54 protein-coding genes and 2 pseudogenes (2 of these 56 cut by a window edge) are annotated in these 57484 nt (G+C 55.4%); 31 read left to right on the top strand and 25 right to left on the bottom strand.

All coding sequences use genetic code 11. The annotated features are described in order from the left end of the window. Positions 1-1364, bottom strand: the 5' portion of a protein-coding gene (gene rep / locus SK62_RS20235) for a DNA helicase Rep (protein ID WP_022646642.1). It extends 661 nt beyond the left edge of the window; only the first 1364 of its 2025 coding nucleotides appear in the window; it begins with the start codon at positions 1362-1364; its stop codon lies beyond the left edge, outside the window. 85 nt (positions 1365-1449) lie between these two features. Here rep and ppiC point away from each other — a divergent pair, with 85 nt between their 5' ends. Continuing rightward, positions 1450-1731, top strand: a complete 282-nt coding sequence (ppiC, locus tag SK62_RS20240; protein ID WP_006812396.1) for a peptidylprolyl isomerase PpiC — start codon at positions 1450-1452, stop codon at positions 1729-1731. A 54-nt stretch (positions 1732-1785) separates the two neighbouring features. On the opposite strand, the gene cysE is transcribed toward ppiC, so the two are convergent. The 5 genes from cysE to SK62_RS20265 form a co-directional block, all read right to left on the bottom strand. Further along, positions 1786-2607 carry a serine O-acetyltransferase gene (gene cysE / locus SK62_RS20245; protein ID WP_022646641.1) on the bottom strand — a complete coding sequence of 274 codons (822 nt, stop codon included), beginning with the start codon at positions 2605-2607 and terminating at the stop codon, positions 1786-1788. A gap of 75 nt (positions 2608-2682) precedes the next feature. Next, positions 2683-3702: an NAD(P)H-dependent glycerol-3-phosphate dehydrogenase gene (gpsA, locus tag SK62_RS20250; RefSeq protein WP_006812398.1), complete on the bottom strand. Its 1020-nt coding sequence runs from the start codon at positions 3700-3702 to the stop codon at positions 2683-2685. Then, positions 3702-4169 (bottom strand): protein-export chaperone SecB, encoded by a 468-nt coding sequence (gene secB, locus SK62_RS20255; protein ID WP_003860835.1) that lies wholly within the window; start codon positions 4167-4169, stop codon positions 3702-3704. Before secB ends, gpsA begins: the two co-directional genes overlap by 1 nt. A 31-nt stretch (positions 4170-4200) precedes the next feature. Further along, positions 4201-4452, bottom strand: a complete 252-nt coding sequence (gene grxC, locus SK62_RS20260) for a glutaredoxin 3 (RefSeq protein ID WP_003860837.1) — start codon at positions 4450-4452, stop codon at positions 4201-4203. 11 nt (positions 4453-4463) lie between these two features. Further along, positions 4464-4895: a rhodanese-like domain-containing protein gene (locus SK62_RS20265; RefSeq protein ID WP_017383604.1), complete on the bottom strand. Its 432-nt coding sequence runs from the start codon at positions 4893-4895 to the stop codon at positions 4464-4466. 248 nt (positions 4896-5143) lie between these two features. Here SK62_RS20265 and gpmM point away from each other — a divergent pair, with 248 nt between their 5' ends. The 3 genes and pseudogenes from gpmM to SK62_RS20280 all read left to right on the top strand — a co-directional run bounded on the left by gpmM (position 5144) and on the right by SK62_RS20280 (position 8916). Continuing rightward, positions 5144-6688, top strand: a complete 1545-nt coding sequence (gene gpmM, locus SK62_RS20270; protein ID WP_039269339.1) for a 2,3-bisphosphoglycerate-independent phosphoglycerate mutase — start codon at positions 5144-5146, stop codon at positions 6686-6688. Between the two features lie 33 nt (positions 6689-6721). Then, positions 6722-7981, top strand: coding sequence for a murein hydrolase activator EnvC (gene envC, locus SK62_RS20275; protein WP_026094345.1), 1260 nt, complete (start codon positions 6722-6724; stop codon positions 7979-7981). A gap of 3 nt (positions 7982-7984) precedes the next feature. Next, positions 7985-8916: pseudogene (locus SK62_RS20280) on the top strand (divergent polysaccharide deacetylase family protein). Positions 8917-8927: 11 nt separating this feature from the next. On the opposite strand, the gene SK62_RS20285 reads toward SK62_RS20280, so the two are convergent. Continuing rightward, positions 8928-9728: a glycosyltransferase family 2 protein gene (locus SK62_RS20285; protein WP_045348426.1), complete on the bottom strand. Its 801-nt coding sequence runs from the start codon at positions 9726-9728 to the stop codon at positions 8928-8930. 206 nt (positions 9729-9934) lie between these two features. On the opposite strand from SK62_RS20285, the gene SK62_RS20290 reads away from it, so the two are divergent. Both SK62_RS20290 and SK62_RS20295 read left to right on the top strand, forming a co-directional pair. Then, positions 9935-11140 carry a glycosyltransferase gene (locus SK62_RS20290; protein WP_017693957.1) on the top strand — a complete coding sequence of 402 codons (1206 nt, stop codon included), beginning with the start codon at positions 9935-9937 and terminating at the stop codon, positions 11138-11140. Between the two features lie 15 nt (positions 11141-11155). Beyond that, a complete protein-coding gene (locus SK62_RS20295; protein ID WP_015570028.1) occupies positions 11156-12070 on the top strand; it encodes a hypothetical protein in 915 nt (304 codons plus the stop codon). 28 nt (positions 12071-12098) lie between these two features. Here the strand turns inward: SK62_RS20295 and tdh are convergent, their stop codons facing one another. Beyond that, a complete protein-coding gene (gene tdh, locus SK62_RS20300) occupies positions 12099-13127 on the bottom strand; it encodes an L-threonine 3-dehydrogenase (protein WP_017383610.1) in 1029 nt (342 codons plus the stop codon). 9 nt (positions 13128-13136) lie between these two features. After that, complete coding sequence (kbl, locus tag SK62_RS20305) at positions 13137-14333, bottom strand: glycine C-acetyltransferase (RefSeq protein WP_015570030.1); 1197 nt, start codon at positions 14331-14333, stop codon at positions 13137-13139. Between the two features lie 213 nt (positions 14334-14546). Between kbl and rfaD the strand changes: the two genes are divergently transcribed. The 6 genes and pseudogenes from rfaD to SK62_RS20335 all read left to right on the top strand — a co-directional run bounded on the left by rfaD (position 14547) and on the right by SK62_RS20335 (position 20732). After that, positions 14547-15479, top strand: coding sequence for an ADP-glyceromanno-heptose 6-epimerase (gene rfaD / locus SK62_RS20310; protein ID WP_003860858.1), 933 nt, complete (start codon positions 14547-14549; stop codon positions 15477-15479). Between the two features lie 2 nt (positions 15480-15481). Next, the gene (gene rfaF / locus SK62_RS20315; RefSeq protein ID WP_047718495.1) at positions 15482-16528 is read left to right on the top strand and encodes an ADP-heptose--LPS heptosyltransferase RfaF; all 1047 of its coding nucleotides are present in this window, start codon (positions 15482-15484) and stop codon (positions 16526-16528) included. Between the two features lie 3 nt (positions 16529-16531). Further along, complete coding sequence (gene rfaC / locus SK62_RS20320; protein ID WP_047718493.1) at positions 16532-17515, top strand: lipopolysaccharide heptosyltransferase RfaC; 984 nt, start codon at positions 16532-16534, stop codon at positions 17513-17515. Positions 17516-17518: 3 nt separating this feature from the next. Beyond that, positions 17519-18628, top strand: a pseudogene (locus SK62_RS20325) (glycosyltransferase family 9 protein). 5 nt (positions 18629-18633) lie between these two features. Beyond that, positions 18634-19533 carry a glycosyltransferase family 2 protein gene (locus SK62_RS20330; protein ID WP_039269343.1) on the top strand — a complete coding sequence of 300 codons (900 nt, stop codon included), beginning with the start codon at positions 18634-18636 and terminating at the stop codon, positions 19531-19533. After that, entirely contained in the window at positions 19521-20732 is a 1212-nt protein-coding gene (locus tag SK62_RS20335; protein ID WP_039269344.1) for an O-antigen ligase family protein, read from the top strand. Before SK62_RS20330 ends, SK62_RS20335 begins: the two co-directional genes overlap by 13 nt. 26 nt (positions 20733-20758) lie before the next feature. On the opposite strand, the gene SK62_RS20340 is transcribed toward SK62_RS20335, so the two are convergent. Then, positions 20759-21712, bottom strand: a complete 954-nt coding sequence (locus tag SK62_RS20340) for a polysaccharide deacetylase family protein (protein ID WP_047718489.1) — start codon at positions 21710-21712, stop codon at positions 20759-20761. A 150-nt stretch (positions 21713-21862) separates the two neighbouring features. Here SK62_RS20340 and rfaQ point away from each other — a divergent pair, with 150 nt between their 5' ends. The 7 genes from rfaQ to coaD all read left to right on the top strand — a co-directional run bounded on the left by rfaQ (position 21863) and on the right by coaD (position 28755). After that, a complete protein-coding gene (gene rfaQ / locus SK62_RS20345; RefSeq protein WP_015570035.1) occupies positions 21863-22933 on the top strand; it encodes a putative lipopolysaccharide heptosyltransferase III in 1071 nt (356 codons plus the stop codon). After that, complete coding sequence (locus SK62_RS20350) at positions 22930-24057, top strand: glycosyltransferase family 4 protein (protein WP_015570036.1); 1128 nt, start codon at positions 22930-22932, stop codon at positions 24055-24057. The genes rfaQ and SK62_RS20350 overlap by 4 nt, the downstream gene beginning before the upstream one ends. 2 nt (positions 24058-24059) lie before the next feature. After that, on the top strand, positions 24060-25160 hold the full coding sequence (locus tag SK62_RS20355) for a glycosyltransferase (RefSeq protein ID WP_017693963.1): 1101 nt from the start codon (positions 24060-24062) through the stop codon (positions 25158-25160). Between the two features lie 11 nt (positions 25161-25171). Beyond that, positions 25172-26161, top strand: a complete 990-nt coding sequence (locus SK62_RS20360) for a glycosyltransferase (protein WP_017693964.1) — start codon at positions 25172-25174, stop codon at positions 26159-26161. Between the two features lie 66 nt (positions 26162-26227). Next, the gene (waaA, locus tag SK62_RS20365) at positions 26228-27502 is read left to right on the top strand and encodes a lipid IV(A) 3-deoxy-D-manno-octulosonic acid transferase (RefSeq protein ID WP_003860874.1); all 1275 of its coding nucleotides are present in this window, start codon (positions 26228-26230) and stop codon (positions 27500-27502) included. Then, complete coding sequence (locus SK62_RS20370; protein ID WP_017693965.1) at positions 27502-28272, top strand: glycosyltransferase family 2 protein; 771 nt, start codon at positions 27502-27504, stop codon at positions 28270-28272. Before waaA ends, SK62_RS20370 begins: the two co-directional genes overlap by 1 nt. Before the next feature lie 3 nt (positions 28273-28275). Continuing rightward, complete coding sequence (gene coaD / locus SK62_RS20375; RefSeq protein ID WP_015570040.1) at positions 28276-28755, top strand: pantetheine-phosphate adenylyltransferase; 480 nt, start codon at positions 28276-28278, stop codon at positions 28753-28755. A 2-nt stretch (positions 28756-28757) separates the two neighbouring features. Here the strand turns inward: coaD and mutM are convergent, their stop codons facing one another. The 4 genes from mutM to radC all read right to left on the bottom strand — a co-directional run bounded on the left by mutM (position 28758) and on the right by radC (position 30949). Further along, positions 28758-29567 carry a bifunctional DNA-formamidopyrimidine glycosylase/DNA-(apurinic or apyrimidinic site) lyase gene (gene mutM, locus SK62_RS20380; protein WP_047718487.1) on the bottom strand — a complete coding sequence of 270 codons (810 nt, stop codon included), beginning with the start codon at positions 29565-29567 and terminating at the stop codon, positions 28758-28760. A 72-nt stretch (positions 29568-29639) separates the two neighbouring features. Beyond that, the gene (gene rpmG, locus SK62_RS20385; RefSeq protein WP_003024094.1) at positions 29640-29807 is read right to left on the bottom strand and encodes a 50S ribosomal protein L33; all 168 of its coding nucleotides are present in this window, start codon (positions 29805-29807) and stop codon (positions 29640-29642) included. A 22-nt stretch (positions 29808-29829) separates the two neighbouring features. Then, complete coding sequence (gene rpmB / locus SK62_RS20390) at positions 29830-30066, bottom strand: 50S ribosomal protein L28 (protein WP_002436699.1); 237 nt, start codon at positions 30064-30066, stop codon at positions 29830-29832. 217 nt (positions 30067-30283) lie between these two features. Beyond that, entirely contained in the window at positions 30284-30949 is a 666-nt protein-coding gene (gene radC / locus SK62_RS20395) for a RadC family protein (protein ID WP_006812419.1), read from the bottom strand. A gap of 173 nt (positions 30950-31122) precedes the next feature. On the opposite strand from radC, the gene coaBC reads away from it, so the two are divergent. The 3 genes from coaBC (at position 31123) to slmA (ending at position 33489) form a co-directional block, all read left to right on the top strand. Continuing rightward, entirely contained in the window at positions 31123-32334 is a 1212-nt protein-coding gene (coaBC, locus tag SK62_RS20400) for a bifunctional phosphopantothenoylcysteine decarboxylase/phosphopantothenate--cysteine ligase CoaBC (protein WP_172609130.1), read from the top strand. Further along, positions 32312-32770 carry a dUTP diphosphatase gene (gene dut, locus SK62_RS20405; protein ID WP_039269347.1) on the top strand — a complete coding sequence of 153 codons (459 nt, stop codon included), beginning with the start codon at positions 32312-32314 and terminating at the stop codon, positions 32768-32770. Before coaBC ends, dut begins: the two co-directional genes overlap by 23 nt. 122 nt (positions 32771-32892) lie before the next feature. Then, a complete protein-coding gene (gene slmA, locus SK62_RS20410; RefSeq protein ID WP_003860901.1) occupies positions 32893-33489 on the top strand; it encodes a nucleoid occlusion factor SlmA in 597 nt (198 codons plus the stop codon). 82 nt (positions 33490-33571) lie between these two features. Here the strand turns inward: slmA and pyrE are convergent, their stop codons facing one another. Next, positions 33572-34213 (bottom strand): orotate phosphoribosyltransferase, encoded by a 642-nt coding sequence (gene pyrE, locus SK62_RS20415; RefSeq protein ID WP_015570043.1) that lies wholly within the window; start codon positions 34211-34213, stop codon positions 33572-33574. 66 nt (positions 34214-34279) lie between these two features. Then, on the bottom strand, positions 34280-34996 hold the full coding sequence (gene rph / locus SK62_RS20420) for a ribonuclease PH (protein ID WP_015570044.1): 717 nt from the start codon (positions 34994-34996) through the stop codon (positions 34280-34282). Positions 34997-35121: 125 nt separating this feature from the next. On the opposite strand from rph, the gene SK62_RS20425 reads away from it, so the two are divergent. Both SK62_RS20425 and SK62_RS20430 read left to right on the top strand, forming a co-directional pair. Then, a complete protein-coding gene (locus tag SK62_RS20425; protein WP_003860907.1) occupies positions 35122-35985 on the top strand; it encodes a YicC/YloC family endoribonuclease in 864 nt (287 codons plus the stop codon). Positions 35986-36193: 208 nt separating this feature from the next. Next, complete coding sequence (locus SK62_RS20430) at positions 36194-36811, top strand: trimeric intracellular cation channel family protein (protein WP_015570045.1); 618 nt, start codon at positions 36194-36196, stop codon at positions 36809-36811. Positions 36812-36828: 17 nt separating this feature from the next. On the opposite strand, the gene etk is transcribed toward SK62_RS20430, so the two are convergent. The 8 genes from etk to ligB form a co-directional block, all read right to left on the bottom strand. Next, positions 36829-39006 (bottom strand): tyrosine-protein kinase, encoded by a 2178-nt coding sequence (gene etk / locus SK62_RS20435; protein ID WP_048249849.1) that lies wholly within the window; start codon positions 39004-39006, stop codon positions 36829-36831. 22 nt (positions 39007-39028) lie between these two features. Beyond that, positions 39029-39472 carry an arsenate reductase/protein-tyrosine-phosphatase family protein gene (locus tag SK62_RS20440; RefSeq protein WP_015570047.1) on the bottom strand — a complete coding sequence of 148 codons (444 nt, stop codon included), beginning with the start codon at positions 39470-39472 and terminating at the stop codon, positions 39029-39031. Beyond that, positions 39460-40593 carry a polysaccharide export protein gene (locus SK62_RS20445; RefSeq protein WP_032646765.1) on the bottom strand — a complete coding sequence of 378 codons (1134 nt, stop codon included), beginning with the start codon at positions 40591-40593 and terminating at the stop codon, positions 39460-39462. Before SK62_RS20445 ends, SK62_RS20440 begins: the two co-directional genes overlap by 13 nt. A 43-nt stretch (positions 40594-40636) precedes the next feature. Further along, positions 40637-42730 carry a YjbH domain-containing protein gene (locus tag SK62_RS20450; RefSeq protein ID WP_072250107.1) on the bottom strand — a complete coding sequence of 698 codons (2094 nt, stop codon included), beginning with the start codon at positions 42728-42730 and terminating at the stop codon, positions 40637-40639. Next, on the bottom strand, positions 42730-43467 hold the full coding sequence (locus SK62_RS20455) for a capsule biosynthesis GfcC family protein (RefSeq protein WP_047718482.1): 738 nt from the start codon (positions 43465-43467) through the stop codon (positions 42730-42732). Before SK62_RS20455 ends, SK62_RS20450 begins: the two co-directional genes overlap by 1 nt. Continuing rightward, positions 43464-44108: a YjbF family lipoprotein gene (locus SK62_RS20460; RefSeq protein WP_047062550.1), complete on the bottom strand. Its 645-nt coding sequence runs from the start codon at positions 44106-44108 to the stop codon at positions 43464-43466. Before SK62_RS20460 ends, SK62_RS20455 begins: the two co-directional genes overlap by 4 nt. Positions 44109-44223: 115 nt before the next feature. Further along, positions 44224-44520, bottom strand: coding sequence for a hypothetical protein (locus tag SK62_RS20465; protein WP_017693971.1), 297 nt, complete (start codon positions 44518-44520; stop codon positions 44224-44226). 703 nt (positions 44521-45223) lie between these two features. After that, positions 45224-46894, bottom strand: coding sequence for an NAD-dependent DNA ligase LigB (gene ligB / locus SK62_RS20470; protein WP_017693972.1), 1671 nt, complete (start codon positions 46892-46894; stop codon positions 45224-45226). Positions 46895-47144: 250 nt separating this feature from the next. Between ligB and gmk the strand changes: the two genes are divergently transcribed. From gmk to recG, 5 genes are read left to right on the top strand one after another with little or no spacing between them, the layout of a single operon-like run. Next, positions 47145-47768 (top strand): guanylate kinase, encoded by a 624-nt coding sequence (gene gmk / locus SK62_RS20475; RefSeq protein ID WP_006177710.1) that lies wholly within the window; start codon positions 47145-47147, stop codon positions 47766-47768. A gap of 54 nt (positions 47769-47822) precedes the next feature. After that, positions 47823-48098 (top strand): DNA-directed RNA polymerase subunit omega, encoded by a 276-nt coding sequence (gene rpoZ, locus SK62_RS20480; RefSeq protein WP_000135058.1) that lies wholly within the window; start codon positions 47823-47825, stop codon positions 48096-48098. A gap of 19 nt (positions 48099-48117) precedes the next feature. Further along, positions 48118-50232, top strand: a complete 2115-nt coding sequence (gene spoT, locus SK62_RS20485; RefSeq protein ID WP_003860921.1) for a bifunctional GTP diphosphokinase/guanosine-3',5'-bis pyrophosphate 3'-pyrophosphohydrolase — start codon at positions 48118-48120, stop codon at positions 50230-50232. Between the two features lie 4 nt (positions 50233-50236). Continuing rightward, complete coding sequence (gene trmH / locus SK62_RS20490; protein WP_047718480.1) at positions 50237-50926, top strand: tRNA (guanosine(18)-2'-O)-methyltransferase TrmH; 690 nt, start codon at positions 50237-50239, stop codon at positions 50924-50926. A gap of 3 nt (positions 50927-50929) precedes the next feature. Continuing rightward, positions 50930-53011, top strand: coding sequence for an ATP-dependent DNA helicase RecG (gene recG / locus SK62_RS20495; protein ID WP_047718479.1), 2082 nt, complete (start codon positions 50930-50932; stop codon positions 53009-53011). Positions 53012-53014: 3 nt separating this feature from the next. Here recG and gltS read toward each other — a convergent pair whose 3' ends face one another. Continuing rightward, positions 53015-54217 carry a sodium/glutamate symporter gene (gene gltS, locus SK62_RS20500; protein ID WP_006812438.1) on the bottom strand — a complete coding sequence of 401 codons (1203 nt, stop codon included), beginning with the start codon at positions 54215-54217 and terminating at the stop codon, positions 53015-53017. A gap of 225 nt (positions 54218-54442) precedes the next feature. Between gltS and xanP the strand changes: the two genes are divergently transcribed. Then, positions 54443-55834: a xanthine/proton symporter XanP gene (gene xanP / locus SK62_RS20505; protein WP_015570053.1), complete on the top strand. Its 1392-nt coding sequence runs from the start codon at positions 54443-54445 to the stop codon at positions 55832-55834. A gap of 118 nt (positions 55835-55952) precedes the next feature. Further along, on the top strand, positions 55953-57484 hold the 5' portion of the coding sequence (locus SK62_RS20510) for an AsmA family protein (protein WP_047718477.1). The gene runs 163 nt beyond the window's last position; 1532 of the gene's 1695 nt are visible here — the first part of the coding sequence; the start codon lies at positions 55953-55955; the stop codon falls past the right edge of the window.

Here is a 57484-nt window from a genome sequence, read left to right on the forward strand (position 1 = left end):
CGGGTTAAGGCGTCATAGCCGCGCCCGGTCAGGGTCTGGCTCAGCCCCATATCGAAGCTGGCGGTGAACAGGCTTTTGTTGCGGGTCATCGCCCATTCACCCAGTTTTTGCAGCGTCGCAGAGCCAATCTCGCGTTTCGGCGTATTCACGATGCGCAGGAAAGCGCTGTCGTCATCCGGGTTGGTCAGCACGCGCAAATAGGCCAGCAGATCCTTGATTTCCGGACGCGAAAAGAACGACGTACCGCCGGAGATTTTGTAGGGAATGCGGTTCTGCATCAGCATCTTTTCAAAGACGCGCGACTGGTGGTTTCCGCGATAGAGGATCGCGTAATCCTTGTATTCAGTTTTGTTGACGAAGTGATGGGCAATCAGCTCGCCCGTTACGCGCTCCGCTTCGTGCTCTTCGTTGTTGGCGCTGAGCACTTTCAGCTCGGTACCGTAACCCAGTTCGGAGAACAGGCGCTTCTCAAAGACGTGCGGGTTATTGGCAATCAGGATGTTCGCCGCCTTCAGGATACGCCCGGAAGAACGGTAGTTCTGCTCCAGTTTAATCACCTGCAACGCCGGGAAGTCTTTGCTCAGTAGCACCAGGTTTTGCGGACGCGCGCCACGCCATGAGTAAATCGACTGATCGTCATCGCCTACGACGGTAAAGCGTGCACGCTGCCCTACCAGCAGCTTCACCAGCTCGTACTGGCTGGTGTTGGTATCCTGGTATTCATCCACCAGCAGGTAACGAATTTTGTTCTGCCAGCGCTCGCGTACCTCTTCATTCCGCTGAAGCAGCAGCGTCGGCAGCAGGATCAGATCGTCGAAATCCAGGACGTTGCAGGCTTTCATATGCGCGTCGTACAGTCCGTAGCAGTGGGCAAAGATGCGGTCGCGCTCGCCTTTGGCGCTTGCCGCTGCCTGGGCCGGCGTCATCAGATCGTTTTTCCAGTTCGAGATCGTCGAGATCAGCTGTTGCAACAGCACTTTGTCATCTTCGATCAGCCCTTCCGTCAGCTCTTTAAGCAGCGCCACCTGGTCGGTGTCATCGAAGAGAGAAAAGTTGGACTTCATGCCCAGCGCCGCGTATTCGCGCTTGATAATATCCAGACCCAGCGTGTGGAAGGTGGAGATCATCAGCCCGCGCGCCTCTTTACGGCCCAGCGTCTGGCCGACGCGCTCTTTCATCTCACGCGCCGCTTTGTTGGTAAAGGTGACCGCCGCGATATGGCGCGCCTGGTATCCACAACCCCGAATTAAGTGGGCGATTTTGTTGGTGATCACGCGTGTTTTACCGGATCCCGCTCCCGCCAGCACCAGGCAGGGTCCGGTGACGAATTCGACAGCTTGTTGTTGTCCGGGGTTTAAACGCATAAATGGTCACTCAATGAAAGTCGGGAGAGGAGGAAAAACGCGTGGTAGTATACCGATCGTAAACTAGTCGACTCAAGGCACGATCATGGCAAAAACAGCAGCAGCACTGCATATCCTTGTTAAAGAAGAGAAACTGGCACAGGATCTGCTCGAACAGATTAAAAACGGCGCCGACTTCGGCAAACTGGCGAAGAAACACTCGATTTGCCCGTCAGGCAAACGCGGTGGTGACTTAGGCGAGTTCCGCCAGGGCCAGATGGTCCCGGCGTTTGATAAAGTGGTCTTCTCCTGCCCGGTGCTGGAGCCAACTGGCCCACTGCACACACAATTCGGCTATCACATTATCAAAGTGTTATACCGCAACTAATCAAAAGCCCGGTGCATTGACTCACCGGGCTTTTTTATTTAGGTGTTCCGGCGTTCAGATACCGTCGCCGTATTCGAAGGTGTGATGAATACCGTTGAAGTGCTGATCCATATCCATTGACGGCTTATCGCTGTCTGGCTTACCGACGATGCGCGCCGGGACGCCAGCGGCGGTGGTGTGCGGCGGTACAGGCTGGAGCACAACCGACCCCGCGCCAATCTTCGCGCCGCGTCCGACTTCAATATTGCCGAGGATTTTAGCGCCCGCGCCAATCATCACCCCTTCACGGATTTTCGGATGGCGATCGCCGCTGGTTTTACCGGTACCGCCCAGCGTAACGGATTGCAGGATCGACACGTCATCTTCGATCACCGCCGTTTCACCAACAACAATGCCGGTGGCGTGATCGAGCATAATCCCGCGGCCAATTTTCGCCGCTGGGTGAATATCGACCTGGAAGGTCACGGACACCTGGTTTTGCAGGAAGATGGCCAGCGCGCGGCGTCCCTCATTCCATAACCAGTGGCCGATGCGGTACGCCTGTAAGGCGTGGAAGCCTTTGAGATACAGCAGCGGCGTGGAGTATTTATCCACCGCCGGGTCTCGCGTGCGCACAGCCTGGATGTCGCAGGCGGCAGAAGCAATCATCTCCGGATCTGCGGCGTAGGCCTCTTCCACCACCTCGCGAATCGCAATAGCAGGCATGATAGGGGAAGCCAGTTTATTGGCGAGCATATAGCTCAGGGCGCTGCCGAGATTTTCGTGCTTAAGTAGCGTCGCGTGATAGAAACTGGCCAGCATGGGCTCACAGTCGGCCAACGCTCGGGCTTCGGCTTTAATATTATTCCAGACGATATCCAGTTCTTCACACGGCATTGCTTGCTCCAGACGATAGTTAATGACCAGCCAGTTCTGCGCTGGCTGGGTCATTCAGGTGACGATACTTCCCGGCTAATTGCTGCTGCGCTCGTCCTTGCGCGCACGACCTAATAAGGTCAATGCTGCCTCGCGCGCATTTTTTCCGCAATACAATACCTGATAAATTTCCTCGGTTATTGGCATTTCAACACCGAAACGGTGCGCCAGTTCGCGAACTTCTTTGGTATTGCGATAGCCTTCAACCACCTGACCAATCTTCTCCTGCGCGCTTTTTACATCGCTGCCCTGTCCGAGCATCATGCCAAAGCGGCGGTTACGGGACTGGTTATCGGTGCAGGTCAGCACCAGGTCGCCCAGCCCTGCCATTCCCATAAAGGTGGCCGGATCGGCACCTAGCGCTTCGCCCAGGCGGGACATTTCGGTCAGGCCACGGGTGATCAGCGCAGTACGCGCATTCGCGCCGAAACCGATGCCGTCAGACATCCCGGCCCCGATGGCAATGACGTTCTTCACCGCGCCGCCCAGCTGCACGCCGATAAAATCGGGGTTGCTGTACACGCGGAAGCTTTTGCCGCAGTGCAGCAGTTGCTGAAGATCGTCGGAAAATGCCTGGTCGGTGGACGCCAGCGAAATCGCCGTCGGCAAGCCCGCAGCCAGCTCTTTGGCAAACGTCGGCCCGGAGATCACCGCCAGCGGGATCGCTGTTCCCAGCGCTTCGCGGGCAACGTCCTGCAACAGACGTCCGGTTTCCGCTTCCAGCCCCTTCGTCGCCCACACAATACGCGCATCCGCACGCATCAGCGGCTTAATCTGACGCAGGACTTCGCCAAACACATGGCTTGGCACCACAATCAAAATATTGCGGCTGGCCGCCAGCGCGGTCGCGAGGTCGCTTTCCAGATACAGGGAGTCAGGGAACGGAACGTCCGGGAGAAACGCCACGTTGCAGCGGTCGTGTTGCAACGTCGCGATATGTTTTGGATCGTGGCCCCACAGGACCACGTCGTGACCATTTCTTGCCAGCGTGATGGCAAGAGCGGTGCCGTAAGAGCCGGCACCGATCACAGTCATTGACGCATTAACAGTGCTCATCAGGCATCCTGATGTTGTTCGGCACCTTCGCCAGCCTGCTGCTGTAGATAGTTCATGAACAGCGCATCAAAGTTTACTGGCGCAAGGTTCAGTTGCGGGAATGTACCGCGAGAAACCAGGCTGGTGATGCATTCACGGGCATACGGGAACAGGATGTTCGGGCAGTATGCACCCAGGCAATGCGCCATCTGGTTGCCTTCGATGCCGCCGATGGAGAAGATACCGCCCTGCTGAACTTCGCACAGGAATGCGGTTTCTTCGCCCAGAGAGGCGGTCACGGTGACACGCAGTACGACTTCATACACATCATCCGCCAGCTGGGTGGATGCGGTATCCAGATCAAGTTTAACCTCTGGCTGCCAGTCTTTCTGGAAAACGTGCGGCGCATTTGGCGCTTCGAAAGAGACATCCTTGGTGTAGATGCGCTGGATCTGGAAAGTCATCTCGGTGTTGTTTTGTTCTGACATGGAAAAACCCTTTTTAATTGTCCTAAAGTCTCTAGCTCAGCAGCGGATCGAGTCCGCCACGAGCGTCGAGCGCATACAAGTCATCACAGCCGCCAATGTGCTGCGCATCAATAAAAATCTGTGGAACCGTTGTGCGACCACTGCGTTGGATCATCTCTTCGCGTTTAATCGCGTCACCATCGATCGGCAGTTCCTTGAACGTTACGCCTTTGCTGGACAGCAGCGCTTTCGCTCGGTGGCAGAACGGGCACGTTGCTTTGGTGTAGATCTCAATATTGGCCATCACTTAACTCCTTATTTACCGCGCACTAAAGGAAGATTCTCCCCGCTCCAGCCGGAGATGCCTTCTTTTAGCACCGTTACGTTTTCAAAGCCTGCTTTATGCAGTGCGCTGGCAGATTCCTGCGCCTGCATGCCAGTGCCGTCAACAACAATAATCGGCTGGGCTTTATGCTTCTCCAGCTCACCAATGTTGTTCGCTTTAATTTCCGCGGGCAGCAGGTTGATAGCACCTGCGATGTGGCCCTTGCGGAAATCGTCGCGCTGACGCAGATCGACAACCACGGCGTCCTCTTTGTTGATCAGACGTGTCGCTTCACCGCGGGTGATCACCTTAATTTTAGACGTCAGTCCCTTAAATGTGGTGAACAGTACAGCGACCAGCAGGCCAATCCACGCGATGCTCAGAACCGGGTGGCGGCTAACGAATTGCATAATTTCTTGCATGGGGGGTAACAACTCCCGACTAAGTGATTAAAAAAACCAGGACAGGAGTATACCTGTGCGCTGTGGCAAATACAGCCAGCGACATAAAGCTAATCTATTTTCTGCGGCATGCCACGTAAAAAAAGCCTCAAAATGGCCTGAGAACAGCATTGCCCCCGCGCTTTCTTTGATCTTCTGCGGCTATTTTATCGATTCAGCTATAGTAAAATTACGCAAATTTTTTGTCTCTTGAGCATGAGGTTGTCGCAATGTCGGTTTCTAAAAAACCTATGGTACTGGTGATTCTGGATGGCTATGGCTACCGCGAAGATCAACAGGATAACGCCATTTTCAACGCCAAAACCCCGGTGATGGATGCGCTATGGGCAAAACGTCCCCACACCCTGATTGATGCGTCTGGCCTGGAAGTGGGTCTGCCGGATCGTCAGATGGGCAACTCAGAAGTGGGTCACGTTAACCTGGGTGCGGGCCGTATCGTTTATCAGGACCTGACGCGCCTGGACGTTGAAATCAAAGAACGTACATTCTTTGCCAACCCAACGCTCACCAGAGCGGTTGATAAAGCCGTTGCCGCAGGCAAGGCTGTTCACATTATGGGTCTGCTCTCTGCGGGCGGCGTTCACAGCCACGAAGATCACATCATGGCGATGGTAGAACTGGCCGCTGAGCGCGGTGCGGAAAAAATCTATCTGCACGCTTTCCTGGATGGTCGCGATACGCCGCCACGCAGCGCAAAAGGTTCTCTTGAAGCGTTTGAAGATAAATTTGCCGCACTGGGCAAAGGCCGCGTGGCGTCCATCATTGGCCGTTACTATGCCATGGACCGCGACAACCGCTGGGACCGCGTTGAGCAAGCCTATGATCTGCTGACCCTGGCAAAAGGCGAGTTCCAGTTCCCGACCGCCGTTGAAGGCCTGGAAGCGGCTTACGCGCGTGATGAAAACGACGAATTTGTGAAGGCAACCGTGATCCGCGCTGAAGGCCAGGCCGATGCCGCCATGGAAGATGGCGATGCGCTGATCTTCATGAACTTCCGTGCTGACCGCGCGCGCGAAATCACCCGCGCCTTCGTCAACAGCGATTTCGACGGTTTCGCCCGTAAGAAAGTGGCGAAGATCGATTTCATCCAGTTGACCGAGTATGCAGCGGATATCAAAGCCCCATGCGCGTATCCACCCGCTTCCCTGGAAAATACCTTCGGCGAGTGGATGGCGAAAAACGACAAAACGCAGCTGCGCATCTCCGAAACGGAGAAGTATGCGCACGTGACCTTCTTCTTTAACGGCGGCGTAGAAGAGCCGTTTAAAGGCGAAGACCGCATCCTGATTAACTCGCCGAAAGTCGCCACTTACGATCTCCAGCCAGAAATGAGCTCTGCGGAGCTGACCGAAAAACTGGTGGCCGCGATCGAAAGCGGTAAATACGACACCATCATCTGTAACTATCCGAATGGCGACATGGTGGGCCACACCGGCGTGATGGAAGCAGCCGTTAAAGCTGTTGAAGCGCTGGACCACTGCGTTGAGCAGGTCGCAAAAGCGGTTGAATCCGTGGGCGGCCAGCTGCTGATCACCGCTGACCACGGTAACGCAGAACAGATGCGTGATCCGGCAACCGGTCAGGCGCATACCGCCCATACCAACCTGCCTGTTCCACTGATTTATGTAGGTGATAAATCAGTGAAAGCTGTGGAAGGCGGCAAGCTTTCCGACATCGCGCCAACCATGTTGTCGCTGATGGGTATGGAAATCCCTGAAGAGATGACTGGCAAGCCGCTGTTCATCGTGGAATAATCGCTCCCCATGAGGGGAAAGGCGATTTTTTCAATCACATGGGTCGTGAAGCCGCTTCGGTTATCAGTCAGACCTCTGCTTTGCGCCAGCGCACTCAGCGCTGGCGTATTGCTGTGCGCCGCATCCGCCCACGCGGATGACCGCGATCAGCTTAAATCCATTCAGGCCGATATCGCCGCCAAAGAGCGTGCGGTACGTCAGCAGCAACAGCAGCGCGCCACCCTGCTCGCCCAGCTTAAAAAGCAGGAAGAGGCCATTTCCGCCGCCGCGCGTAAGCTGCGTGAAACACAAAACACCCTTGCCCAGCTCAATAAGCAAATCGATGAAATGAACGCGTCGATTGCGAAACTGGAGCGTCAGCGCGATGCCCAGGAGCGGAACCTTGCTGCACAGCTTGATGCTGCTTTCCGTCAGGGTGAGCACACAGGCCTTCAGCTGATCCTCAGCGGTGAAGAGAGCCAGCGTGGTCAGCGTTTACAGGCCTATTTCGGCTATCTAAACCAGGCGCGTCAGGAGACCATTGCGCAGCTGAAACAGACGCGCGAAGAAGTCACCACGCAAAAAGCCGAGCTGGAAGAGAAGCAGAGCCAGCAGCAAACGCTGCTCTACGATCAGCAGGCGCAGCAGGAGAAGCTTGAGCAGGCGCGCAATGAGCGTAAGAAGACGCTCGCCGGGCTGGAGTCCTCTATCCAGGCAGGACAAAGCCAGCTGAGCGAAATGCGCGCCAACGAATCCAGACTGCGTAACAGCATTGCCCGGGCAGAAGCCGCGGCCAAAGCGCGCGCCGAAAAAGAAGCGCGTGAAGCTCAGGCGGTGCGTAATAAGCAGCAGGAAGCCTCCCGGAAAGGCACCACCTACAAACCGACTGAAAATGAACGTTCCCTGATGTCGCGTACCGGCGGCCTCGGCTCCCCGCGTGGTCAGGCTTACTGGCCCGTTCGCGGTACGATCCTGCATCGCTATGGCGAACAGTTGCAGGGTGAGCTACGTTGGAAGGGGATCGTTATCGGTGCGTCTGAAGGTAGCGAAGTGAAAGCCATCGCCGATGGCCGCGTGATCCTGGCCGACTGGCTACAGGGTTATGGGCTCGTGGTGGTGGTTGAACACGGTAAAGGCGATATGAGTCTTTACGGCTACAACCAGAGCGCGCTGGTCAGCGTTGGCACTCAGGTGCGCGCGGGTCAACCCATTGCCCTTGTGGGCAGCAGTGGCGGTCAGGGCCGCCCGTCACTCTATTTCGAAATTCGTCGTCAGGGTCAGGCGGTCAATCCACAGCCGTGGTTGGGAAGATAGGTTTTGCTTCAATTTCGTCGAATTGTTGTTTCCGTAGTCAGCGCACTGGCGCTGGCTGCACCGGTTTATGCAGGCAAACTCGCGATTGTGATTGATGACTTCGGTTATCGACCACACTATGAAAATCAGGTGCTGGCGATGCCGCCAGCCATCTCTGTCGCCGTCCTGCCTAATGCGCCTCACGCGCATGAAATGGCGACCAAAGCGCACAATGGCGGCCATCAGGTCCTCATCCATCTGCCGATGGCCCCCTCAGCAAGCAGCCGTTGGAAAAAGATACCCTGCGCCCGGACATGAGCAGCGACGAGATCGATCGCATCATCCGCGATGCGTACAATAAAGTGCCGTATGCCGTGGGTCTGAATAACCATATGGGCAGCGCGATGACCTCCAGCCTGTACGGTATGCTGAAAGTGATGCAGGCGCTGGAGCGTTACAATCTCTATTTCCTCGACAGCATGACCATCGGCAACAGCCAGGCGATGCGTGCCGCTCAGGGGACGGGTGTAAAAGTCATCAAGCGCAAAGTATTCCTGGACGACTCCCAGAACGAAGCGGATATCCGCGTGCAGTTCAACCGCGCGGTACAGCTGGCGCGCCGTAACGGTTCGGCGATTGCCATTGGGCATCCGCATCCGTCTACCGTTCGCGTTTTGCAGCAAATGTTGTCGGGCTTACCCGCCGATATTACGCTGGTGCGTCCGAGCGATCTGCTCAATGAACCTCAGGTGGATACTTCTCGTCCGGGTAGCGCGCAACCACCCGCAACGCAGCCGCGTAATCCATTCCGCGGCGTGAAGAACTGCACGCTGAAACAGCCGCCTGAACCGGTCTATGCAACCCGCTTCTTCTCGGTGATTGGCGAAAGCATCAGCAGCAGTACGCTGGTTAAATACGTCCAGCAACAGTGGCAGGGTTGGGGAAAAAAAGCCTGATCGGCTAACGCCTATTCTGCCAGATAAGAGTCCGACTGCTCTTTTGCAACGGACTCTCTCTTTTCCCGATCCTGATACCAGGCCTTGAAATACTTCAAAAAACTGTACGCCGTGGCATAAAACCCTGTCACCACACCTACTTTGCCCTGACGCCAGGCACCGCTAAACAGATACCATTTGAAAAATGCGCCGATAGCGCTGATCGCGCCGCGACCAAGAGAGGGACGTATCGTCTGATATTGAACCAGGCGAGTGGTATATCCGTTTAATTTATTAAAAAGTTCATGCAGCGAATGAAACGTATCATGTCTGACATAACCTGGAATACGTTCAGAACGGAGAAAACCTTCAACCTGATCGTCTACTGGCCGGTTATTAAATCGCGACTGCGTACGGTTAAAAAGACGCACCGGATAATCCGGTGATGAGACGGGATAAATCGTTCGGACATTTTCTCCCAAAACAAACCAGTGACGACATATCCGCCACGCCATATCCAGTTCGGGTTCATCGCCCATTTTTAATTCTAAAATAGCATCAACGGTTTCTTGATCGAGTATTTCGTCACTGTCCATGCACAGCACCCAGTCGTTATGCGCATGGGATACGGCATGGTTCATCTGCTCGCCGTGCCAGCTATATTTTTTGAATATGGGCGACAATCCATAACTCTGGCAAATATATATCGTCGAGTCTGTACTTCCGGAATCCACTATAACGAATTCATCTGCTATTTTTAAAAGAGGAGGAATAACATCGTGCAACGTTCTTTCGGAGTTAAACGTTAATAAGCAGACCGTTATTTTAAACATATTTTCACTCTCTCAATAACAACATAAAATTTTTGCACTCATACTATCGAATTGAGAAGAGGCGATTAAAGTCTTAAATCGCACTTTTAAAATAAGCGCGTTTAAAACCTTTCCTTATAAAAAGACAAAGAAATACAAAAAATCTATTTTATTTCAGTAAATTCTTTATAATGCGGTCAGATGAAGGGTAGCATACGGATTCAGACATGCCGCAAAAACGTAAAATCCTCCTCCTGGACACAGGCAAAGAATGGGGGGGAGGTACCAACAGTATGCTTGAGCTTCTGAAGCGAATCAACCGCGACAAATTCGACATTACCTGTTGTTTTTACAGTGATTATAGTCGTGCTGAAGGTCAAACGATTGGCCAGGTGCTCAATAGCATTGGGATCCCGCTACTCGTTATCCCTCAACGTAAGCAACCGGCATGGGCAAAACTACTGAAAGAAGCGGGACGTGGTCTGCTGTTTTTCTCGCGTTCAGCGCGCAAAGCATTTACGCGGCATATCGATACCCTGTGGCGCATTCGCCCCAACGTCAGCAAGATCGAGACCATTTTCAGGGAAGGTGGATTCGATACGCTGTATATGAACAACCAGCCAGGCTCTAACGAAGAAGGGTATCTGGCGGGCGCAAACCTGCATGCGCGGATAATCCAGCACTGCCGGATTGAACCGGTGCTGACCCCGCCGCTGGTGAAGCTGGTCAATGCCCATGCCACAAAAATCATCGCCGTCTCGCACGGCGTTGAACGCGTGTTGCTTCAGCATGGCGTCCGGCCAGCGCTGTGTACCACGGTCAACAATGCTATCGACATCCACCAGCCTTTGCCCGACCGACGCGCGATGCGCCAGCGCCTGAACATTGATGACGACACGTTTGTGTTCGGCAGCATTGGCTCGCTAATCCCTCGCAAAGCCAACCACCATACGCTGGAGGCGCTGGCACAGTTCAGCCAGAGGCACCCGCAGGCAAAATGGAAGATGGTGCTGGTCGGTGAAGGGGCGGAGCGCGGCGCACTGGCGGCACAGGCTGACGCGCTGGGTATTGCTGAGCACGTCATTTTTACCGGTTTCCAGAACACGCCTTTTGACTATCTCGCCACCTTTGACGCATTTATTCTGGCTTCGAAGAGCGAAGGCCTGCCGCGCGTCGTGCTGGAGGCAATGCTGCTGAATATTCCCGTGATTGGTTCAAAGGTGACCGGCACGGCAGAATTGATCGATCATGAGTCGACCGGCCTGCTGTTTCCCTGGAGCGACGTGTCGCAACTTGCTCAACATCTGGATAATATCTGGCAGGATCCTGCTCTGCGCGCCCGGCTCGCCGCTGCCGCACACCAGAATGTCTGCAACATGTATGCCATTGAAAGCTATGTTAACGGTGTCGAGGCCGTTCTTGGCGCGCAATAACCAAACGAGAAGAACATGTTTAAATTCCTGAATGCTCGCTACCGCCACATTACCGGGCGTCATAACATTCCTTACGCTTCCCTTCCGGTCACGCGCGATCTCGTTGCGGTGGATTCCATTGTGATCCCGTGTACGGGCGCGGATTTCGTCGAAGAGGCGTTATTGTCAGCGACCTTTGCAGAGCGTTATGCCACCGACGTCAGCGAGATTGTTATCGTCAGCGATCAGCCTGAATCCGCTTTCGGTGAGCTGCCGCCAAAAACCCGCGTTGTTACCCTCACGCTTCCAAAACGTGAAGAAGGTTACCGCTATAAGCAGATCTACCTCAGTCGTCTGGTGAAGCTTAACGCTCCGTTGCAGGCGCGCGGTGAAGGTGTGCTGATGATCGACTCCGATCTCAACCTGCTTAAAATGCCAGAGATCAACATGGCGGATATGCACATCTACTCCAGCTTCCGTCAGGGCAAAATGATTGCCAAGCTGGACGGCGCGCCAGCGGAGAAAGTGCCGGCATATTACAAAGAAACGGTGCGTCCGTATCTGGTCGATCACGTTAACGGCGCGTTTCTTGCCGCCACCAAAAAGACCTGGCGCCGTATCTGCCCGCTGTGGCTGACGCTGTTCCAGGATACCTGGGAGCTGATGGACGACACGCAGCCGCCGACCGATCAGCTGCCGCTCGCTGCGCTGCTGGACATGCTGGATGTAAAAACGGTTAACCTCGGTGACTGGATGAACTGGCCGGTCTCCAAGAAGATCGGCGGTCAGGAAGCCGTTGTGCCGAAAGAGGTGATTGGCGCGCACGGTGGTTTCCCGCTTTCCGAATGGCAGAAGTATCTGGAATCGCCGGATAACAAACTGCTGTTCAAAGGCCAGGATTACACCCGCAAGGTGCGTTACCTGACGGACGAAGAGAAAAAGAATCAGTAAAAAAAAGGGGCCGCTGGCCCCTTTTTAATTACTTATCCCAGCTCAGGATCACTTTCCCTGACTGGCCGGACCGCATTGCGTCAAAGCCCTGCTGGAACTCATCGATGGAGAAACGGTGAGTGATAATCGGGGACAGATCCAGACCGGACTGGATCAGCGCGGCCATCTTGTACCAGGTTTCGAACATCTCACGGCCATAGATGCCCTTAATGAACAGCCCCTTGAAGATGACTTTGTTCCAGTCAATGGACATATCTGACGGCGGAATACCCAGCATCGCGATACGGCCACCGTGGTTCATGGTGTCGAGCATGGTGCGGAACGCCGGTGGCGCGCCGGACATCTCCAGACCCACGTCAAAGCCTTCGGTCATGCCCAGCTCTTCCATCACATCGGTCAGGCTCTCTTTCGAGACATCCACCGCGCGGGTGACGCCCATTTTGCGCGCCAGCGACAGGCGGTATTCGTTCACGTCGGTGATCACCACGTTGCGCGCACCCACATGCTTCGCCACGGCTGCCGCCATAATGCCGATGGGGCCCGCGCCGGAAACCAGCACGTCTTCACCCACCAGGTCGAAGGAGAGCGCCGTGTGTACCGCGTTGCCGAACGGGTCGAAGATGGAGGCCAGATCGTCAGAGATATTGTCCGGGATTTTGAACGCGTTAAACGCCGGGATCACCAGGTATTCCGCGAAGCAGCCCGGACGGTTCACGCCCACGCCGACGGTGTTGCGGCACAGGTGGGTACGCCCACCGCGACAGTTACGGCAGTGACCGCAGGTAATGTGGCCTTCACCGGAGACGCGATCGCCAATGTTGAAGCCTTTTACTTCCTGGCCGATACCCACCACTTCGCCGACATATTCGTGACCGACAACCATCGGTACCGGAATGGTTTTCTGTGACCACTGGTCCCAGTTGTAGATGTGAACGTCAGTACCGCAGATGGCGGTTTTACGAATTTTGATCAGCAGATCGTTATGACCGACTTCCGGCTCCGGCACGTCGGTCATCCAAATCCCTTCTTCCGCTTTCAGTTTGGATAACGCTTTCATCATACGTCCTCAGGCAATGACGCCCAGCTGTTTGCCGATGCGGGTAAAGGCTTCCACCGCACGTTCAATTTGTTCAGGCGAGTGCGCCGCAGACATCTGGGTGCGGATACGCGCCTGACCTTTTGGTACCACCGGGAAGAAGAACCCGGTCACGTAAATCCCTTCTTTCTGAAGCTCACGAGCAAATTTCTGCGCGACAACCGCGTCGCCCAGCATCACCGGAATGATCGCGTGATCGGCACCGGCCAGGGTGAATCCTGCGGCACTCATTTTTTCACGGAACAGGCGGGCGTTAGCCCACAGGCGGTCGCGCAGCTCAGCCCCGGATTCCACCATCTCCAGCACTTTAATGGAGGCAGCCACAATCGCCGGCGCCAGGGAGTTGGAGAACAGATACGGGCGGGAGCGCTGGCGCAGCCACTCGACCACCTCTTTACGCGCGGCGGTGTAGCCGCCAGACGCGCCGCCGAGCGCTTTGCCCAGCGTACCGGTGATGATATCCACGCGGCCCATTACGTCGCAGTATTCGTGGGAGCCACGACCGTTTTCGCCGACAAAACCGACCGCGTGAGAGTCATCCACCATCACCAGCGCGTCGTATTTATCCGCCAGATCGCACACGCCCTTCAGGTTGGCGATCACACCGTCCATGGAGAACACGCCGTCGGTGGCGATCAGGACGTGGCGAGCCCCCGCTTCACGGGCCTCTTTCAGGCGCGCTTCCAGCTCCACCATGTCGTTGTTGGCGTAGCGGAAACGCTTCGCTTTGCACAGGCGTACGCCGTCGATGATGGAGGCGTGGTTCAGGGCGTCGGAGATAATCGCGTCTTCTGCGCCGAGCAGGGTCTCAAACAGACCGCCGTTAGCGTCGAAGCAGGAGGAGTACAGAATCGCGTCTTCCATTCCGAGGAAGTTCGCCAGCTTTTGCTCAAGCTGCTTGTGGCTGTCCTGCGTACCGCAGATAAAGCGAACGGAGGCCATACCGAAACCGTGGGTGTCCATGCCGTTTTTCGCCGCGGCAATTAGCTCAGGGTGATTCGCAAGACCTAAATAGTTGTTCGCGCAAAAGTTGATCACATGGCTGCCGTCGGCAACGGTGATGTCCGCCTGCTGGGCAGACGTGATAATACGCTCTTCTTTGAACAACCCTTCCGCACGTGCGGTGTCGAGGTCGCTGTTTAACTGTTTGTAAAAATCACCACGCATTGCAATTCTCCAGACTCGGCAAATTTTGGCACATATTACCCAAACCAATAGTTCATGACGAGATGACGCAGTATCTCTTCTCGTTTTTGCAGCATAAATCACGCGTACCCCTGCTGCATATCGGTGAATGGCTGAAGCCTGAGCATTGTGATGATATGATAAAGAGATTAGCGTTCGGGATATTCCCCGACTCATACTTCAAAGGTTACAGTTATGATCATCGTTACTGGCGGCGCGGGCTTTATCGGCAGCAATATTGTTAAGGCCCTCAATGACAAAGGCATCACCGACATTCTGGTGGTGGACAACCTGAAAGACGGCACCAAGTTCGTGAACCTGGTGGATCTGAACATCGCTGACTACATGGATAAAGAAGACTTCCTTATCCAGATTATGGCGGGTGAAGAGTTCGGCGAGATCGAAGCCATCTTCCACGAAGGTGCGTGCTCCTCCACCACCGAGTGGGACGGCAAGTACATGATGGATAACAACTATCAGTACTCCAAAGAGCTCCTGCACTACTGCCTGGAGCGTGAAATTCCGTTCCTGTACGCCTCTTCCGCGGCAACTTACGGTGGGCGCACTTCAGATTTCATCGAATCCCGCGAATATGAGCAGCCGCTGAACGTTTACGGTTACTCCAAGTTCCTGTTTGATGAGTACGTACGTCAGATCCTGCCAGAAGCGAACTCGCAGATTGTCGGCTTCCGCTACTTCAACGTCTACGGGCCGCGCGAAGGCCACAAAGGCAGCATGGCGAGCGTGGCGTTCCACCTGAACACCCAGTTAAATAACGGCGAAAGCCCGAAACTGTTCGAAGGCAGCGACGGCTTCAAGCGTGACTTCGTCTACGTGGGCGATGTGGCGGCAGTAAACCTGTGGTTCCTGGAAAATGGCGTGTCCGGCATTTTCAACCTGGGCACCGGCCGCGCGGAATCCTTCCAGGCGGTGGCAGACGCGACGCTGGCGTACCATAAGAAAGGCAGCATCGAGTACATTCCGTTCCCGGATAAGCTGAAAGGCCGCTACCAGGCATTCACCCAGGCGGACCTGACTAACCTGCGCGCCGCAGGCTACGACAAGCCGTTCAAGACCGTTGCCGAAGGCGTAACGGAATATATGGCCTGGCTGAACCGCGACGCATAAGCATGAAAATTCTGGTGATCGGCCCGTCATGGGTGGGCGACATGATGATGTCGCAAAGTCTCTATCGCACGCTCAAGGCGCGTTATCCCCAGGCGATAATCGACGTGATGGCACCCGCATGGTGCCGTCCGCTGTTATCGCGTATGCCGGAAGTGAACGAGGCGATCCCGATGCCGCTCGGACACGGCGCGCTGGAAATCGGTGAACGCCGCAAACTCGGCCACAGCCTGCGCGAGAAACGCTATGACCGCGCGTACGTGCTGCCTAACTCCTTCAAATCCGCCCTTGTGCCCTTCTTTGCGGGCATCCCGCACCGTACCGGCTGGCGCGGTGAAATGCGCTACGGCCTGCTGAACGACGCCCGGGTGCTGGATAAAGAGGCCTGGCCGCTGATGGTGGAGCGCTACGTGGCGCTGGCCTACGACAAAGGCGTGATGCGCAGCGCGAAAGATCTGCCGCAGCCGCTGCTGTGGCCGCAGCTCCAGGTAAGCGATGGGGAGAAATCCCACACCTGCAACGCATTTGGCATTTCGTCCGAACGCCCGATGATTGGGTTCTGCCCTGGCGCAGAATTCGGTCCGGCAAAACGCTGGCCGCACTATCACTATGCAGAGCTGGCGAAACAGCTTATCGATGAAGGCTATCAGATTGTGCTGTTTGGCTCGGCGAAAGATCATGAGGCGGGCAATGAAATTCTCGCCACGCTGAGCACCGAGCAACAGGCATGGTGCCGCAACCTGGCCGGGGAAACGCAGCTCGAGCAGGCGGTTATCCTCATTGCCGCCTGTAAGGCCGTGGTCAGTAACGACTCTGGCCTGATGCACGTCGCCGCCGCGCTGGACCGCCCGCTGGTCGCGCTGTATGGCCCAAGCAGCCCGGACTTCACGCCGCCGCTGTCGCACAAGGCGCGCGTGATCCGTTTGATCACCGGCTACCACAAGGTGCGCAAAGGCGATGCCGCAGAAGGTTACCATCAGAGCCTGATCGACATTACCCCGCTGCGTGTTCTCGAAGAACTCAACGCACTGCTGTTGAGTGAAGAAGGATAACGGATGCGGGTATTGATCGTTAAAACCTCCTCAATGGGTGATGTTCTGCATACGCTGCCGTCGCTGACGGACGCCATGCGGGCCATTCCCGGCATCCGTTTTGACTGGGTGGTGGAAGAAGGCTTCGCGCAGATCCCCACCTGGCATGAAGCGGTTGATCGCGTGATCCCGGTGGCCATTCGCCGCTGGCGCAAAGCGTGGTTCTCCGCACCGATTAAAGCCGAACGCAAAGCCTTCCGCGAAGCGGTGCAGGCCCGGCGTTACGACGCGATCGTCGACGCCCAGGGGCTGGTGAAAAGCGCCGCGCTGGTCACGCGTCTGGCGCACGGCGTAAAGCACGGCATGGACTGGCAAACCGCCCGCGAACCGCTGGCGAGCCTGTTCTATAACCGTCGCCACCATATTGCGAAGCAGCAGCACGCCGTGGAACGTACCCGCGAGCTGTTCGCTAAGAGTCTCGACTATGCAAAACCCGACCTCCAGGGTGACTACGCCATCGCACAGCATTTTCTGCACGAAACGGACAAGGATATCGCGCCCTATCTGGTCTTCCTGCATGCCACAACGCGCGACGATAAGCACTGGCCGGAAACGCACTGGAGAAGGCTGATTGAACTAATGCAACCTTGCGGTATCCATATTAAACTCCCGTGGGGCGCTGAACATGAGCGGCAGCGAGCGGAACGTCTGGCAGCAGGTTTTTCCCACGTCGAGGTGTTACCCAAACTCACGCTGGCGCAGGTTGCCGCACAGCTGGCGGGCGCTAACGCCGTCGTTTCTGTGGATACAGGGTTAAGCCATTTAACCGCCGCACTGGATCGTCCTAATATCACGATTTTCGGCCCGACCGATCCGGGGTTGATCGGGGGTTACGGTAAAAACCAGCATCAGATGGTCAGCCCTACGCAACAAACGAAGGATATTAGCGCAGATGCTATTTTTTCATTTTTACAGGGCAGCCATCGGCTTTCCAACAGGGATATTTAACCCATGAGTTATGTATTTCTGCTGATTTTACTCTTTCCGGTGAAACTCATCCGGAAGCTGTTTCGAAAGGACACGGGCAAGAACCTTGTCATTCAGACAGCCAAAATCGGTGACTTTATTAATGCGACGCCTCTTCTGGCATATCTGCAAAAAAGCGATGTGTTGATCAGTCGCAGCGTTGGCGCGCTGGCGAAGCATGATGAGACTATTGAGCAGATCTATTTTATTGAGCAGCATAAGCGCAACCTGTGGCGTAAACTGTGCTTCGCGTGCAGGATCATGAACCGCTACGACAACGTCTACCTGCTACAGCCCAACAGCGTGAACCTCTTTTTTGCCGCCGTCTGCAATGCCAAAAACAAACAATTTTTAAGCATTTACACGCGCAGGTGGTATCACGGGATTTTCTATCTCGCGGCCGACGGTACCGTTGAGCATGGCAAAAAAACGCTTTCGGTGACGAACTACCTGAAACTGGCCGACCGCTCGCTCACGTGGCAAGACTCTCCCAAGCACGCCACAAAGCCACTCTTCAAGCCGACGGCCTAGCCGGCCATTCTTGATAAACCTGGCGTTATCCGCATCGGCATCAGTATTGCGGCGGGCAATAAAGCCAAAACCGTCCCTCCGGTTATCTGGAAGCGGATTGTTGATCAACTCGCTGATTTACCCTGCGAGTTTTATGTCTTCGGCGCGCCAAACGAACAGTCGTGGATGGACGATATCACCCGTCTTTACGGTGAAATCCCCAATTTTATCAATCTTATTGGCAAAATTTCGCTGGAAGAGCTTCCCTGGGCCATTTCTAAGATGGACTGCTATATCGCGTCTGACTCGGGGAATGTCTACATCGCAGACGCCGTCGGCGTGCCGGTGGTCCTGCTGTTTGGACCGTGTTGTCACTATGAACAGCGTCCGCTTGGCAATGTGATGCTGATCGGGAATGACGATAACATTTGTTCTTATGTGTTTGAAACGCGCTATTACTTCCCGCAAGAACGGGAAGCGCTATTCTCTGTCACTGACTCCGCGTTACACGATCTTCAGCAGTTTATCCGTACATTACCAAAAGCCCGCTCACTGGCTAGCGCTACCGACGCTCAAGGAAACTAATTTTTATGGCTTTTTTAAGCGTCATTATTGCTGCGCATAACGCTGAAGCTACGCTGCACGCCACGCTTTCAAGCCTGCTGGCAGCAACCGATCAGGATACTGAAGTCATTATTTTCAATGACAGTTCTGAGGATGCCACGCAGGCAATAATTGAAGAGTGGTCGCCGAAATTTCCTCAGATCATAACGCGCACCGTGAACTTTCGTAACGTTGGCCGGGTAAGAAACAGCGCTGTCGCACTGGCATCGGGTGAGTATATTACGATGCTCGACAGTGACGATTGCTTAAAGCCTGGCAGCCTCAGGGACGCAATGGCCTACCTGAAAGCGCAACGTCCGGATATGTTACTGACACGTTTGCTTGAGATTCGCGATCCCCGGAGAATGACTTCAGACTGGCAGGGATTTAATCCTGTGCCATTGTCACAACATGAAGCAATTGCTCGTTTCTTACGTCATAAAGACTTTCAGGCACATCTCATTGGCCAGTTTATTCATCGTAGTCTTTACGAGAAAAATCCCATACCTCCGATGTTATGTTATGAGGATTTCGCTGTCTTCCCGGGAATGTTGATGCAATCGAGCAAAATAGCCTATCAACGCCAGGGGCATTATTATTACATCAAGCGTCGCGACAGTTTGTCGAGCAGTCTGGACGCCAGTAAAATTTCAACGCTTGTCGAATGCACGTTACAGATGGAAAGAACATTTCCGTCACGCTACAAACATCTCGTCAATTGCCACTGGTTTGATATTTACAGCAACCATCGGAAATATCTTACAGGTCAGCAGCTCAAAACCGTTAAGTCACGAGTAACAGCACTTTATTCTTTATCATTTTTCTTATCCAGCGATGTTCGCTTCAGCTATAAAAAAAGGGTTATTGAGGCATTATGGAAAAAATAAAGTTAAAAACTTACCAGTTAACACTCGCATTGAGCCTTATCTCTTTAGCTCTTGTCCTTGTTAATTCAGGGAAACAACGAGAGTTTTTCTATATTGCAATATATGCAAGTATCTTGGGTTTGGTGTTTGAGTATAAAAAAATCTCCTGGCATCCTTTTAGTATCGCCTATCCTATTATGCTGGTAGGATTACTTAACCTTATTTGGTATGTCACTTATGAATTGCATAATGAGGGATTAAACGCATACAGTGATTATCTTGGATCGAGTAAAAAATTAATTCTGGCAAGCCTTTTGATTTTTTACCTTGACCGTTTCAAAAATTATGTAACAAAAGATAATTTTGTGAAATACTTCTTAATTAGTACAGCTGTAGGTTATACCCTTGCCACAGCTTATGGCTTTTATCAGGCTGTACAAGGTATTAATCGCGTAGAGATGGCTATAAACCGTCCAACTATCGCAGCGTATGTATATTCTGTTCTATCATTAGCCTTTGTTTACAGCTTATACCTAAAGAAGAATGTGAAATTATACCTTCTGGCAGGCGTCGTAGTCCTGATATCTTTCTTCGTGATTCTTTTGACTGCCACGCGTGCCGCCATGGGCCTTTACCTGTTAATGGCTATTATTCTTACACTTTATCATTTCCGAAAAATTCACCTTAAATCATTAATGATTTTTTTATGCATCGTTACAGGGATCATAGCCGTAAGCTATAAACCATTGATTTCTCCTAAAATTCAACAAACAGTGACTGAGATAACTAAATATCAGAAAGGGTATGATGCAACTTCTCTGGGGGCTCGTTTTTCGATGTGGAACGTGGGTCTTATGACTGGCATTGCGCATCCACTGGGACAGTCTATTGAAAGCAGGGAATCATGGGTTCGAAATTATGTCGCAAATGGACATCAACATGTTGCAGCAGCGCTCGGTTACATTCGAATTCATTTGCACAATGAATTTATTGAAAAATATTCACTGCAAGGCATTCCTGGACTGCTAATTTTATGCTTCTTTTTTATTTCGATAATAGCTTACTCTATTAGAAGTAAAAACGGTTTGCTGCTGACGTCGATGCTTCTTTTGCTTTTGTATGGACTGACGGATGTCATACTGCTCAGTTCAGAGGCCTTAATCTTCTTTATGATTTTGTTTGCGCTAAGTACACCTTTCACACAAACAAAGCAGCAATAACAAATATGCCCGCCTGGCGGGCATAACTATTTTTTGTACTTGTAAAACTCCGCCAGCGTCATCCCCACGGTCTTATCTGATAACCAGGTAAAGAGCTGCTCCAGATCCTGATACAGCCCCTCAATCGCGGCCTCGTCTTTAAAAGTAGGGCTCCCGCCAGGCATAAATTCCGACGAATGCAGCATGAATTCCACGTAGTCATTCCCCTGAGCCAGGCACTGCTGCGCAACCTTAATCATCTCCGCCGCATTTCCTCCGGACGGACGTAACCAGTTAACTGACGGAGAACGGTATTTACCGCGCAGACGATCATAACCCTGCTTCAGGGAATTCAGCCATGCCGGGTGTTTATACTGGATGCTCATCGGCACTTCGAGGAGAGGGCTGTTTCCCGGCCGGGAAATGTCGTCTACGTCCAAAAAGTAGGCACGATCGGGAAAATGCTGGTAATTCGTTCCGCCATTACCCTGCGGGGCACCTTTCGCGTTGCGCCAGTTCACGCGCGGCGTAACGGAACAATCTACCTGATACCCCAGCTCAATCAGCAACTGGGCGTAACGGCTGTCGAATGCCCAGCGCCCGGCGCGATGGCTGAGCATTTTTGTCTGGAAAGTCTCTTCCAGTAAGCGGGTCATGAAGAGCACTTTCTCACGCATGACCTCGTCTGAAAACTCAATCAGATAAGGCTGCCAGCGCCAGTCATCACCGGTCAGATCGTGCTCCGGAGGGCTATTCCAGGCATGGAGATGCATTCCCACCTCAGCCTGGCCGCGGGCTATGACCTCTTTCGCGAACTCAATGAATACCGGTTCGACTGCCATCTCGTAGTTGGTCAGCCAGACGGGCTTAAAGCCGAAGCGTTCACAAAGCGCCTGAAACCGCGCCAGGTAGCGCGCGTTTTCCGTTTTGATCACCCGGTGGTTCTGCCAGAGATTATCCCCTTCGGTATCGATCGTGATGATAAACGCTGGTTTTTTCATAATGAGCCCGCAAGACAAAATAGTTAGCGCTATGTTACGCACGCCCGAAAGCAGGAGTAAACCCTTCCAGGGAAATTCCTGACATTATGGAGAAAGAGTGCAAGTCGTTACCAGGTCTATTAGAATTGCCAATAGTACAACGCCGATAAGATGATGATGAATAACTTACCTGACACGCCTGATTTGCGCATTTTACTGATCAAACTTCGCCATCATGGTGACATGTTACTCACCACCCCCGTCATCAATTCATTACGCCAGAAATGGCCTGAAGCCCAAATCGACGTGCTTCTCTATGAAGAGACGCGAGACATGCTCGCCGCGCATCCGGCAATCAGGACGATCTATGGTATCGATCGTAAATGGAAGCAGCTGGGGACGCTGAAGCACCTGCAAAAAGAGTGGCAGTTGCTTCGTGCTTTACGCGCTCAGCATTATCATCTGGTGATCAATCTTGCCGATCAGTGGCGCAGCGCGATTGTTACCCGCTTCACCGGTGCACCGATTCGGCTCGGGTTCGCTTTTAACAAGCGCAATAATGCCTTCTGGCGTTTTTGTCACAGTGAACTGGTCTCGGTCGCCAGCCATCAGTCGTTGCACACCGTTGAACAAAATCTCTCCATACTGTCAGCGCTGCCGGTAATGGCCAACCCTACCGTGACCATGGCTTACAGCGCGGATGACTGGCGCCATGCTCACCAAAAGCTGTCGCAAAAGGGCGTGGGAGACCGCTACATCGTTATTCAACCCACTTCACGCTGGTTCTTTAAGTGCTGGGATGAAGGCAAAATGGCGCAAACTATCGCCGCGTTGCAGCAGGACGGCCACACTATCGTCCTCACGGCGGGACCGGATAAGAAAGAGCTGGCGATGATTGACCGCATTCTTGCCGCCTCCCCGCAGACGGGTGTTGTATCACTGGCAGGCCAGTTAACCCTGCGCCAACTGGCCTCGCTAATCGATCACGCGATCCTGTTCATTGGCGTTGACTCCGTACCCATGCACATGGCCGCCGCCCTTCAGACGCCCTGCGTGGCGCTGTTTGGCCCGTCAAAATTGACGTTCTGGTCGCCATGGCAGGTTAACGGAGAGGTCATCTGGGCAGGTAACTACGGCCCGCTTCCCAACCCTGACGCCATTGATACAAAAACGACGGAACGTTATCTCGACGCCATCCCCGTTGATGCTGTCGTCTCCGCCGCAAGGAGATACCTGCAATGAAGCTTCATCGTCTGGCCATTGTGCGCCAAAAATATCGTCCGGATGGGGGAGCAGAACGTTTTGTCTCCAGGGCACTTACCGCGCTGAGCAATCAAAATCTTGAGCTCAACGTCATCACCCGCGAGTGGCAGGGCGAAAAGCAGGACGACTGGCATATTCATATTTGCGATCCCCGAAAGTGGGGCCGCATCAGCCGTGAGCGCGGCTTTGCACACGCCGCGCGCGCGCTGTGGCAGCAACAGCAGTTTGATATTGTCCAGAGCCACGAACGTATTCCGGGCTGCGATATTTACCGCGCCGGGGATGGTGTACATCGACGCTGGCTGCTACAGCGTACGCGTATTCTCCCCGCCTGGCGCGCGAAGCTGCTTATGCACGATCGCTATCACCGCTACGTGATGCACGCAGAACGTGAAATGTACCAGGCTCCCGAGTTGAAAGCCGTTATCTGTAATGCGGAGATGATCAAGCGCGAAATCGTCGAAGACTTTGATATTGACGCAAAAAAGATACATGTGATTTATAATTCAATAGATTCCAGCCGCTTCGTTCCGGCAGAAGAGAGGCAACGCGCTGTACTGCGTCAGCAATTTGGCTTACCCGCTGATGCCGTCATTTTCTGCTTCGTGGGTTCAGGGTTTGAACGTAAGGGGCTGGCAAGCGCTATTCGGGCTATAGCAGGAACCTCGGCGTGGCTGGTTGTGGTCGGTCAGGATAAAGCGGAAAGCCGTTATCGCGACCTCGCCCGTTCATTAGGCTGTGAGGGGCAAATCCGTTTCCTGGGGATGCAAAAAGAGACGCTGCCGTTTTATCAGCTTTCTGATGGTTTACTGCTGCCGACGCTGTATGATCCTTTCCCTAACGTCATACTTGAAGCAATGGCCTGTGGATTGCCCGTCATTACGTCAGAGAGTTGCGGTGGTTCAGAATTTATTGAGCAAGGCCAGAACGGGTTTTACTGTGATGCACTTGATATCCACACATTGAAGGAGGCCGTCATGTCCATCCCTTCACTGGAAAAAAATAACAATATGGGGCTTGCGGCGCGTGAACGCGTCAGAGAAGCAACCCCTGAAAAACTATCAAGTCAGCTTATTTCGCTTTATCAAAAATTACTGGATTAATAATGCGCATCCTAATGATTATTGATGGTTTACCCGGTGGAGGAGCCGAAAAAACGGTTCTCACCCTCTCCAGCGGACTGACAGAACTGGGGCATCAGGTCACCCTTTTCTCCTTACGGAAGGTGTGCGACTACGCCATTCCGGAAGGCATCGATTTTCAGGTTGTGCAGGATACCTGTAAAAAACCCTGGCGGAAGCTGACCGAGATCCCGCGTCGCGCCCGTTTGCTGGATCGCGCCATCGAGCAGGCAGAACGCAGCGGTAAATTTGACGTCGTGTTCTCACATCTGCATAAAACCGACCGTATCGTGGCGCACAGCCGCGTGCTGGATCGGGATAAGGTCTGGTTCTGCGTACACGGGATGTTCTCCTTCTCCTATTTGCGCCATCGCAGCGGGCTTTCTCGCTGGTTTAAGCATTATAAAATTCGTCATACCTATGAAAACCGCAACGTGGTGGCGGTTTCTGGCGCCGTGCTGCACGATCTGTCTGAAGTACTCGCGATCCCCCTGCGGCGCAAAGCGGTTATCCATAACCCCTTTGATATCCCTGAAATTCAGCGTCTGGCGGAAGCGCCCTTTGAGATGCAGGGGCAGGATTACATTATCCATGTTGGCCGTTTTCATGAACACAAACGTCACGACAGGCTGCTGCGGGCGTTCGCGCTGAGCAAGATCGACGCATCGCTGGTGTTGATGGGCAAAGGTTCTGACGCGAAAATAAATCAGCTCAAACAGCTTGCCGCTAAGCTGGGAATTGAAAACAAGATCGTCTTCCGCCCGTTCGAAACCAACCCCTACCCGTGGATCAAAGGGGCACGCCTTTTAGTGTTAAGTTCCGACTGCGAAGGTTTTGGTAATGTACTGGTAGAGTCCATTATCTGTCAGACCCCACCGGTGAGTACAAACTGCCCTGGCGGCCCTGCTGAGATCCTTACTGGCCCCCTGGCGCGTGGTCTGACAGCGTTAACCGACGAATCACTGGCGAAAACACTGGCAGAACTGTATGCCTCTCCGCCGGTTGTTGATCGCGAAACGATCGCATCGTTCGGTATCAACGCCATTTGCCAGCAATACATTGCTTTGGTCGACAACCAAAAATAATCAGGTTTCATATGCAAAATTCAGCGCCTTTATTAAGCGTGGTGGTGGCCGTTTATAACGGTGAAGCTTTTCTCGATCAGTTCTTTACCTGCCTTGTAAATCAACACATCGACAGTATGGAAGTCATCATCGTGAATGACGGTTCCACTGACCGCTCGATGCAGATTGTCGAAAAATGGCGCGAAAAGCTGCCACAGATGCAGGTTATTGAACAACCTAATCAGGGCGTGTCCATCGCGCGTAATACTGGCCTGGCCGTTGCGACCGGGCAGTATCTCTCTTTCCCGGATATTGATGATGTCTTCAAACCCGGCATGTACCAGCGTCTGCTGGATATGGCCGTCACGCAGAACCTGGATGTCGCCACCTGCAATGGCAACTACGTCTGGGAAAATAACAAAAAACCGTCTCGCCCTATCTTCCCTGAAGATAAGCTCGCCTCAACGGGCGTCATGAATGGCGCGGCATGGTTAAAAAAGGCGCTGGATTCACGTAAGTTCCTGCATGTGACCTGGCTGAATATCTATCGTCACGATTTTATTCGTCAGCACGGCTTCCGTTTCGAGCCAAGCCTGCGCCATCAGGATATCCCGTGGACGACTGAGGTGCTGCTTGCCGCGGAACGCGTTCAGTACACCAGCGAACGCTTTTACGACTACTACATTCACTCCGCCTCGGTATCGCACACCCCGGATAATGACGACACGCTGATTCGCTCTGCGCGCCATTATATGAAGATCCTGAAGATGCTTGATGCCATTAACCAGCGCTACCCGGATAAAGTGAAAAATATCCCGGCCTGTTACTGGCAAATCGCTAAAGAGGGTCTGGGAATTATTCATACCTTCGACAACATGAAGGATGAGGCGAAGAAATCAATGATAATCAAAGAGTTCTTCGACACCGGGATCTGGAAGCTCATCTGGAAAAGTGCCAAAAGCCCGCGTTTGCGCTGGCGCCTGGGCCGGCGCTACTTCCGTTTAAAACGGTATCTGGCATAAGAGATAGCTTTAGCACGCTTAAATGCTTAGAATTTCCCGGCCGAAACTAAAAAAACGGATAATCGCTTGGAATTGTTGTATACCGCCCTGCTCTACATCATTCAGCCACTGGTGTGGCTGCGACTGTTGCTTCGTAGCCGTAAAGCGCCTGCGTACCGTAAACGCTGGGCCGAACGTTATGGCTACTGCCGCAATAAAGTGGCGCCGGACGGTATTCTGCTGCATTCCGTGTCAGTCGGGGAAACGCTGGCCGCCATTCCACTGGTGCGTGCCCTGCGCCACCGTTATCCGTCACTGCCCATCACCGTCACCACGATGACGCCAACCGGCTCAGAGCGCGTGATGTCTGCCTTCGGTAAAGACGTGCATCACGTCTACCTGCCGTACGATCTCCCCTGCGCCATGAACCGTTTCCTGAATACCGTGCGCCCTAAACTGGTGATCGTCATGGAAACCGAACTGTGGCCGAATATGATTTCCGCCCTGCATGCCCGTAAAATTCCTTTGGTTATCGCCAACGCGCGTCTGTCGGAACGCTCGGCGAAAGGGTACGGCAAGCTGGGTAAATTTATGCGTCGCCTGCTCAGCAAAATCACGCTGATCGCCGCGCAGAACGAAGAAGATGCCGCGCGCTTTATCGCCCTCGGCCTGAAGCGCAACCAGCTTGCGGTCACGGGTAGCCTGAAGTTCGATATTTCCGTCACCCCTGAACTCGCCGCCCGTGCGGTAACACTGCGTCGTCAGTGGGCGCCGCGTCGCCAGGTCTGGATTGCCACCAGCACCCATGATGGCGAAGAAGCCATTATTCTTCAGGCTCACCGCCAGCTGCTGGAAAAATTCCCTGATTTACTTCTGATTCTGGTTCCTCGCCATCCTGAGCGTTTTAAAGATGCCCGCGAGATGGTGCAAAAAGGCGGTTTCAGCTTCACCCTGCGCAGCAGCGGCGAAATCCCCTCTGGCAGCACGCAGGTGGTGATTGGCGATACGATGGGCGAACTGATGCTGCTGTACGGGATCGCCGATCTTGCATTCGTTGGCGGAAGCCTGGTGGAGCGCGGTGGTCATAACCCGCTGGAGCCAGCAGCCCACGCCATCCCCGTACTGATGGGGCCACACACGTTTAACTTCAAAGATATCTGCGCGAAATTGCAGCAAGCCGATGGCTTAATCACCGTGACCGACGCGGATTCGGTGGTCAAAGAGGTCTCTACCCTTCTGACTGACGAAGATTACCGCCTGTGGTACGGTCGTCACGCCGTTGAAGTCCTGCATCAGAACCAGGGCGCACTGACCCGTCTGCTGCAACTTCTGCAACCTTACCTGCCGCAGCGGAGCCACTAATGTCAACGCGTCTGTCGGTCGTGATGATCGCCAAAAACGCCGCCGACCTGCTTCCGGATTGCCTGGCCTCTGTTGCCTGGGCTGACGAAATCGTCATTCTCGACTCCGGAAGTACGGACAACACGGCGGACGTTGCCCGTGCAGCCGGGGCAAAAGTCTTTACCGACACCGACTGGCAGGGCTACGGTATTCAGCGCCAGCGTGCGCAGGGTTACGCCACGGGCGATTACGTGTTGATGATCGATACCGATGAGCGCGTCACCCCGGAACTCCGACAGGCCATTCAAACGGTGCTTGCCGCGCCACAGCCCGGCGCGGTCTACAGTATCGCGCGTCGTAACTATTTCCTGGGCCGCTTTATGCGCCACAGCGGCTGGTACCCCGACCGCGTGATGCGCCTCTATGCGCGCGAGCGTTATCAGTACAACGACAACCTGGTCCATGAATCTCTGGCCTGCGATGGCGCTCAGGTCATCCCCCTGACGGGCGATCTGCTTCATCTGACCTGCCGCGATTTCGCCAGCTTCCAGCGTAAACAGCTGAACTATGCCACCGCCTGGGCGCAGGAGCGGCATACGCGCGGCAAGAAGGCCACGCTGACCGGCATCTTCACCCACACGCTGGGCGCGTTTCTGAAAACGCTGCTGCTGCGTGGCGGCGTGCTGGACGGCAAACAGGGCTGGTTACTGGCCGTAGTGAATGCCCAGTATACTTTCAACAAATACACCGAGCTGTGGGCGCTGAACCGCGGCTACTCAGAGAAAACGTGAGCCATGAGCACAAAAGCGATTTATCCGGGTACCTTCGATCCGATCACTAACGGTCATCTTGATATCATCACCCGTGCGGCGTGTATGTTCGACAAGGTGATTCTGGCCATTGCCGCCAGCCCGAGCAAAAAGCCGATGTTCGACCTGAACGAACGCGTGCAGCTTGCCACCGATGCGATTTCGCATCTGTCGAATGTTGAGGTCGTCGGATTCAGCGACTTGATGGCAAACTTTGCCCGTGACCGGCAGGCCAATATCCTGATCCGCGGTCTTCGCGCGGTAGCAGACTTCGAATATGAGATGCAGCTGGCACACATGAACCGCCATCTGATGCCGGAGCTGGAGAGCGTATTCCTGATGCCCTCCAAAGAGTGGTCCTTCATCTCTTCCTCACTGGTGAAAGAGGTGGCGCGCCATCACGGGGACGTTACCCACTTCCTGCCGGTTAACGTCCACCAGGCGTTGATGGAAAAGCTAAAGTAACCCTACTTCTGGCACTGACGGCAGTAAAACGTGGCGCGCTGAGCGTGCTTCGTGGCAATAATCGGCGTCCCGCAGGCTCTGCACGGCTCACCCTTACGGCCATAAACCTGCAACTCCTGCGCAAAATAGCCCGGCTTCCCGTCGCTTTGCAGGAAATCCTTCAGCGTCGTCCCGCCCTGCTCAATTGAGCGCAGCAGTACCGCTTTAATTACTCTGACCAGCAGCTCGCACTCCTGCGCCGACAGCGAGGAGGCCAGCCGATCGGGATGGATCCCGGCGGCAAACAACGATTCGCTGGCATAGATATTTCCCACGCCCACCACCAGCTTGTTATCCATCAGCCAGGGTTTAATCGGGGATTTCTTTTTCGCGCACTTCTCTTTGAGATAATCCGCGTTAAACGCCTCTGACAGCGGCTCAGGTCCGAGATGCGCCAGCACGTTGTGTCCTTCCAGCTCTTTGGTCCACAGCCATGCGCCAAAGCGACGCGGGTCGGTGTAACGCAGTACTTTGCCGTTACTCATCACCAGATCAACGTGGTCGTGCTTTTCCGCAGGCAACTCTTCGGTGAGGATGCGCAGGCTTCCCGACATGCCCAGATGGATAATGATCCAGCCGTCAGGCAGCTCCAGCAGCAGGTATTTCGCGCGGCGCTGCACGCTCAGGACGGGTTTGTCGCTTAACGCGTGGATCTCATCGGACACCGGCCAGCGCAGACGCCCGTTGCGAACGACAGCATGAAGAATAGTCGCGCCAACCAGATGGGGCTCAATGCCGCGGCGGCTGGTCTCTACCTCAGGTAATTCAGGCATGGTTCCTCCGTTGAGATGCAGAATGCAAAAAACCCCGCAGTTGCGGGGTTTTTCAATACAAGGAGACTAAAATTATTTGATTTTAGCTTCTTTGTACAGTACGTGCTGGCGTACAACTGGATCGAATTTTTTCAGTTCCAGTTTTTCCGGCTTAGTACGTTTGTTCTTCGTGGTGGTGTAGAAGTGACCTGTACCAGCAGAAGAAACCAGCTTGATTTTCTCGCGAATACCTTTAGCCATGATTTATTTCCTCTTTAAGTACTTAGTACTTTTCGCCACGGGCACGCAGTTCGGACAGAACTGTATCGATGCCTTTCTTATCGATTACACGCATACCTTTAGCAGATACGCGCAGGGTGACAAAACGCTTCTCGCTCTCAACCCAGAAACGGTGAGAGTGCAGGTTCGGCAGGAAACGGCGTTTAGTCGCGTTCAGTGCGTGGGAACGGTTGTTACCGGTCACCGGACGCTTGCCAGTAACTTGGCAGACTCGGGACATGTCTATTCTCCAAAAATCAAATTAGCTCGAGCTTCGTATGGGGTATCGGCGCCTCGTCAGGCTTTACAGCCCGGTCATCGCATAGTTCTATTGAACTCTCGATTGCCAGGCCCAAATGCCAAACCCGAGATTCTCAAAGGTGGCGTAGTATACGCTGACTCGGCGGTGTGCTCAAGTCCCGAACAGACAAAGATCCCGATGGATCGCGAGAAAAGGCCTAAATCCAGCCACGTTCGGCAAAAGAAATGTACTCTCCGCGGCCAATTATCAGATGGTCCAGCACACGAATGTCCATGAATTGACAGCATTTGATAATACGTTCGGTAATTGCTTTGTCAGCTCTGCTTGGTTCTGCACAGCCAGAGGGGTGATTATGCGCGAGGATCACGCCGGCTGCATTCACTTTTATCGCTTCCCGCACAATTTCACGCGGATGCACCTCAACGTGGCTCAATGTTCCCGAAAAAAGGCGGGTATGTTTCAGTACCCGGTTTTTGTTATCGAGAAAGATCACCATAAAGATCTCCCGCTCCAGATCGGAGAGCTGGCTTTGCAGAAATTCGCGGGTCATGTCGGGGGTGAGGATCGGGTCTTCTTCCTCCATACGCACGTTGTAAAATCGCCGGGCCAGCTCGGCAATGCCCCGTAACTGGGCATATTTCGCCACGCCAATGCCCTCAACGTGCGTAAACGCCTCCAGCTCAGCGGTCAGCAATCCATACAGTGAACCGAAATGGTCTATCAGTTCTTTCGCCAGCGTAAATACCGTTTTCCCCGGCGTGCCTGTGCGTAAAAAGAGCGCCAGCAGCTCGTCGTCCTTTAACAACGTGACGCCATGACGCAGCATTTTTTCACGCGGTAGCAGCAGTTCAGTCTCTTCCATGCCCGGCCTCCTTCTGTTTGCCATTATGCTGCCACAGGCAAATTCGGGGTTCGACGCTGGCATTTCGTTCTTGCGTAACGCCTCGCAAAGTGAATTAAGGACATCATCACCCCGTTTTAGGGATTGTGATAAAATGCCCGCTCTCTGGTGAAACCCAACAGGAAAGAATCATGATGAGCCTGGCCGGTAAAAAAATCGTTCTTGGCGTCAGCGGCGGTATTGCTGCATATAAAACGCCAGACCTGGTGCGCCGTTTGCGCGAGCGCGGGGCCGACGTACGGGTCGCGATCACCGAAGGCGGCAAAGCCTTTATCACCCCGCTGAGCCTGCAAGCCGTCTCGGGATACCCGGTATCCGACAGCCTGCTCGACCCGGCAGCCGAAGCCGCAATGGGCCACATTGAGCTGGGGAAATGGGCCGATCTGGTTATCCTTGCCCCCGCCACGGCAGATTTAATTGCCCGCGTGGCAGCCGGTATGGCGAACGATCTGGTAACGACCATTTGCCTCGCCACGCCTGCGCCCGTCGCGGTTGTGTCCGCAATGAACCAGCAGATGTACCGCAACGCCGCTACCCAGCATAATCTGGACACGCTGGCCTCGCGCGGCCTGCTGATTTGGGGACCGGACAGTGGCAGCCAGGCCTGCGGCGACGTTGGGCCAGGGCGTATGCTCGACCCATTGACGATTGTTGATATGGCCGCCGCCCATTTCTCGCCTGTCAACGATCTGCAACATCTCAACATCATGATTACCGCGGGCCCCACGCGCGAGCCGCTGGACCCGGTGCGTTACATCACCAACCACAGCTCAGGCAAAATGGGCTTTGCGATTGCTGCCGCGGCAGCCAAACGCGGCGCGAACGTCACGCTGGTGAGCGGCCCGGTGTCGCTTACCACCCCTGCGTTTGTGCAGCGTATTGATGTAACGACCGCGCTGGAAATGGAAGCCGCCGTACAGGCACATGCTCAACAGCAGCATATTTTTATCGGCTGTGCGGCCGTCGCTGATTACCGCGCCGAAACCATTGCCGACGCCAAAATTAAAAAGCAAGGTGATGAATTAACAATAAAAATGGTGAAGAACCCGGATATCGTTGCCGGTGTCGCCGCATTGAAAACTCATCGACCTTACGTTGTTGGGTTTGCCGCAGAAACGAATAATGTGGAAGAATATGCCCGGCAAAAACGTACCCGCAAAAACCTCGATTTGATTTGCGCGAACGACGTATCGCTGTCCACGCAAGGATTTAACAGCGACAGCAACGCATTGCACCTTTTCTGGCAGGATGGAGATAAAGTCTTACCGCTTGAGCGCAAAGAACTCCTGGGCCAACACTTACTGGACGAGATCGTTACCCGTTATGATGAAAAAAATCGACGTTAAGATTCTGGACCCGCGCGTTGGCGAGCAATTTCCGCTGCCAACGTATGCCACCTCCGGCTCTGCCGGTCTTGACCTGCGCGCCTGTCTTGATGACGCCGTAGAACTGGCGCCGGGTGCAACGACCCTGATCCCGACCGGGCTGGCGATTCACATTGCTGACCCGTCACTGGCAGCGGTGATCCTGCCGCGCTCTGGCCTGGGCCACAAGCATGGCGTCGTGCTGGGTAATCTGGTCGGCCTGATCGATTCTGACTATCAGGGTCAGCTGATGGTATCCGTCTGGAACCGTGGCCAGGTCAGCTTCACCATTGAGCCGGGCGAGCGTATCGCGCAGATGGTGTTTGTACCGGTGGTGCAGGCAGAATTTAATCTGGTGGCAGACTTCGACGCTACCGACCGTGGCGAAGGCGGCTTCGGCCATTCCGGGCGCAAATAACCGCCCGACAAACACGCATCTCACAGCGCCATAATGCAATAACAAACCGCAAACGTCAGTTTGCGGGTCGCTGTGTGGTTGCCAGCCTGACAAGTGCTTATTTTCAGGGGTATTTTTGTAACATGGCAGAAAAACAAACCGCGAAAAGGAATCGTCGCGAAGAAATACTTCAATCTCTGGCTCTGATGCTTGAATCCAGCGACGGCAGTCAACGCATCACCACCGCAAAACTGGCGGCCTCTGTGGGCGTGTCAGAGGCGGCGCTGTATCGTCATTTCCCGAGCAAAACCCGGATGTTTGACAGCCTGATCGAGTTTATCGAAGACAGCCTGATCACGCGCATCAACCTGATTCTGAAGGATGAAAAAGACACCAGCACGCGTCTGCGTCTGATTGTGCTGCTGATTCTGGGCTTTGGTGAACGTAACCCGGGTCTGACCCGTATTCTGACCGGCCACGCGCTGATGTTTGAACAGGATCGTCTGCAAGGCCGTATAAACCAGCTTTTTGAGCGTATCGAAGCCCAGCTTCGTCAGGTTCTGCGCGAGAAGAAAATGCGGGAGGGCGAGGGATATAATACGGATGAAACCCTGCTGGCAAGCCAGATCCTGGCATTTTGCGAAGGGATGCTCTCCCGGTTTGTGCGCAGCGAGTTTAAATATCGACCAACGGACGATTTTGACGCCCGCTGGCCGTTAGTGGCTGCTCAGTTACAGTAACGCCATCGCCGGATGGCGGCTTTGCCTTATCCGGCCTACGAACGGGTAGGCCCGGTAAGCGTAGCGCCACCGGGCAATTGAATTATACGCCAAACTCTTCGCGGTATTGACGCACCGCCGCCAGATGATCAGCCATCTCAGGCTTCTCTTCCAGATACGCAATCAGGTCTTTCAGCGTGATAATCGACGTGACCTTGCAGCCATAATCGCGCTCCACTTCCTGAATAGCAGAGATGTCGCCGCGCCCGCGCTCCTGACGATCGAGCGAAATCAGCACACCCGCAAGCGTTGCGCCGTTAGCCTGGATAATCTCCATCGATTCACGGATCGCGGTACCTGCGGTGATCACGTCATCCACCAGCATCACACGCCCCTGCAACGCACTGCCTACCAGATTGCCGCCTTCACCGTGGGTTTTGGCCTCTTTACGGTTAAAGCAGTACGGTACGTCGCGGTCATGGTGCTCCGCCAGCGCTACCGCCGTGGTGGTTGCGATTGGAATGCCTTTGTACGCGGGGCCAAACAGCAGGTCGAAATCAATCCCGGAATCCACCAGCGCTTCGGCATAGAAGCGGCCTAACAGTGCCAGGTCGCGCCCGGTATTAAACAGTCCGGCGTTGAAGAAATACGGGCTTTTACGCCCGGATTTCAGCGTGAACTCGCCAAACTTAAGTACCTGCTTGTTAAGCGCAAACTCAATAAACTGGCGCTGATACGATTTCATGGATTTGCTCCTTTGTCTTTTCAGTCTTACAGGCAAAAAAAAGGCGACTCATTGGTCGCCTTAAAATCAATTTTCTAACGCCGCTTTCTGCGTCGCTACAATAGATTCGATTCCCCCTCGGGCCAACGCCAGCAAGGTGAGCAGTTCTTCGTGGGTGAATGGCTCGCCTTCTGCCGTACCCTGCACTTCAATGATGCGACCATCTTCGGTCATCACCACGTTCATGTCGGTTTCTGCGGCAGAATCTTCAACGTATTCCAGATCGCAAAGCGCCTCGCCGTTAACGATACCAACGGAGACAGCAGCAACCATCCCTTTCATTGGGTTGGTTTTCAGCTTACCGGCGGCAACCAGCTTGTTCAGGGCATCTGCCAGCGCCACACAGGCACCGGTAATTGAGGCCGTACGCGTGCCACCATCGGCCTGGATCACGTCGCAGTCCAGCGTGATGGTGAACTCACCCAGCGTTTTCAGGTCAACCGCGGCGCGGAGCGCACGCGCGATCAGGCGCTGGATCTCCATAGTACGGCCGCCCTGCTTACCTTTTGCCGCTTCACGGGCATTACGGGTATGGGTTGCGCGCGGCAACATACCGTATTCGGCGGTGATCCACCCCTGGCCCTGACCTTTCAGGAAGCGAGGCACGCCCTCTTCAATGGACGCGGTGCAAAGCACCTTGGTGTCACCAAACTCAACCAGCACGGAGCCTTCAGCGTGTTTTGTATAGTTACGGGTCAGGGTGACGGGACGCACCTGGTTGGCGCTACGACCTGCTGGACGCATGATGGATTCTCCGGCTTGAAACGAATGTGGCTGCGCATTATACGGATAAAGGACGCTTATTCCTATCCTGAGAAGCCCCTGAAAGCTATAATCCCCCCATCTCTCCTTTAAAAACGGGAATGTCTATGATCCGCAGTATGACCGCCTACGCCCGGCGTGAAATCAAGGGTAGCTGGGGTAGCGCTACCTGGGAAATGCGCTCGGTAAACCAGCGCTATCTGGAAACGTATTTCCGTATGCCGGAACAGTTCCGCAGCCTGGAGCCTGTGGTGCGTGAGCGTATCCGTACGCGTCTGACCCGCGGGAAAGTGGAATGTAATTTGCGTTTTGAGCCCGATGCCAGTGCACAGGGCGAACTGATCCTGAACGAAAAGCTGGCAAAACAGCTGGTTAATGCGGCGAACTGGGTCAAAATGCAGAGCGATGAAGGCGAGATCAACCCGGTTGATATTCTGCGCTGGCCTGGCGTGATGGCCGCCGGAGAGCAGGATCTGGACGCGATTACTGCTGAAATCCTGGCTGCACTCGACGGCACGCTGGACGACTTTATCGTTGCCCGCGAAACCGAAGGCCAGGCGCTGAAAGCGATGATTGAGCAACGCCTTGAAGGCGTGAGCGCCGAAGTCGCTAAAGTGCGCGCTCATATGCCAGAAGTGCTGCAATGGCAGCGTGAGCGTCTTGTCGCCAAACTGGAAGAGGCGGAAGTTCAGCTGGAAAACAACCGTCTGGAACAAGAGCTGGTGCTGATGGCGCAGCGTGTGGACGTGGCTGAAGAGCTGGATCGTCTGGAAGCGCACGTTAAAGAGACCTACAACATTCTGAAGAAGAAAGAAGCGGTAGGCCGCCGTCTCGACTTTATGATGCAGGAGTTCAACCGCGAGTCGAACACGCTGGCGTCTAAGTCTATCAATGCAGAGGTAACCAATTCAGCGATTGAGCTGAAGGTCCTGATTGAGCAGATGCGCGAGCAGATCCAGAATATCGAGTAATTCCTTTCAGGGTGGTGTTGCCTCGCACACCACCCATTACTTTTTCTAATCCTTATTTAGCCTTACTTTCTTTTCCTCCCGCCTTATCACAAGCCTGCCAGGCATGCGTTGATAAATTTCTGTAGGGCAAACCCCCTCGCCTTAGAAAATCTCAATCGTGATCTTCCGCACAAATCGCTAATCTCCTCCTCTTCATTCCGGAGGGTTTATGCTGCTTCACATTCTCTATCTTATTGGCATTACCGCAGAAGCCATGACCGGCGCGCTCGCTGCCGGACGTCGCCGTATGGACACCTTCGGCGTGATTATTATTGCCACGGCCACCGCGCTCGGCGGCGGGTCCGTGCGCGATATCCTGCTTGGCCATTATCCGCTCGGCTGGGTAAAAAACCCTGAGTACGTCATTATCGTGGCAACGGCAGCCGTGCTAACCACGATTGTGGCCCCGGTGATGCCTCATCTGCGCCGCGTGTTTCTGGTGCTGGATGCGCTTGGGCTGATTGTTTTTTCCATCATTGGCGCACAAATCGCTCTCGATATGGGTGAAGGCCCGGTTATCGCCACCATCGCTGCCGTGATCACGGGCGTGTTTGGCGGGGTGCTGCGGGATATGTTCTGCAAGCGTATCCCGCTGGTTTTCCAGAAGGAACTGTATGCCGGCATCTCCTTTGCCGCGGCAGTGCTTTATGTCGCCTTGCAGCACTATGTCACCAGCCACGATGTGGTGGTTATCTCCACCCTGCTGTTTGGCTTCACCGCGCGTATGCTGGCATTGCGCCTTAAGCTGGGCCTTCCCGTTTTTCATTACAAACACAATGCGCATTAATGTCAGAACGGGCAGGCTCAATTACTCGAATAGTTGTAACCGTAGTGATGATAGCCGTAGCCGTAAGCGTTGCTTGCCCGCTTAACGACGCCGTTAAGAATCACCCCTTTGGTATTGACGCCACTCTGCTCCAGACGCTGTACACAGACCAGCATCTCCTTCACGCTGTTCATCCCGAAGCGGGCGACCAGCAGCGTGGTGCCTGCGCGACGACCGACAACAGCCGCGTCGGTGACCGCCAGGATCGGTGGCGTATCGATAATCACCAGATCGTAGCGTTCATTCGCCCAGTCCAGCAGCTGCTGGAAACGCGTATGCATCAGAAGCTCCGCCGGATTAGGGGGGATCTGCCCGCGCACGATGGTATCGAACCCGCCTTTATCGAAGGTCTGAACGCCCTGGGAATACTCCGCCTTACCGGACAACATCTCCGATAAGCCGCAGGTATTGTCGAGCTTAAACAGATCATGGGCATACCCGCGACGCATATCCGCATCAACATAGAGCACTTTCTGGCCCGCCTGCGCCACGACGGCCGCCAGGGTACTGCTGACAAAGGTTTTACCGCTGTCAGGCGTGGCGCCAGAGATCATCAGTATATTGTTCGCTGACTCCATCATCGCAAAATGCAGACTGGTGCGCAGGCCGCGAATCGCCTCCACGGAGAGATCGACCGGGTTATCCGCCGCCAGGAAGGGGATATGTTTGGTCTTATGGCGCAGCCCTGAGGACATAAAGTCTTTTTTGCGCAAACGCATTTTTTTAGCCAGCCATTCCGACAGCGGTACGGTGGCATAGACGTTAATCCCATGCTCCTCCAGCTGCTCCGGCGTTTCAATGCCCATACGCAGCATACTGCGCGCCAGGATCCAACCCGCAGAGACGAACAGACCCAGGAGAACCCCCAGAACGACAACCAGCGCTTTTTTCGGCTTGACTGGCTGCGGCCGGGTCACGGCCGGATCGATAATGCGGACGTTACCAATTGCGCTCGACCGGGCGATGCTCAACTCCTGTTCGCGGTTAAGCAGCTGCTGGTAGATAACGCGTCCCGACTCCACATCACGGCTCAGGCGCAACACCTCCTGCTGGGTTGACGGCATGGACGATACCCGTTTATTCAGGCGGTTTTTTTCCTGCTCCAGCGTCTGGCGTTTCTCAATCAGCGCCCGGTAGGTGGGGTGATCTTTTTTGTAGAGCTGCGAAATTTCCGCTTCCCGGAAGGTCAGTTCATTGAGCTGATTGTCCGCATTCACAATCTGCTCCAGCACCGCTTTTGCCTCCAGGTTCAGGTCAACGGAGTCGTTTTGCTGGCGATAGCGGTTGAGCTTCTCCTCGGCCTGGTCCAGCTCGCTGCGCACCTGCGGAAGCTGCTGCTTCAAAAATTGCAGGCTTTTCGCATCCTGCGCCGCCTGGCGAGCCACGTTCTGTTGTAAATAGTTATCGGCGATGCAGTTAAGCACGCGCGCCATCTCATCGGGATCTTCCCCCGTGATGGTCAGGCCAAGCATCCCACTGTCCTTGCTGCGCTCGCTCACGGAAAAACGCAGCTGTAGCGCGTCAATGGCCTCCAGCTCGCTCAGCTGTGTAATCGTAAATTGCGTACCCGGCTTCGCCTGGATAGCGGCAATGGTAATGGCGATATTCGCCGCGCTCAGTGGCTGTCCCACGACGCCCTGTAACGTCACGTTATCGCCTTCCAGCTGATAGTGGCCGTTCTCGCCGACGGTCAGCGTCAGCTTTTGCGCCCGACCCGCGACAGGGGGAAGATTGAGCATACGGATATCGACGATGCCAGGCTGTTGGCCGGTGAGCCGCGCCCAGCCGCGTCCGACAAGGGGAAAATGGTTTTCACTTACCTGCGTGCGCAGGTTCAGGTCATCAATCGTTTTACCGAGGATCATGCGCGACTGGAGAAGCTGAAGCTCCGGCGCCGACTCAGGCGAGGAGTCAGGGATGAACTCGCTAAGGTTACTGAGTAGCGCGTTGCCCTGCTTCTGTTCCACCTGTATCAGCGCATCGGCCTGATAAACTGGTGTGGCAAAGAGCGCATAAAGCAGTGCCGCCAGCGTGAACAGCGCGGTAAGGATGAGAATAAATTTTCGGTGGTCGAGCAACTCACCCAACAGGCGCACAAGATCGATCTCGTTATTCGCGGCAGACGCATCATGGGCGTGAAGGTTATTTGTTGACATAAAACGTAACTATCCCGTGTGATTAACTGAGCCGTTTCGCCCATTCCAGACTGGCCTGCTCCAGCAGCCCATAAACATATTCAAATGCGTCCCGGTTTTTACGGTAGGGGTCCGGGATCTCTTTTCTGCCCGTCCAGTGACCAAAGAGCATCATTTTGCCGCGCGCCTCCGGTGCGATAGCCGTGACCTGCTCGATATGTTCCAGCTCCATCGCCAGAATCAGATCGTAGTCGCGCACCATGGCGGGGGTGAGCCTGCGCGCCACGTGGCCCTCTAGCAGGGTGCCGCGTTCGGCGGCGATCTCTGTCGCCTGTGAATCGGCGGTGCGCCCTTCCAGGCCACACGTTCCCGCTGAATCGACCCGGGCGGCGGGAAGCAGCCGGCGTAGCAGCCGTTCCCCAATGGGAGAGCGGCAGATATTGCCGGTACAGATCACCAGGATGGCGTTAAACGTTAGTTTGGCCATGTTCTGATATATCTCCCTGTTTCAGTCAGGTCATGTACGCCGGTAATGGTCGGCACAAGCTGAGAGATCACGCGGTTCCAGCGCACCAGCGGCGCGGTGGTGACATAGACGATGTCGTAAGGCTCAAGCTGAAATTCGGTGCTCAACACCATCGCGGTGGCATCCCGGGCGTTAAGCTGGTAGACGTTGGCGATTTTGCCGTTCTGCTTGCCCTGCAACGGACGAATCACAAAGATCCCTGTGGCGTCGGCCATATCCTGATTCACGCCCTGCGCATTACCCAGCGCTTCCGCCAGCGTCATGCCGCTACGGTCCATCTTCAGGGTGCTCTGTTTACCCACCTCGCCCATGACAAACACTTTCAGGTCGTCATTACGGGGAATGAAGAGAATATCGCCCGGATAGAGGAGTTTGTTCTGGGTGAGATCGCCGCGCTGCATCAGCGCGTAGAGCGAAATGTGCGTATCCTGGCCGTTATGGGTCAGCACCACGTGCCGCCAGTCCGCCTCTGACGTCAGGCCGCCTGCCGCATTGATCGCATCCATTATGGTCAGCGGAATGTTAGTGATGGGCTGCTGGCCCGACTTAGCCACTTCGCCCGTCACGTAGGCTTTTTGCGAGCGGAACGCCGCGACGCTGACATCCACCTGCGGGCTCTCAATCACCGAGTCCAGCCGGGCGGCGATCTCATCGCGCACCTGGGCCAGCGTTTTGCCGACGACGCGGATTTTGCCGATATAGGGGTAGAAGATCGTGCCATCGGCATTCACCCAGTTGCCCGTATCGCTGGCGCTACGGTACTGACCTGCGGGGGTGGTCAGCTCCGGGTGGTCCCAGACGGTAACCATCAGCACGTCGCCGACGCCGATGCGATATTGGTAGTTCTGAAGCTGGCGATCCAGTTCAGGATTCGCGCGGGAGTCGACTTTGCCAGGCAGCAACTGCTCCACCAGCCCCGGCGTGAGCGGATAGACGTTGACCATCTTATTCAGATCGTAATTGCTGTCAGGCAGATCGATAATATCTTTGCCCTGGGTGCTAAGTCCTTGGCCCGGTACGATAGTACAACCGCTTAACGCCATCATAGCCAACGCAAGCACGGAAAATTTAACGTTTTTCATTCAGGAAAATCATCTGGTTAAGTAATGCCTGTTTCATCCGGTACTACTGCCCTACCGGGGTTTCGCGTTCTGACGTCATGTCATAGAGCTGATATTTACGGCCTAACGTCTGGCCGCCATCACGCGTGAGAGGTGTCCAAGAGACCACCGCCCGGTTGCGATTTGGGCCGATCGTCATCAGATCAAGCGGGATCGAGATGTAGAAGCCTTTGCTAAAGCCACCTTCGCCATAATCCTCTTTCGAGACGTTGGTCAGCGCCGCCCAGGCGCCTACCGTCACGCCGCTGTCGAATCGCTTCGCGACGTCGAGGGTGGCGCCTTTATCCTTCGCCAGGTACTGCCCGACGCTCAGCTTCATCAGCACGCTGTTGAGCTTCGCCGGGTTCCAGTAGGCGGTGATAAATCCGGTTGGCGCGCTGTAGTCGGTGAAGCGCATCATGTCGTCCCAGTCGCGCTGCTTGACGTAGTTCGCATCCACGCCCAGCGCCCAGTCGCTATCAAGCGGGCGCCAGAGCGCCTCTGCTCCCACACCGCCGTACATGGTTTCGAGGTAGCCGCCATAAATCTGGGCATAGAAGCCGTGCCCCAGCGCATCGACATAGTTGGCCTGTAAGTTGTTGATGTAGACGTCATTGCTGACATAATCGCGAATATGGGTTCTGACGCGCGGCAGGCTGGAGTCAGCGGGAAGCAGCGAGGATTTGAACTTGTCGTAGTTGTTATAGAGGTTGGCGAACACGCCGCCGTCGAGCAGCAGACGATCGGTCAGCCAGTAGCTGGCGCTGGCCATCACCCCCACCTGGAACATATAGAAATCTTCCGGACCGCCCAGCGACTGCGCCAGCGTCGGTTTGACGCTGTAGCTGAAGCGATCGGCGCGAATACGGTAGCCGCGCCCGAACGCTGTGGTATCCACAGGCTCGACGCGCTGCTGCCTGAGCGCCTCCTCCTGGCCGAGCGGCTGTCCCGCCAGCTGTTTGCGCAGGCTGGTGACATCGGTTTGCGTCGTGACCAGCGGCAGATGGTCACGCCGCTGGGTGATAGCGATCGTGTCGACCCCGTCGGGCAGGTTATTGATCAGAATACGGTTGGCGCGATCCACCGCTTCGCGCGGATCGCGATAGCGATACTGTTCGCCGGTCATGTATAAGGTATTGCCGTGCTGAGGGATCTCCGGCGCATCGAAGCCTGCGTTGTACTTAAGCGCGGTGAGCTGGTTTGCCGCCGAGGTATAGTCCAGCGTCTCGCCTGCCGGTGCCGGTTGCCAGGCCGGTTTCGGGTTATCACGCAGCGCGGGGCGCAGATCGTTAAAGTTGGTCCGCAGGGTGAAGCCAAACATCAGCGTATTGCCGCGCTCGTAGCTGAGGTTGAGATCGGCCCAGTCGGCAACGCGATAGACTGCCCCCACGTTGATATGGCTCGACTGCTTAATGGAGCCGGCAAAATCATCGGCATAATTGTTGCCGTCATACTCGAGCTTCAGGCGCAGGGGCTGCCAGGGCGTCTGATACTGGAGGCCGCCAAACAGCGACGCCGGACCACGAAACATATCGCTAAAGCTGATATCCCCGGCATCATGTGATTCGCCGCGGGTGCAATACTTATTGTTGTCGTGGCACAGCGGGTTACCCACGTTGTCGCTATTACCGGGATATCCCCAGGCTATTCCAAAGGTAAAATCGACCGGTCCGGCCATTTTACTGGCAACCAGATATTCACCGTCGAACAGGCCGGTGCCCGCAATATCGCGCTTGCCGAGCGCCACCTGCGGCAGGCTATAGTCCTCTTCCCACAGACGAACCTTAAAATCGAATGACTTATCCTTGTAGCTTTGATCGCCGCTGAAATCCTCGTCGCTGCTGTATTTGCGGGTGCGGACGTCGGTATAACGAATCGTCCCTTCCAGCCACGGAAAGAGCACGACCGAAGAGGAGTAAAAACGATACTGGTTGTTATCGCGGTAGTTGACGCTGAATTCCCCTTCCCGGCCAAAGCGCGCGTCGGGCATTTGCATCAGGCCGGTGCCGCCAAAGTCGGACTGTGAAGGTCCGGTCGGATCGGGCCAGGTACGCAGCTCCGCGTGGCAGGCAGAAGAGATCGCCAGAGCAAGGCCGCTCAGTAAAAAAAGTTTGTTCATCAGTCAGGTATCCGCCGCGTCAGGAGCGCAACGATTTGCTCATTCAGACCGGTAAAATCGTCCGGCACCGCCCGGGGATCAAACCCCACCCACAGAACAGCGCCCGGCTCTGCTTCAATATGGCGTGCGTTCCAGTACGCCACCGGCGCAACAACCCTACTGCCGTAAGGATCGATAACGGTCACGTTATTCCTGTCGGCGCCAGCCAGCCGCAGCTGCCCCTGTAAGTAATCCCTAATGCTTGCGCCCGGTCGCCAGGCCAGTTTCCCCGGTGTGGCGACCGCCCCCATCAGCGTGACGGTGCGGGGCGCAGGCGAGAGCCACAGATCGTAACGGCCCTCAAGGGAACGATCGCCGCGGGCGTCGGTACGCACGGCGTCTGGATCGAGGCTGACAAACTGCCGCCCGACGATCCGCAGGGAGCGGATCTGTGTAGCGACAGTGCGAATGGTCGCGATCCGCTCGTCATCGGCGCGATTCTGCCAGGCTGAAAGCGACGCCAGCACCTGCTGTTGCGTCTGTTGCGCTCGCCGCGTGGCGGAAGGGGTTGCGATGACAGCGCCCTGCCACCAGACGTTGTTCAGCTGCGGCTGGGTGACCAGCCGGGAGAGCGTATCGGCCTGTCCAGCAGACCACGTTTTGCCCGGCTGATGCACGGTAACGACGCTTGCGCATAAGGCGGGCAGGCTGAAGAGAGATAGCCCTACGCCAGGTAACCATTTTCTGAGTCTGTTCATGGGGCGGGCTTCAACATCGTCATGGTGACAGGGAATACGCCCGCGCCGAGCATCTGTTCGCTCTGGCGTACCTGGCCGGTGGCGGAATCAATCCAGAAGGTGTTATGCCAGCGACGATCGAGGCCGTCGGCCTGCACCGTCTCCTGCCAGACCTGACAACGTAGCGTATTTCCGGCAAGGGTCAGGTTTTCCGTCCCGCTCAGGGAGAAGCGCGAGGTCAGGTGTACGGAGCGATACCGCCCCTCTTCCTGCCAGCGCACATCGCGCGACCACTGGCTGCCGTCGCGGAGCTGCGGCGTGTGGCGCAGCGGATCGTGCTCAAGGTTGGTTACCTCAAGCAGGTTATAAGGGAGCTTGAGCGTGTGGATAAGGCGACCGTTATGCGTGACGATCATCGCATTATCCTGCGATAACCACTTACTGTTTCCCTGTTCGATGTATCCGAGAACCACCAGGATCCTCGGGCCATTATCCAGACGCAGGTACATGGTTGAGTATGGGAGCACCTGAATCTGCCCGTCCGTTACCGTCACATCCTGGCGCCCGTCCAGGCTGGCGTTAAAGGTCTCAATAATGCTCTGCTGGCTCGGCGTACATCCCTGGATCAGCAGAGTCATGATGAGCAGAATAAACAGTCTCACCAGAAATCCTTGATTAAATAACATTGAAATCAATTAAATACCCGGCTTTGATATCGCCACCGGGTCAAGTCGTTGCGCTGTTCAGCGCAAGGCTATATCGCCTTGCGCACCAGCCTTAGCGGGTAACTGTCGTCGTGGAAGTACCATTGCCTGAGTCATCGCCACTGTCGCTTACCGCGACAACGGCTAACGTCGCTACGCCGGCAATCGCAGCGGTGGTGACAACAGCGGTTGTCCCAATCGCGCCTGCCGCCAGTCCCCCCGTAGTGCCAGCGGTAGTTCCCACCGTTGCTCCGGTTGTTGTACCGGTTGTTGCTGCGCTGGTACTACCTGCTTCGGTGGTAGCGCCTATAGCAGGCAGGGCAGTCGCCAGCGTGAGTGCCGTCAGCACTGTACAAAGCGTCCTTTTCATTTTTGGTCCTCATTCAAATGAAGGAAAATATGAGCACCTGGAAACCAGGTCCCGGTTAACGGGCATAAAGCCCGGGGCTGAATTCCGGCCCGACAGGGACGGAAAATCATCCATGTAAAAGCCCTGGGCTCTGAACACCAGCGCATATAAACCGCCAGGATATATTTCGGTACCCTTAATTGCTTCAATTGGAGTTCAGATAGTTAACCCCCTCACGGGGCGCAAAAAGAAAGGAAAACGCAGAGTGATGCGAAATGCACCCCAGCGGTAACTACCTTAAAAATTTTGGATAAGATAATTCTTATAATAATTTGACGCAATGATTTCCGGCAGAATAAATATGACTAATTGTTAACCAGAAAACACTCAACATATTATTAATAAAATAGTTAAACAACTGAAATTAAAAGCAAAAATACGAACAATACTCAGGCTGCATTGCCTATAACTCCTTCATTCCCGGCTATTGCTCTCGATTAATAGTGATTGAGATCAATTAAGCCGTTCTCTCAAAGAAAATAAAAACGCAAGCAGAGCAAATTCTGAAATTGGGTTCAGGGATAATATTTCCTCAAAATATATTTACCATGAATAATTCATTTATATTCATAATTATTGCGTATATAAACCGCGTCTCATAAATACGCTATTCACGGCAGCGGAAGTGTGCCCCCTCGCCAGTCTGTTCAGGAGCGCACGCAGATTAAAATCCACCGATGTGCTCTGCGGCCAGCCATTTTGCCAGGGCATCAATCTGAGGCTGATGCAGCCAGTTTACGATCTGGCGGGCCTTCTCCTGCCCGACACCCGGCAGCATCCGCCACTCCGCTTCGCTTCGCTGAATCAGCTCCTGCCAGGTGCGATCCCCTGCCGCCTTGAGCGTCGACCGGGCCAGCGGTATTCCCATCGCGGTGATCCAGCGGATAAAAGGTCGCTCCCGCGCCAGGTTAAACTGATGCCACAGCGCAGCGCCATGCGATGCCGATATCCCCGCCGTCGCGGTGAGCTGCGCCTGCGTGAGCTGTAGCCAGGAGAAGAGGTGCTCAAACCGATGCGCCTGATAGAGGGTCCGCCATCCTGATTCGCCCATTCCTTCGATATCTAACGCCTGCCTGGAACTTAGCCACGTCAGCCGGGCAAAAAATTGCTCCATGCACTCCGGGGAGGCATAGAAACAGGTTAAGCCGTTATAGCGCGATGAGGGCGGCTGCGGTTTACGGCGATCCACATTGCGCCACACCACGTTATCCAGCCGGGGAATACCTTGTCCCGCCAGGCTTACCAGCACCTGATCGCCGGGGGCAATATCCAGCCTCTGCCAGCGGTTAACCGACCCTAAGCTGACGCGCTGTACGCGTTTATCGTCGAGCATCAGCGGCTCAAGCTGCGCAATCGCGGTGATCCGCCCGGTACGGCCAACGGTAAAGTGAATCGCTTTGACTTCCGTCACCTGGGCCACAGGAAGGTATTTCCATGCGACGATCCAACTCCCTTCCCCCGGCAGCCACTCCTCGCCCGGCGGCTCTGCCGAGGCGCGAACCACAATGCCATCCGTGGCGAAGGGCAACGAAGCCTTAAACCAGGCCGTCCGTTGCGCTTCCACATCAGCCGCGTTTTTAACCGGCAGGGTATAGCGGGCCGTCAGGGTAAAACCTGCCTCCGCCAGCGCGGAAAGGCGTGCTTTCATCGCTTTTGGGCCGTCCGGCCAGGCCCAGATAAAAATGCCTGTCTGCTTCAGCGCTGCGCGATCGGTCGCGCGCATCATTGCCCCCGCTACCTTCGCACGCGCGTTCATCCCCCCCATCCGCTGCTGGATATGCCCGTCGCGCAGCAGAAAAAGTTCACCCTGCAACACGCTGTTGGCAAGCGGCCCGGCCAGCGTTTGCGGAATAGCGGGGATCATTCGCGCCTGTGCCGTCCACTCTTCCCCCTGTAAGCCGTCGCCCCGGCTAATCGCCTGCACCAGCTTGCCGTTTTTGTAGACCAGGGTGACCGCAACACCATCCACCTTTGGCTGTACCCAGAGATCCTGCTGCGTCGCCATCCAGCGGCTAAGCGCCTGCTTGCTTTCTACCTTATGCACGCCGGTATGGGCGAAGGGATGTTTCACCGTCCCACTGGCGGCTGGAAGATCGTCGTGCAGCGGTTCATCGTGAAAACAGCGCTGCCACTGTTTTAAGCGGGCGTTAAGCCTGTCGTAAACGTCGTCGCTCACCTCGCTGCGGCCCTGCTTCCAGTAATCTTCATTCCAGCGGGTCAGCTGCGCCTTCAGGGCCGCGATCTCCTGCCCGGCTTTAGCCGGTGACCAGACCGGGCAAATAGCCATCGCCCCGCTGCTTAAGAAGATCATCAGTATGCTTATCCATTTCACCATTATTACCCCTCCCTGTTTTGCGAAGGGTATACCCTGCCCGTGAGCCGCAGACCAGCTACAAAATTGCATTTTACGAGCGCGCTTCAGCGCATTGTTTTTATTGCAGCAAAAAGAAGGTAAAAGCTGAAAACGGCACGCAAAATTTAATCATCCAGGGGAAAAAGTGTGACAAAGGCTACGTCACACAGCGGCGACGTGTATAATAAGCCCGTATGTAGGACTTCTTCGTTAACACATACAAAAGACTCTCATGGCTCAAGGCACGCTTTATATTGTTTCTGCCCCTAGTGGCGCGGGTAAATCCAGCCTTATTCAGGCACTGTTAAAAACCCAACCGTTGTACGATACGCAGGTTTCTGTTTCTCACACCACGCGAGCACCGCGTCCGGGTGAAGTGCACGGTGAACACTATTTCTTTGTGAATCACGACGAATTCAGAGCGATGATTGGCAGAGACGCGTTTCTTGAACACGCAGAAGTTTTCGGTAACTACTACGGTACTTCGCGTGAAACCATTGAGCAGGTACTGGCGACCGGCGTGAACGTGTTCCTGGATATCGACTGGCAGGGCGCGCAGCAAATTCGTAAGAAAATGCCTGATTCGCGCAGTATCTTTATTTTACCGCCATCGAAAGATGAACTGGATCGCCGCCTGCGTGGTCGCGGCCAGGACAGCGAAGAAGTTATCGCGAAGCGTATGGCGCAGGCAGTTGCAGAAATGAGCCATTACGCGGAATATGATTACCTTATTGTGAATGATGATTTTGATGCCGCGCTGAGCGATCTCAAAACTATCCTTCGCGCAGAACGTCTGCGTATGAGCCGCCAGAAGCAGCGACATGACGCATTAATCACCAAACTGTTGGCAGACTGAACCCACTTTCAGTATCATGCCCAGTCATTTCTTCACCTGTGGAGCATTTTAAGTATGGCACGCGTAACTGTTCAGGACGCTGTAGAGAAAATTGGTAACCGTTTTGACCTGGTGCTGGTCGCCGCGCGTCGCGCTCGTCAGATGCAGGTAGGCGGTAAAGATCCGCTGGTACCGGAAGAAAACGATAAAACCACCGTTATTGCACTTCGCGAAATCGAAGAAGGTCTGATCAACAACCAGATCCTCGACGTGCGTGAGCGCCAGGAGCAGCAAGAGCAGGAAGCCGCTGAATTACAAGCTGTTACCGCTATTGCTGAAGGTCGTCGTTAATTAAACCTGCGGGTCGCCCTTGTATCTGTTTGAAAGCCTGAATCAACTGATTCAAACCTACCTGCCTGAAGACCAGATTAAGCGTCTTCAGCAGGCGTATCTCGTTGCACGTGACGCTCACGAGGGCCAGACACGTTCAAGCGGTGAACCCTATATCACGCACCCGGTAGCGGTGGCCTGTATTCTGGCCGAGATGAAACTCGACTACGAAACGCTGATGGCCGCCCTGCTGCACGACGTGATCGAAGATACCCCTGCCACCTACCAGGACATGGAACAGCTGTTTGGCAAAAGCGTTGCCGAGCTGGTGGAAGGGGTCTCTAAGCTTGATAAGCTGAAATTCCGCGACAAGAAAGAGGCGCAGGCCGAAAACTTCCGCAAGATGATCATGGCGATGGTGCAGGATATCCGCGTCATTCTCATCAAACTGGCTGACCGCACCCACAATATGCGCACACTGGGCTCACTTCGCCCGGATAAACGTCGCCGCATCGCCCGTGAAACCCTCGAAATTTACAGTCCGCTGGCGCACCGTTTAGGTATTCATCACATTAAAACCGAGCTGGAAGAGCTGGGTTTTGAGGCGTTGTACCCGAACCGCTATCGCGTGATTAAAGAGGTGGTGAAAGCCGCTCGCGGTAACCGTAAAGAGATGATTCAAAAGATCCTCTCTGAAATCGAAGGGCGTTTGCAGGAAGCGGGCATTCCGTGCCGCGTGAGCGGTCGCGAAAAGCATTTGTACTCTATCTACTGCAAAATGGTGCTCAAAGAGCAGCGTTTTCACTCGATTATGGATATCTACGCGTTCCGCGTCATCGTCCACGATTCAGACACCTGTTATCGCGTGCTGGGGCAGATGCACAGCCTGTACAAGCCGCGTCCGGGGCGCGTCAAAGATTACATCGCCATTCCAAAAGCGAACGGATACCAGTCTTTGCACACCTCCATGATTGGCCCGCACGGTGTCCCTGTTGAGGTGCAGATTCGTACCGAAGATATGGATCAAATGGCTGAGATGGGTGTCGCGGCGCACTGGGCTTATAAAGAGCACGGCGGCGAAAGCAGCACCACCGCGCAAATCCGCGCCCAGCGCTGGATGCAGAGCCTGCTGGAGCTGCAACAGAGCGCAGGTAGCTCGTTTGAATTTATCGAGAGCGTTAAATCCGATCTCTTCCCGGATGAGATTTACGTTTTCACGCCGGAAGGGCGCATTGTCGAACTGCCTGCGGGCGCGACACCGGTCGACTTCGCTTACGCCGTGCATACCGATATCGGCCATGCCTGCGTAGGTGCCCGCGTCGACAGGCAGCCTTATCCGCTGTCGCAGCCGCTTTTCAGCGGACAGACGGTGGAGATCATTACCGCGCCGGGGGCACGTCCTAACGCCGCCTGGCTGAACTTTGTCGTGAGCTCAAAAGCGCGCGCAAAAATCCGCCAGCTGCTGAAAAACCTCAAGCGCGACGACTCCGTTAGCCTTGGGCGTCGTTTGCTCAATCACGCGCTGGGTGGCAGCCGCAAACTGGCAGAGATCCCGCCAGAAAACATTCAGCATGAGCTGGAGCGTATGAAGCTCGCCTCGCTGGATGACCTGCTGGCAGAGATTGGTCTCGGCAACGCCATGAGCGTGGTCGTGGCGAAGAATCTGCAACAAGGCGAAACGACAGCCGTTCCTGCCACCACGCAAAATCATGGTCACCTGCCGATCAAAGGCGCTGACGGGGTGCTCATCACCTTCGCCAAATGCTGCCGTCCTATCCCGGGCGACCCGATTATTGCGCACGTCAGCCCAGGTAAAGGGCTGGTGATCCACCATGAATCCTGCCGTAACATCCGTGGCTATCAGAAAGAGCCAGAGAAGTTCATGGCGGTCGAGTGGGATAAAGAGACGGCGCAGGAATTTATCACTGAAATCAAGGTGGATATGTTCAACCACCAGGGTGCACTGGCGAACCTGACGGCAGCGATCAACACGGCCTCGTCCAACATTCAAAGCCTGAATACGGAAGAAAAAGATGGCCGCGTTTATAGCGCCTTTATTCGCCTGACCGCCCGTGACCGTGTGCATCTGGCCAATATTATGCGCAAGATCCGCGTGATGCCGGATGTCATTAAAGTCACCCGTAACCGAAACTAGCATTATGAATTCAAAACGTTACGAGCGAATCTGCGAAATGCTCGCCAGGCGTCAGCCTGATCTGACGGTCTGCATGGAGCAGGTCCATAAACCTCATAACGTCTCTGCTATCGTCCGCACCGCAGATGCCGTCGGCGTGCATGAAGTCCACGCCGTCTGGCCAGGCGCACGTATGCGTACCATGGCCTCCACCGCCGCAGGCAGCAACAGCTGGGTATCCGTGAAAACTCACCAGACTATTGGTGAAGCGGTCTCGCACCTGAAAGGGCGTGGCATGCAGGTTCTGGCAACCAACCTCTCTGTTAAAGCCGTGGATTTCCGTGAGATCGACTACACCCGTCCAACCTGCATTTTAATGGGCCAGGAAAAAACGGGGATCACGCAGGAAGCACTGGATTTGGCCGACCGGGACATCATCATTCCGATGATCGGCATGGTCCAGTCACTCAACGTGTCGGTCGCCTCGGCGCTGATCCTGTATGAAGCGCAGCGCCAGCGTCAGAATGCCGGAATGTACGAGCGCAGCAACAGCATGCTGCCGGAAGAGGAGCAGCAGCGCCTGCTGTTTGAAGGTGGCTATCCGGTGCTGGCTCGCGTTGCGAAGCAGAAGAAATTGCCTTACCCCCACGTCAACGCGCAGGGCGAAATTGAAGCCGATGCCGAGTGGTGGTCCACCATGCAGTACGCGGGGTAAATCATGAAAGGCCGCCTGCTGGACGCCATACCGCTTAACAGCCTGACGGGCGTGGGCGCGGCACAAAGCAGTAAACTGGCGAAGATAGGCCTGCACACCGTGCAGGATCTCCTGCTCCACCTCCCCCTGCGCTACGAAGACCGTACTCAGCTTTATAAGATTGGCGATCTGCTGCCCGCTATTTACGCCACCGTTGAAGGGGAAGTGCTGAACTGCAACATCACCTTTGGCGGACGCAGGATGATGACCTGCCAGATCAGCGACGGCACCGGCATTCTCACCATGCGCTTTTTCAACTTCAATGCGGCAATGAAAAACAGCCTTGCCACTGGACGACGCGTACTTGCGTACGGTGAAGCCAAACGGGGCAAATACGGCGCGGAGATGATCCACCCGGAATACCGCGTGCAGGGCGATCTCAGCTCACCTGAGCTACAGGAGACGCTCACGCCGGTCTATCCAACCACTGAAGGCATTAAGCAGGCTACGCTGCGCAAGCTCACCGACCAGGCGCTGGAGCTGCTTGATACCTGCGCCATTAACGAGCTGCTGCCGCCGGAGCTGGCGCAGGGCATGATGAGCCTGCCGGATGCGTTGCGCACCCTGCACCGTCCACCGCCAACGCTTCAGCTTGTTGATTTAGAGAGCGGGAAACACCCCGCCCAACGGCGTCTTATCCTTGAGGAATTACTGGCTCACAACCTGAGCATGCTGGCTCTGCGCGCAGGAGCGCAGCGCTTCCACGCGCAGCCATTAAGCCAGCGTGATGAGCTCAAAGATAAGCTGCTGGCCTCACTGCCGTTTAAACCCACCGGCGCCCAGGCGCGGGTGACTGCCGAGATCGAACGCGATATGGCGCTGGATGTGCCGATGATGCGCCTGGTGCAGGGCGACGTGGGTTCCGGGAAAACGCTGGTCGCCGCGCTGGCCGCTTTGCGCGCCATCGCCCACAGTAAGCAGGTGGCGCTGATGGCGCCGACGGAACTGCTGGCCGAGCAGCACGCCAACAATTTCCGGAACTGGTTCGCCCCGCTGGGAATTGAAGTGGGCTGGCTGGCCGGGAAGCAGAAGGGCAAAGCGCGCCTTGCGCAGCAGGAAGCCATTGCCAGCGGGCAGGTGCAGATGATTGTCGGCACGCACGCCATTTTCCAGGAACAGGTGCAGTTTAACGGCCTGGCGCTGGTCATTATCGACGAACAGCACCGCTTTGGTGTTCATCAGCGTCTGGCGCTGTGGGAGAAAGGTCTGCAACAGGGCTTCCACCCGCATCAGCTGATCATGACCGCCACGCCGATTCCGCGCACCCTGGCGATGACGGCCTACGCCGATCTGGATACCTCCACCATCGACGAACTCCCCCCGGGCCGTACGCCGGTGACAACGGTCGCCATTCCGGACACGCGCCGCAGCGACATCATTGACCGCGTGCGCAACGCCTGCACCCACGAAGGACGTCAGGCTTACTGGGTCTGTACCCTGATTGAAGAGTCTGAGCTGCTGGAAGCGCAGGCTGCCGAAGCCACGTGGGAAGAGTTAAAGCTCGCCCTGCCGGAGCTGAACGTCGGTCTGGTTCACGGGCGCATGAAGCCTGCCGAGAAGCAGGCGGTGATGCAGTCGTTCAAACAGGGCGAGCTGCATTTGCTGGTCGCGACCACGGTCATCGAAGTGGGCGTGGACGTGCCGAACTCCAGCCTGATGATTATTGAGAACCCGGAGCGCCTGGGCCTGGCGCAGCTCCACCAGCTACGAGGCCGCGTGGGCCGTGGCGCGATCGCCTCTCACTGCGTGCTGCTCTACAAAGCCCCGCTGTCGAAAACCGCGCAGATGCGTTTGCAGGTATTACGCGACAGCAATGACGGCTTCGTCATTGCGCAAAAAGATCTGGAGATCCGCGGCCCGGGCGAACTGCTGGGCACGCGTCAGACGGGTAACGCCGAATTTAAAGTGGCGGATTTGTTGCGCGATCAGGCCATGATCCCCGAAGTACAACGCCTTGCGCGTCATATTCATGAACGCTACCCCGAACAGGCGGCAGCGTTAATTGAACGCTGGATGCCGGAAACCGAGCGGTATTCCAACGCCTGACGGTCAGCCAAACATCGGCAGCATCAGGTAGAGCTTAATGACCAGCGCGTTGACGATATCAATGAAGAATGCGCCCACCATCGGCACCACCAGAAACGCCATGTGCGACGGGCCGAACCGTTCGGTGATCGCCTGCATATTCGCGATGGCCGTTGGCGTCGCTCCCAGACCAAACCCACAGTGGCCCGCAGCCAGTACCGCCGCATCATAGTTTTTGCCCATCATGCGCCAGGTAACAAAGATGGCATACAGCGCCATGAACACGGCCTGCACCGCCAGGATCGCCACCATCGGCAGCGCCAGCGAGGCCAGTTCCCACAGCTTGAGGCTCATCAGCGCCATCGCCAGGAACAGCGACAGGCTGACGTTCCCCAGCACGGACACTGCGCGCTCAAAGACGCGGTAGAAGCCCATCTGCGCCAGACCGTTGCTCAGGATCACCCCGATAAACAGCACGCAGACAAAGGTTGGCAGTTCGAAAGCCGTTCCCGCCAGCCATTGCGCAACGATTTTGCCCACGGTAAGGCAGATGGCAATCATGGCGATGGTTTCAATCATCACCAGCGAGGTGATGCTGCGGCCAACGTCCGGTTTTTCAAATGCCGTCGGCACCATTTCATCGTCTGGCCTGCCTTCCGGCGTGGTGGAGTGTTTCACCAGATAGCGCGCCACCGGGCCGCCAATCAGCCCGCCAAGCACCAGGCCAAAGGTCGCGCAGGCCATTGCCACTTCCGTTGCGTTTTCAAAGCCATAGCGTTCGATGAACAGCTTGCTCCACGCCGCGCCCGTTCCGTGGCCACCTGACAGGGTAATCGACCCCGCCAGCAGACCCATCAGCGGATCCAGCCCCAGCAGCGACGCCATACCGATGCCGATGGCGTTTTGCATCAGCAGCAGGCCCACCACAACAATCAGAAACACGCCCAGCACCTTGCCGCCCGAACGCAGGCTTGCGAGGTTAGCGTTCAGGCCGATAGTAGCAAAGAAGGCCAGCATCAACGGATCTTTCAGGGACATATCAAAATCGATTTCCCAGCCCATGCTTTTTTTCAGCACCAGCAGGGCCAGCGCCACCAGCAATCCACCGGCGACAGGTTCAGGAATGGTGTACTTTTTCAGAAAGGAAACACTGTGTACCAGCTTGCGACCAAGCAGAAGAACCAGCGTTGCGGCAACAAGGGTCGACAACGTATCGAGATGAATCATAAAAGGCTCCTGTTATGCGCGTGTTCCATACACACGCGGCGTTATCCTGGGCCGGGTGATGCTCGTCATGAGCCGCCGGCGCGAAAAGTGTAATTTTTTTTTCCTGTTCGTTGTAGAAAACTTGCTCACACCGGCAGATTTTCTCTCTTTTTTTTGCTGGCAATCGTTTGCTTTTACCAGGTGGTCAGCTAAAATGCCCGCTTTTCCACCGTGGGATTGCCGCCGATGTCTGTTAACACTCTGGAGTCTGCTGATGCGCAACCGATTGCGCAGAAGCAAAACAGCGAACTGATTTACCGCCTTGAAGATCGTCCCCCGCTGCCTCAAACCCTGTTTGCCGCCTGCCAGCACCTGCTGGCGATGTTCGTTGCGGTCATCACGCCGGCTCTGCTGATTTGCCAGGCGCTGGGGTTACCGGCGCAGGATACGCAACACATCATCAGTATGTCTCTGTTCGCTTCCGGCGTGGCCTCCATCATTCAAATTAAAGCCTGGGGTCCGGTGGGCTCGGGTTTGCTGTCGATTCAGGGCACCAGCTTTAACTTTGTGGCGCCGCTGATCATGGGCGGTACGGCACTGAAAACCGGCGGCGCAGATGTCCCGACGATGATGGCGGCGCTTTTCGGCACCCTGATGCTGGCAAGCTGCACAGAGATGATCATTTCCCGCGTTCTGCACCTGGCGCGCCGGGTGATCACCCCGCTGGTCTCCGGCGTGGTGGTGATGATTATCGGCCTGTCACTGATCCAGGTGGGTCTGACCTCCATCGGGGGCGGCTACGCGGCAATGAGCGACCATACCTTCGGCGCGCCGAAAAACCTGCTGCTGGCAGGCGTCGTGCTGGCGATCATTATTCTGCTTAACCGCCAGCGTAACCCGTACCTGCGCGTGGCATCGCTGGTGATCGCCATGGCGGCCGGTTACCTGCTGGCGTGGGCGCTGGGCATGCTGCCGGAAAACACCACCCCAACCAACAGCGCGTTGATTACCGTGCCAACGCCGCTCTACTACGGCCTGGGCATTGACTGGAGTCTTCTCCTGCCGCTGATGCTGGTCTTTATGATCACTTCGCTGGAAACCATTGGCGATATCACCGCCACCTCCGACGTGTCCGAGCAGCCGGTCTCCGGCCCGCTGTACATGAAACGTCTGAAAGGCGGCGTGCTGGCGAACGGACTGAACTCGTTTGTCTCGGCGGTGTTCAACACCTTCCCGAACTCCTGCTTCGGCCAGAACAACGGCGTGATCCAGCTGACCGGCGTGGCCAGCCGCTACGTGGGCTTCGTGGTGGCGCTGATGCTGGTGGTCCTCGGCCTGTTCCCGGCGGTAAGCGGCTTTGTGCAGCACATCCCTGAGCCGGTGCTGGGCGGCGCGACGCTGGTCATGTTCGGTACCATCGCGGCCTCTGGCGTGCGTATCGTCTCCCGCGAGCCGCTGAACCGCCGCGCAATCATGATTATTGCGCTGTCTCTCGCCGTAGGGCTTGGCGTCTCCCAGCAGCCGATGATTTTGCAGTTTGCCCCTGACTGGGTGAAAAACCTGCTCTCTTCCGGCATCGCCGCGGGCGGTATTACCGCTATTGTGCTGAATCTCATTTTCCCGCCTGAAAAGAACTGATCCCCACACGGCAGGCTGTCAATGCCTGCCGTGACATCTCTTTACACCATTCCCGCCTTGAGCATTGCGCATAAATCGTGCATAACACCCTTATGTGCGTTTCGCGGGAAGGAAGACCATGAAATTTATTGGAAAGCTGCTTATCTATCTTCTGGTAGCCCTGCTCATTGTAGTGCTCGCCTTTTATTTTCTGCTCCAGACCCGCTGGGGCGCATCGCAGGTCAGCAGCTGGATCACGGTGAATACCGATTACGAGCTCAACTTTGACCTGATGGATCACCGCTTTTCATCCCCTTCTCACATCCTTCTGGAGAACGTTACCTTCGGACGAGATGGCAAACCGGCCACGCTGGTCGCTAAAAAAGTGGATATTGGCTTAAGCAGCCGCCAGATCACCGACCCGCTGCATATGGATGCCATCACCCTGTTCGATGGCACGCTGAATTTATCGCCGCAGACGGCGCCGCTGCCGTTCCAGGCCGACCGTCTGCAACTGAATAACATGGCCTTTAACAGCCCGAATACGGAGTGGGATCTCAGTGCGCAAAAGGTGACCGGCGGCGTCAGCCCGTGGCAGCCCGAGGCGGGGAACGTACTGGGAAAAAATGCGCAAATCCAGATGAGCGCCGGGTCGCTCACGCTCAACGGCATACCGGCCAACAACGTGCTGATTCAGGGACAACTCAACGGCAAAGAGGTGGTGCTGAATACCATCGGTGCCGATATGGCGCGCGGCTCGCTGACGGGCTCGGCTCTGCGTAATGCCGACGGTGGCTGGGTTATCAACACCCTGCGTCTGAATGAGATCCGCCTGCAAAGCGACAAATCGCTGCTGGATTTCTTCGCCCCTCTCTCCACCCTGCCTTCGTTACAGATTGGGCGGCTGGAAGTGACCGATGCCCGTCTACAGGGGCCAGACTGGGCGGTAACCGACCTTGATCTCAGCCTGCGTAACCTCACCCTGAGTAAAGGTGACTGGCAAAGCCAGGAGGGACGGTTATCCATGAACGCCAGCGAATTTATCTACGGCTCGCTGCATCTGTTTGACCCTATCCTGAATGCGGAATTCTCCCCGCAGGGCATTGCGCTGCGTCAGTTCACCTCCCGCTGGGAAGGAGGCATGGTGCGCACCTCCGGCAACTGGCTGCGCGAGGGTCAGGCGCTGGTGCTGGACGACGTTGCCATTGCCGGGCTGGAATATACGCTTCCGGAAAACTGGAAAACGCTGTGGATGGACCCGCTCCCGGCATGGCTGAACAGCGTAACGCTGAAAAAATTCGGCCTGAGCCGCAACCTGGTGATCGACATCGATCCGGCGTTCCCGTGGCAGATCACCTCCCTCGACGGTTATGGCGCTAATCTGCGGCTGGCGCAGGATCACAAGTGGGGCGTGTGGGGCGGTAACGCAACCCTCAACGGGGCGGCAGCAACCTTTAACCGCGTCGACGTGCGTCGCCCGTCGCTGGCGCTGAATGCCAACGCCGCAACGGTAAATATTACCGATCTGAGCGCCTTTACCGAGAAAGGGATCCTGGAAGCAACCGCCACCGTGTCACAGCTGCCACAGCGACTAACCACCGTGAGCCTGAACGGGCGCGGTGTACCACTCAACGTTTTGCAGCAGTGGGGCTGGCCAGCGCTGCCGATTGC

The sequence above is a fragment of the Enterobacter sp. BIDMC109 genome, from assembly GCF_001037885.1.
GTDB lineage: Bacteria > Pseudomonadota > Gammaproteobacteria > Enterobacterales > Enterobacteriaceae > Enterobacter > Enterobacter hormaechei_C.

Excerpts from the sequence above, each read along its gene's own strand:
- ppiC (WP_006812396.1), top strand. The coding sequence starts at position 1,450 with ATGGCAAAAACAGCAGCAGCACTGCATATCCTTGTTAAAGAAGAGAAA.
- cysE (WP_022646641.1), bottom strand. The coding sequence starts at position 2,607 with ATGCCGTGTGAAGAACTGGATATCGTCTGGAATAATATTAAAGCCGAA.
- gpsA (WP_006812398.1), bottom strand. The coding sequence starts at position 3,702 with ATGAGCACTGTTAATGCGTCAATGACTGTGATCGGTGCCGGCTCTTAC.
- secB (WP_003860835.1), bottom strand. The coding sequence starts at position 4,169 with ATGTCAGAACAAAACAACACCGAGATGACTTTCCAGATCCAGCGCATC.
- grxC (WP_003860837.1), bottom strand. The coding sequence starts at position 4,452 with ATGGCCAATATTGAGATCTACACCAAAGCAACGTGCCCGTTCTGCCAC.
- SK62_RS20265 (WP_017383604.1), bottom strand. The coding sequence starts at position 4,895 with ATGCAAGAAATTATGCAATTCGTTAGCCGCCACCCGGTTCTGAGCATC.
- gpmM (WP_039269339.1), top strand. The coding sequence starts at position 5,144 with ATGTCGGTTTCTAAAAAACCTATGGTACTGGTGATTCTGGATGGCTAT.
- SK62_RS20285 (WP_045348426.1), bottom strand. The coding sequence starts at position 9,728 with ATGTTTAAAATAACGGTCTGCTTATTAACGTTTAACTCCGAAAGAACG.
- SK62_RS20290 (WP_017693957.1), top strand. The coding sequence starts at position 9,935 with ATGCCGCAAAAACGTAAAATCCTCCTCCTGGACACAGGCAAAGAATGG.
- SK62_RS20295 (WP_015570028.1), top strand. The coding sequence starts at position 11,156 with ATGTTTAAATTCCTGAATGCTCGCTACCGCCACATTACCGGGCGTCAT.
- tdh (WP_017383610.1), bottom strand. The coding sequence starts at position 13,127 with ATGAAAGCGTTATCCAAACTGAAAGCGGAAGAAGGGATTTGGATGACC.
- kbl (WP_015570030.1), bottom strand. The coding sequence starts at position 14,333 with ATGCGTGGTGATTTTTACAAACAGTTAAACAGCGACCTCGACACCGCA.
- rfaD (WP_003860858.1), top strand. The coding sequence starts at position 14,547 with ATGATCATCGTTACTGGCGGCGCGGGCTTTATCGGCAGCAATATTGTT.
- rfaF (WP_047718495.1), top strand. The coding sequence starts at position 15,482 with ATGAAAATTCTGGTGATCGGCCCGTCATGGGTGGGCGACATGATGATG.
- rfaC (WP_047718493.1), top strand. The coding sequence starts at position 16,532 with ATGCGGGTATTGATCGTTAAAACCTCCTCAATGGGTGATGTTCTGCAT.
- SK62_RS20330 (WP_039269343.1), top strand. The coding sequence starts at position 18,634 with ATGGCTTTTTTAAGCGTCATTATTGCTGCGCATAACGCTGAAGCTACG.
- SK62_RS20335 (WP_039269344.1), top strand. The coding sequence starts at position 19,521 with ATGGAAAAAATAAAGTTAAAAACTTACCAGTTAACACTCGCATTGAGC.
- SK62_RS20340 (WP_047718489.1), bottom strand. The coding sequence starts at position 21,712 with ATGAAAAAACCAGCGTTTATCATCACGATCGATACCGAAGGGGATAAT.
- rfaQ (WP_015570035.1), top strand. The coding sequence starts at position 21,863 with ATGATGATGAATAACTTACCTGACACGCCTGATTTGCGCATTTTACTG.
- SK62_RS20350 (WP_015570036.1), top strand. The coding sequence starts at position 22,930 with ATGAAGCTTCATCGTCTGGCCATTGTGCGCCAAAAATATCGTCCGGAT.
- SK62_RS20355 (WP_017693963.1), top strand. The coding sequence starts at position 24,060 with ATGCGCATCCTAATGATTATTGATGGTTTACCCGGTGGAGGAGCCGAA.
- SK62_RS20360 (WP_017693964.1), top strand. The coding sequence starts at position 25,172 with ATGCAAAATTCAGCGCCTTTATTAAGCGTGGTGGTGGCCGTTTATAAC.
- SK62_RS20370 (WP_017693965.1), top strand. The coding sequence starts at position 27,502 with ATGTCAACGCGTCTGTCGGTCGTGATGATCGCCAAAAACGCCGCCGAC.
- coaD (WP_015570040.1), top strand. The coding sequence starts at position 28,276 with ATGAGCACAAAAGCGATTTATCCGGGTACCTTCGATCCGATCACTAAC.
- mutM (WP_047718487.1), bottom strand. The coding sequence starts at position 29,567 with ATGCCTGAATTACCTGAGGTAGAGACCAGCCGCCGCGGCATTGAGCCC.
- rpmG (WP_003024094.1), bottom strand. The coding sequence starts at position 29,807 with ATGGCTAAAGGTATTCGCGAGAAAATCAAGCTGGTTTCTTCTGCTGGT.
- rpmB (WP_002436699.1), bottom strand. The coding sequence starts at position 30,066 with ATGTCCCGAGTCTGCCAAGTTACTGGCAAGCGTCCGGTGACCGGTAAC.
- radC (WP_006812419.1), bottom strand. The coding sequence starts at position 30,949 with ATGGAAGAGACTGAACTGCTGCTACCGCGTGAAAAAATGCTGCGTCAT.
- coaBC (WP_172609130.1), top strand. The coding sequence starts at position 31,123 with ATGAGCCTGGCCGGTAAAAAAATCGTTCTTGGCGTCAGCGGCGGTATT.
- dut (WP_039269347.1), top strand. The coding sequence starts at position 32,312 with ATGATGAAAAAAATCGACGTTAAGATTCTGGACCCGCGCGTTGGCGAG.
- slmA (WP_003860901.1), top strand. The coding sequence starts at position 32,893 with ATGGCAGAAAAACAAACCGCGAAAAGGAATCGTCGCGAAGAAATACTT.
- pyrE (WP_015570043.1), bottom strand. The coding sequence starts at position 34,213 with ATGAAATCGTATCAGCGCCAGTTTATTGAGTTTGCGCTTAACAAGCAG.
- rph (WP_015570044.1), bottom strand. The coding sequence starts at position 34,996 with ATGCGTCCAGCAGGTCGTAGCGCCAACCAGGTGCGTCCCGTCACCCTG.
- SK62_RS20425 (WP_003860907.1), top strand. The coding sequence starts at position 35,122 with ATGATCCGCAGTATGACCGCCTACGCCCGGCGTGAAATCAAGGGTAGC.
- SK62_RS20430 (WP_015570045.1), top strand. The coding sequence starts at position 36,194 with ATGCTGCTTCACATTCTCTATCTTATTGGCATTACCGCAGAAGCCATG.
- etk (WP_048249849.1), bottom strand. The coding sequence starts at position 39,006 with ATGTCAACAAATAACCTTCACGCCCATGATGCGTCTGCCGCGAATAAC.
- SK62_RS20440 (WP_015570047.1), bottom strand. The coding sequence starts at position 39,472 with ATGGCCAAACTAACGTTTAACGCCATCCTGGTGATCTGTACCGGCAAT.
- SK62_RS20445 (WP_032646765.1), bottom strand. The coding sequence starts at position 40,593 with ATGAAAAACGTTAAATTTTCCGTGCTTGCGTTGGCTATGATGGCGTTA.
- SK62_RS20450 (WP_072250107.1), bottom strand. The coding sequence starts at position 42,730 with ATGAACAAACTTTTTTTACTGAGCGGCCTTGCTCTGGCGATCTCTTCT.
- SK62_RS20455 (WP_047718482.1), bottom strand. The coding sequence starts at position 43,467 with ATGAACAGACTCAGAAAATGGTTACCTGGCGTAGGGCTATCTCTCTTC.
- SK62_RS20465 (WP_017693971.1), bottom strand. The coding sequence starts at position 44,520 with ATGAAAAGGACGCTTTGTACAGTGCTGACGGCACTCACGCTGGCGACT.
- ligB (WP_017693972.1), bottom strand. The coding sequence starts at position 46,894 with ATGGTGAAATGGATAAGCATACTGATGATCTTCTTAAGCAGCGGGGCG.
- gmk (WP_006177710.1), top strand. The coding sequence starts at position 47,145 with ATGGCTCAAGGCACGCTTTATATTGTTTCTGCCCCTAGTGGCGCGGGT.
- rpoZ (WP_000135058.1), top strand. The coding sequence starts at position 47,823 with ATGGCACGCGTAACTGTTCAGGACGCTGTAGAGAAAATTGGTAACCGT.
- trmH (WP_047718480.1), top strand. The coding sequence starts at position 50,237 with ATGAATTCAAAACGTTACGAGCGAATCTGCGAAATGCTCGCCAGGCGT.
- recG (WP_047718479.1), top strand. The coding sequence starts at position 50,930 with ATGAAAGGCCGCCTGCTGGACGCCATACCGCTTAACAGCCTGACGGGC.
- gltS (WP_006812438.1), bottom strand. The coding sequence starts at position 54,217 with ATGATTCATCTCGATACGTTGTCGACCCTTGTTGCCGCAACGCTGGTT.
- xanP (WP_015570053.1), top strand. The coding sequence starts at position 54,443 with ATGTCTGTTAACACTCTGGAGTCTGCTGATGCGCAACCGATTGCGCAG.